Origin of the sequence: Burkholderia stagnalis (assembly GCF_902830275.1) — a bacterium.
Lineage (GTDB): Bacteria > Pseudomonadota > Gammaproteobacteria > Burkholderiales > Burkholderiaceae > Burkholderia > Burkholderia stagnalis.
The window spans coordinates 226,869-284,539 of record NZ_CADESW010000005.1 but is presented as its reverse complement, the minus strand read 5'-3'; the positions used below and the strand labels follow the sequence as shown (position 1 = coordinate 284,539).

General features: G+C 66.8%; 42 protein-coding genes and 3 pseudogenes (2 of these 45 cut by a window edge). 14 read left to right on the top strand and 31 right to left on the bottom strand.

Translation table 11 applies throughout. The annotated features are described in order from the left end of the window. On the bottom strand, nt 1-230 hold the start of the coding sequence (locus HWY45_RS12275; protein ID WP_081069743.1) for an SfnB family sulfur acquisition oxidoreductase. Its footprint begins 1,012 nt before the window's first position; only the first 230 of its 1,242 coding nucleotides appear in the window; it begins with the start codon at nt 228-230; its stop codon lies off the left edge, out of view. Between the two features lie 388 nt (nt 231-618). Between HWY45_RS12275 and HWY45_RS12270 the strand changes: the two genes are divergently transcribed. From HWY45_RS12270 to HWY45_RS12245, 6 genes are read left to right on the top strand one after another with little or no spacing between them, the layout of a single operon-like run. Then, nucleotides 619-2,916 (top strand): TonB-dependent receptor, encoded by a 2,298-nt coding sequence (locus tag HWY45_RS12270; protein ID WP_063895636.1) that lies wholly within the window; start codon nt 619-621, stop codon nt 2,914-2,916. A 13-nt stretch (nt 2,917-2,929) separates the two neighbouring features. After that, nucleotides 2,930-4,303, top strand: a complete 1,374-nt coding sequence (locus HWY45_RS12265) for an LLM class flavin-dependent oxidoreductase (protein ID WP_059557756.1) — start codon at nt 2,930-2,932, stop codon at nt 4,301-4,303. Continuing rightward, nucleotides 4,300-5,322 carry an LLM class flavin-dependent oxidoreductase gene (locus HWY45_RS12260; RefSeq protein ID WP_059881529.1) on the top strand — a complete coding sequence of 341 codons (1,023 nt, stop codon included), beginning with the start codon at nt 4,300-4,302 and terminating at the stop codon, nt 5,320-5,322. Before HWY45_RS12265 ends, HWY45_RS12260 begins: the two co-directional genes overlap by 4 nt. Beyond that, entirely contained in the window at nt 5,319-6,374 is a 1,056-nt protein-coding gene (locus HWY45_RS12255; protein ID WP_059881527.1) for an LLM class flavin-dependent oxidoreductase, read from the top strand. Before HWY45_RS12260 ends, HWY45_RS12255 begins: the two co-directional genes overlap by 4 nt. Continuing rightward, a complete protein-coding gene (locus HWY45_RS12250; protein ID WP_059881525.1) occupies nt 6,371-7,099 on the top strand; it encodes an LLM class flavin-dependent oxidoreductase in 729 nt (242 codons plus the stop codon). Before HWY45_RS12255 ends, HWY45_RS12250 begins: the two co-directional genes overlap by 4 nt. Beyond that, nucleotides 7,096-8,190 (top strand): LLM class flavin-dependent oxidoreductase, encoded by a 1,095-nt coding sequence (locus tag HWY45_RS12245; protein ID WP_059881523.1) that lies wholly within the window; start codon nt 7,096-7,098, stop codon nt 8,188-8,190. The genes HWY45_RS12250 and HWY45_RS12245 overlap by 4 nt, the downstream gene beginning before the upstream one ends. Before the next feature lie 59 nt (nt 8,191-8,249). Here HWY45_RS12245 and HWY45_RS12240 read toward each other — a convergent pair. The 10 genes and pseudogenes from HWY45_RS12240 to HWY45_RS36810 all read right to left on the bottom strand — a co-directional run. Further along, nucleotides 8,250-8,519: pseudogene (locus HWY45_RS12240) on the bottom strand (hypothetical protein); the annotation flags it as partial. Further along, entirely contained in the window at nt 8,519-10,258 is a 1,740-nt protein-coding gene (locus HWY45_RS12235) for a ShlB/FhaC/HecB family hemolysin secretion/activation protein (protein ID WP_059881520.1), read from the bottom strand. The gene HWY45_RS12235 and the pseudogene HWY45_RS12240, both read right to left, overlap by 1 nt. Before the next feature lie 168 nt (nt 10,259-10,426). Further along, complete coding sequence (locus tag HWY45_RS12230) at nt 10,427-10,672, bottom strand: hypothetical protein (RefSeq protein WP_150998921.1); 246 nt, start codon at nt 10,670-10,672, stop codon at nt 10,427-10,429. Next, nucleotides 10,647-19,925 carry a two-partner secretion domain-containing protein gene (locus HWY45_RS12225; RefSeq protein WP_150998916.1) on the bottom strand — a complete coding sequence of 3,093 codons (9,279 nt, stop codon included), beginning with the start codon at nt 19,923-19,925 and terminating at the stop codon, nt 10,647-10,649. Before HWY45_RS12225 ends, HWY45_RS12230 begins: the two co-directional genes overlap by 26 nt. A 400-nt stretch (nt 19,926-20,325) precedes the next feature. Further along, nucleotides 20,326-20,586, bottom strand: a pseudogene (locus HWY45_RS12220) (Imm75 family immunity protein); the annotation flags it as partial. 14 nt (nt 20,587-20,600) lie between these two features. Further along, a pseudogene (locus HWY45_RS12215) lies at nt 20,601-21,950 on the bottom strand (hypothetical protein); the annotation flags it as partial. 189 nt (nt 21,951-22,139) lie between these two features. Further along, nucleotides 22,140-23,228: a sigma-54 interaction domain-containing protein gene (locus HWY45_RS12210; protein WP_059881518.1), complete on the bottom strand. Its 1,089-nt coding sequence runs from the start codon at nt 23,226-23,228 to the stop codon at nt 22,140-22,142. A 267-nt stretch (nt 23,229-23,495) separates the two neighbouring features. Continuing rightward, nucleotides 23,496-23,948 carry a hypothetical protein gene (locus HWY45_RS12205; RefSeq protein WP_059881516.1) on the bottom strand — a complete coding sequence of 151 codons (453 nt, stop codon included), beginning with the start codon at nt 23,946-23,948 and terminating at the stop codon, nt 23,496-23,498. Then, nucleotides 23,938-24,597, bottom strand: coding sequence for a hypothetical protein (locus tag HWY45_RS12200; RefSeq protein WP_059557777.1), 660 nt, complete (start codon nt 24,595-24,597; stop codon nt 23,938-23,940). Before HWY45_RS12200 ends, HWY45_RS12205 begins: the two co-directional genes overlap by 11 nt. Nucleotides 24,598-24,784: 187 nt before the next feature. After that, nucleotides 24,785-25,657, bottom strand: coding sequence for a hypothetical protein (locus tag HWY45_RS36810; protein WP_230946940.1), 873 nt, complete (start codon nt 25,655-25,657; stop codon nt 24,785-24,787). 116 nt (nt 25,658-25,773) lie between these two features. Here HWY45_RS36810 and HWY45_RS12190 point away from each other — a divergent pair, with 116 nt between their 5' ends. Then, nucleotides 25,774-26,025, top strand: a complete 252-nt coding sequence (locus HWY45_RS12190) for a hypothetical protein (protein WP_124516313.1) — start codon at nt 25,774-25,776, stop codon at nt 26,023-26,025. A 35-nt stretch (nt 26,026-26,060) separates the two neighbouring features. Here HWY45_RS12190 and HWY45_RS12185 read toward each other — a convergent pair whose 3' ends face one another. The 3 genes from HWY45_RS12185 to uvrA all read right to left on the bottom strand — a co-directional run bounded on the left by HWY45_RS12185 (nt 26,061) and on the right by uvrA (nt 35,004). After that, a complete protein-coding gene (locus HWY45_RS12185; RefSeq protein ID WP_059881512.1) occupies nt 26,061-26,300 on the bottom strand; it encodes a hypothetical protein in 240 nt (79 codons plus the stop codon). Between the two features lie 299 nt (nt 26,301-26,599). Beyond that, nucleotides 26,600-28,606: an RNA polymerase sigma factor RpoD gene (rpoD, locus tag HWY45_RS12180; protein ID WP_059881510.1), complete on the bottom strand. Its 2,007-nt coding sequence runs from the start codon at nt 28,604-28,606 to the stop codon at nt 26,600-26,602. Between the two features lie 494 nt (nt 28,607-29,100). Then, nucleotides 29,101-35,004 carry an excinuclease ABC subunit UvrA gene (gene uvrA / locus HWY45_RS12175; RefSeq protein ID WP_059881508.1) on the bottom strand — a complete coding sequence of 1,968 codons (5,904 nt, stop codon included), beginning with the start codon at nt 35,002-35,004 and terminating at the stop codon, nt 29,101-29,103. A gap of 383 nt (nt 35,005-35,387) precedes the next feature. Here uvrA and HWY45_RS12170 point away from each other — a divergent pair, with 383 nt between their 5' ends. Continuing rightward, nucleotides 35,388-35,690 carry a type II toxin-antitoxin system Phd/YefM family antitoxin gene (locus HWY45_RS12170; protein WP_059881505.1) on the top strand — a complete coding sequence of 101 codons (303 nt, stop codon included), beginning with the start codon at nt 35,388-35,390 and terminating at the stop codon, nt 35,688-35,690. Nucleotides 35,691-35,706: 16 nt separating this feature from the next. Further along, complete coding sequence (locus HWY45_RS12165; RefSeq protein ID WP_059810073.1) at nt 35,707-36,093, top strand: type II toxin-antitoxin system RelE/ParE family toxin; 387 nt, start codon at nt 35,707-35,709, stop codon at nt 36,091-36,093. 74 nt (nt 36,094-36,167) lie between these two features. Here the strand turns inward: HWY45_RS12165 and lpdA are convergent, their stop codons facing one another. The 13 genes from lpdA to hyfB form a co-directional block, all read right to left on the bottom strand. Beyond that, entirely contained in the window at nt 36,168-37,559 is a 1,392-nt protein-coding gene (gene lpdA, locus HWY45_RS12160) for a dihydrolipoyl dehydrogenase (RefSeq protein WP_059557787.1), read from the bottom strand. A gap of 5 nt (nt 37,560-37,564) precedes the next feature. After that, nucleotides 37,565-38,869 carry a dihydrolipoamide acetyltransferase family protein gene (locus tag HWY45_RS12155; RefSeq protein ID WP_059881503.1) on the bottom strand — a complete coding sequence of 435 codons (1,305 nt, stop codon included), beginning with the start codon at nt 38,867-38,869 and terminating at the stop codon, nt 37,565-37,567. A gap of 1 nt (nt 38,870) precedes the next feature. Then, nucleotides 38,871-39,914 (bottom strand): alpha-ketoacid dehydrogenase subunit beta, encoded by a 1,044-nt coding sequence (locus HWY45_RS12150; protein WP_059557792.1) that lies wholly within the window; start codon nt 39,912-39,914, stop codon nt 38,871-38,873. A gap of 2 nt (nt 39,915-39,916) precedes the next feature. Beyond that, nucleotides 39,917-41,149: a 3-methyl-2-oxobutanoate dehydrogenase (2-methylpropanoyl-transferring) subunit alpha gene (locus HWY45_RS12145; protein ID WP_059557794.1), complete on the bottom strand. Its 1,233-nt coding sequence runs from the start codon at nt 41,147-41,149 to the stop codon at nt 39,917-39,919. Nucleotides 41,150-41,524: 375 nt separating this feature from the next. Next, on the bottom strand, nt 41,525-42,673 hold the full coding sequence (locus HWY45_RS12140; protein WP_059881501.1) for a porin: 1,149 nt from the start codon (nt 42,671-42,673) through the stop codon (nt 41,525-41,527). A gap of 201 nt (nt 42,674-42,874) precedes the next feature. After that, nucleotides 42,875-43,087, bottom strand: coding sequence for a twin transmembrane helix small protein (locus HWY45_RS12135; protein WP_059557799.1), 213 nt, complete (start codon nt 43,085-43,087; stop codon nt 42,875-42,877). Nucleotides 43,088-43,089: 2 nt separating this feature from the next. Then, nucleotides 43,090-43,434, bottom strand: coding sequence for a hypothetical protein (locus HWY45_RS12130; protein WP_059558203.1), 345 nt, complete (start codon nt 43,432-43,434; stop codon nt 43,090-43,092). An 82-nt stretch (nt 43,435-43,516) separates the two neighbouring features. Beyond that, nucleotides 43,517-44,026 carry an NADH-quinone oxidoreductase subunit B family protein gene (locus HWY45_RS12125; protein WP_059881497.1) on the bottom strand — a complete coding sequence of 170 codons (510 nt, stop codon included), beginning with the start codon at nt 44,024-44,026 and terminating at the stop codon, nt 43,517-43,519. After that, a complete protein-coding gene (locus HWY45_RS12120; RefSeq protein ID WP_059881495.1) occupies nt 44,026-45,585 on the bottom strand; it encodes a hydrogenase large subunit in 1,560 nt (519 codons plus the stop codon). Before HWY45_RS12120 ends, HWY45_RS12125 begins: the two co-directional genes overlap by 1 nt. A 3-nt stretch (nt 45,586-45,588) precedes the next feature. Then, on the bottom strand, nt 45,589-47,052 hold the full coding sequence (locus tag HWY45_RS12115) for a hydrogenase 4 subunit F (protein ID WP_059881493.1): 1,464 nt from the start codon (nt 47,050-47,052) through the stop codon (nt 45,589-45,591). After that, nucleotides 47,045-47,704, bottom strand: coding sequence for a hypothetical protein (locus HWY45_RS12110; RefSeq protein ID WP_059881491.1), 660 nt, complete (start codon nt 47,702-47,704; stop codon nt 47,045-47,047). Before HWY45_RS12110 ends, HWY45_RS12115 begins: the two co-directional genes overlap by 8 nt. Continuing rightward, nucleotides 47,705-48,655, bottom strand: a complete 951-nt coding sequence (locus HWY45_RS12105; RefSeq protein ID WP_059810057.1) for a respiratory chain complex I subunit 1 family protein — start codon at nt 48,653-48,655, stop codon at nt 47,705-47,707. It lies immediately after the preceding gene. Continuing rightward, complete coding sequence (hyfB, locus tag HWY45_RS12100) at nt 48,649-50,655, bottom strand: hydrogenase 4 subunit B (RefSeq protein WP_059810055.1); 2,007 nt, start codon at nt 50,653-50,655, stop codon at nt 48,649-48,651. The genes HWY45_RS12105 and hyfB overlap by 7 nt, the downstream gene beginning before the upstream one ends. Before the next feature lie 250 nt (nt 50,656-50,905). Here hyfB and HWY45_RS12095 point away from each other — a divergent pair, with 250 nt between their 5' ends. Both HWY45_RS12095 and HWY45_RS12090 read left to right on the top strand, forming a co-directional pair. Beyond that, nucleotides 50,906-51,688, top strand: coding sequence for a YoaK family protein (locus HWY45_RS12095; RefSeq protein WP_059810053.1), 783 nt, complete (start codon nt 50,906-50,908; stop codon nt 51,686-51,688). 77 nt (nt 51,689-51,765) lie between these two features. After that, nucleotides 51,766-51,963: a CopG family transcriptional regulator gene (locus tag HWY45_RS12090; protein ID WP_017335154.1), complete on the top strand. Its 198-nt coding sequence runs from the start codon at nt 51,766-51,768 to the stop codon at nt 51,961-51,963. Between the two features lie 12 nt (nt 51,964-51,975). On the opposite strand, the gene HWY45_RS12085 is transcribed toward HWY45_RS12090, so the two are convergent. Further along, entirely contained in the window at nt 51,976-52,812 is an 837-nt protein-coding gene (locus HWY45_RS12085; RefSeq protein ID WP_059557804.1) for a spermine/spermidine synthase domain-containing protein, read from the bottom strand. 23 nt (nt 52,813-52,835) lie between these two features. Next, complete coding sequence (locus HWY45_RS12080; RefSeq protein ID WP_059881616.1) at nt 52,836-53,180, bottom strand: zinc ribbon domain-containing protein YjdM; 345 nt, start codon at nt 53,178-53,180, stop codon at nt 52,836-52,838. Nucleotides 53,181-53,394: 214 nt separating this feature from the next. Between HWY45_RS12080 and HWY45_RS12075 the strand changes: the two genes are divergently transcribed. The 3 genes from HWY45_RS12075 (at nt 53,395) to HWY45_RS12065 (ending at nt 54,434) form a co-directional block, all read left to right on the top strand. Further along, nucleotides 53,395-53,841, top strand: a complete 447-nt coding sequence (locus HWY45_RS12075) for a hypothetical protein (protein WP_059557806.1) — start codon at nt 53,395-53,397, stop codon at nt 53,839-53,841. 46 nt (nt 53,842-53,887) lie between these two features. Further along, the gene (locus HWY45_RS12070; protein WP_230946939.1) at nt 53,888-54,139 is read left to right on the top strand and encodes an HPr family phosphocarrier protein; all 252 of its coding nucleotides are present in this window, start codon (nt 53,888-53,890) and stop codon (nt 54,137-54,139) included. Nucleotides 54,140-54,212: 73 nt separating this feature from the next. Next, the gene (locus tag HWY45_RS12065; protein ID WP_059810047.1) at nt 54,213-54,434 is read left to right on the top strand and encodes a hypothetical protein; all 222 of its coding nucleotides are present in this window, start codon (nt 54,213-54,215) and stop codon (nt 54,432-54,434) included. Between the two features lie 24 nt (nt 54,435-54,458). Here the strand turns inward: HWY45_RS12065 and sctC are convergent, their stop codons facing one another. Together sctC and HWY45_RS12055 are read right to left on the bottom strand one after the other, a co-directional pair. Further along, nucleotides 54,459-56,255, bottom strand: a complete 1,797-nt coding sequence (gene sctC / locus HWY45_RS12060; RefSeq protein ID WP_059881487.1) for a type III secretion system outer membrane ring subunit SctC — start codon at nt 56,253-56,255, stop codon at nt 54,459-54,461. Nucleotides 56,256-56,372: 117 nt separating this feature from the next. Beyond that, on the bottom strand, nt 56,373-57,671 hold the 3' portion of the coding sequence (locus tag HWY45_RS12055) for a type II secretion system protein (RefSeq protein ID WP_059881485.1). It continues 408 nt past the right edge of the window; the window shows 1,299 of its 1,707 coding nt (coding positions 409-1,707); its start codon lies off the right edge, out of view; its stop codon occupies nt 56,373-56,375.

The following is a 57,671-nucleotide window of genomic DNA, read 5'->3' as shown; positions in this document are numbered from 1 at the left end:
GCGCGCGGCACGGTGATCCCCCACAGGCCGCTGCCCGAGAACAGGTCGAGCTCCGCGAACGGCAGCCGCCGCTCGCGATCGCGCAGCGCCGCGTCGCGCGACAGCTCGTCGGCGAGACGGCACGCGGTTTCGAGCGCATGCGCGTCGTCGGCGATGCGGCTCGCGGGCGGGCGGGAAGAAAGCGGGAGCGACGCGCGGGCCGGCGTGTCGGCGGACGTGAAAGCGTTCATGGAAATCCTCGAGATCGGAGCAAGGCCTCCGTCCAGAGCAAGCACCGTGCCATTGCCGTCCTGTCGGCCTGCGCGGCCGAGACGCCACGCGCGGCGCGCTGGATTTCCAGCGAGATGGCGCAAATGCAGCACGCCGCGCGCGGCGCGGCGGCGCTGCTGCATTTCCAGCAAAACGACCGGAATGCGCGCCCGTCCGCTCGGGCGAACGGCCGGCCCTTTCGTCGACAAACCCATACGCGGCGCGTCCGTGCGCACATTGGCACGCCTGTTGCGATCCGCCTGTCCACGCGCCGCCGATTCGCGGCGCCATCGGCCGGAAGCGCGACGCCGCGCCGGACCACACGCACAACACGCGCAACGACTTGGGGATCTACGGATGAATTACACGATGTTGAGCGCCTCCCTCGGCGCGTCGGCGCTGCTGGCCGCCGCGCCGGGGCTGCATGCGCAGGCGCAGCCGCAGACGGCGAAACCGGTTGCCGCGCCGGCGGCGGCCGCGTCACCGTCGAGCACGACGCAGGCGAAGGCGGCCGCGCCGGTCGCGGAAGCGCAGCTCAAGGACGTGGTCGTCACCGCCGAGCGGCGGCTGCAATCGGCGCAGCGCGTCGGCACGTCGGTGTCGGTCATCTCGGGCGACGACCTGAAGACGCTGAACGTCGAGACCGTCAACGACCTGCAGCACGCGACGCCGAGCGTCGAAGTCGAACCCGCGTTCGGCGGCGGCCAGCCGCAGTTCCGGATTCGCGGCGTCGGCTTCACCGACTACACGTCGAACAACGCGTCGACGGTCGGCGTCAACGTCGACGACATCGCGTATGCGCTGCCGATCCAGACGCAGGGGCAGCTGTTCGACATCGCGCGCGTCGAGGTGCTGCGCGGCCCGCAGGGCACGCTGTACGGCCGCAACACGACGGGCGGCACGGTGAACTTCATCACGAACCAGCCGACCCGCGATTTCGAAGCGGGCGCGAGCGTCGAATACGGCACGCACAACCTGCTGACGACCGAGGGCTACGTGTCCGGGCCGCTGAGCGACCGCGTGCGCGGCCGCTTCGCGTTCACGACGCAGGATTTCGGCGCGTGGCAGAACAATCGCGCGACCAACCAGACGCTCGGCAACCACGACAGCGCCGCCGCGCGCGGGCAGCTCGACTGGGACGTCACGCGCGATTTCAAGCTGCACTTCGGCGCGCACGGCGGTTTCGACAAATCGGACAACACGGGGCTGTACCTGTTCACGCCGTACACGTCGGCCAAGACCGGCGAAGTGATCCCGGCCGATGCGGACCGCACGAAGACCGGCTGGGGCGTGAGCCCCGCGTTCTCGCGCGCGACGGGCCTGTCGACCGATGCGAAGCCGGGGCGCGACAACGTGAACGGCGGCGTCGACCTGACCGCGACGTGGAACCTCGGCCCGGTCGAGCTGAAGAGCATTACCGCGTACAACTACCTGCACCGCCGCGAATATTCGGACTGGGACGCCACCCGGTATCACGACTCCGACGAATACTTCGACGACACCGTCAACGAAGTCACGCAGGAGCTGCGCGCGTCGTCGCGCGGCGATACGCGGCTGCGCTGGGTCACCGGCCTGTTCTACTCGCACGACGATCTCGACGAGAAGTTCTATTCCGACTTCAGCGACCGGCTCGGCTTCATCGCGCTCACGCGCTACCGGCAGTCGGTGGATACGCTCGGCGTGTACGGCCAGGCGACCTACGACATCACGAAGCGCCTGCGCGGCATCGTCGGCCTGCGCCAGGAACACGAGCGGCGCGAACTGCGCGGCTTCGGGTCGGGCATGCTCACGCCGTCGTTCGTGCCGTTCGCGGGCTTCCAGGGCGGCGATGCGAACCAGTCGCTGACGTCGAACGGCACGTCCGGCAAGATCGGCCTCGAATTCGACCTCGCGCCGGCGACGATGCTTTACGCGAGCGTCAGCCGCGGCTACAAGTCGGGCGGCTTCACCGCGCACAACACCGGCAATTCGAGCGCGCTCGCGCCGTTCAAGCCCGAAACGCTGACCGCGTACGAAGTGGGCTTCAAGAGCGACCTCACGCGCTCGCTGCGCTGGAACGTGTCGGCGTTCCATTACGACTACCGGGACCAGCAGGTGCTGTCCGCCACCTTCGACCCGAACTCGCAATCGCTGATCGGCACCTTCGTCAACGCGCCGAAATCCCGCATCGACGGCTTCGAGACGGACCTGAAATGGCAGCCGTTGCGCGGCCTCGAGATTTCGCAGTACGCCGGCTACAAGAGCGGCAAGTACACGTCGCCGTTCGTCACGTACAACACGCAGGCGTCGGCGGCCACCGGCCGCAACGTGTTCAGCGACTACAACGGCACCGCGCTCAGCTTCCCGCGCCTGAGCTATGGCGGCCAGGTCGCGTACAGCTGGCTCGCGGGCGGCTACCGGGTGCGCGCGGAGACGAACTACAGCTACCGCGACGCGTATTCGCAATTGCTGCTGCTCGGCCCGAACTACACGGTCGACGGCTACTGGCTGTTCAACGCGAGCCTGACCGTCACGTCGCCCGACCGGCACTGGGACGTCGCGCTGTGGGCGCGCAACCTGTTCAACCGCCAGTACGACCTGACGAAGAACTTCTTCCTGCCCGGCACGAACGTCGCCGCCGCGGGCCCGCCGCGCACCGTCGGCGTGCGCGTGAGCTACACGTATTGAGGAGGCCCGCCCGATGGCACGCCGCACCGACACCATGAAACTCAACGCGATGCTGAACGGCACCGGCAGCCACGTCGTCGGCTGGCGCCATCCGCTCGCGCAGCCGAACGGGAACCGCGACTTCGCGCATTTCCGCCGGATGGCGCAGACCGCCGAGCGCGGCAAGCTCGACGCGCTGTTCGTCGCGGACGTGGTCGCGACGCAGGGCAGCCACGTCGACTCGCTGCGCCGCAGCGCGCGCGCCGACACCTTCGAGCCGCTCACGCTGCTCGCCGCGCTGGCGGCCGTCACGCGCCACATCGGCCTGATCGCGACCGCGACGACCACCTACAACGCGCCGTACCACATCGCGCGCAAGTTCGCGTCGCTCGATCACCTGAGCGGCGGCCGCGCGGGCTGGAACCTCGTCACGTCGGTCGTGCCCGACGAAGCGGCGAACTTCGGCGCGGCGCCGCATCTCGCGCACGCCGATCGCTATGCGCGCGCCGACGAGTTCCAGCGCGTCGTCGCGGGGCTCTGGGACAGCTGGGAAGACGACGCGTTCATCGAGGACAAGGCGGCCGGCCTGCATTTCGATCACCGCAAGCTGCACGTGCTCGACCATCACGGGCCGCACTTCAGCGTGCGCGGCCCGCTGAACGTCGCGCGCGCGCCGCAGGGCCATCCGGTGCTCGTGCAGGCCGGCTCGTCGGAAGCGGGGCGCGAGCTCGCGGCACGCTGCGCGGAAGTGATCTTTACCGCGCAGCACCGGCTGGACGACGCGCAGGCGTTCCATGCGGACGTCAAGAGCCGCCTCGCGCGCTACGGCCGCCGGCCCGAGCATCTGAAGATCCTGCCCGGCGTGATGCCGATCGTCGGCGAGACCGAGGCCGCTGCCCGCGACAAGCTGCGCGCGCTGCAGGACCTGATCGACCCCGTGCTCGGGCTGCGCCTGCTCGCCGACAACGCGGGCGACTTCGACCTGTCCGGCTATCCGCTCGACGGGCCGTTGCCCGAGCTGCCGGCCAGCAATCGCAGCAAGAGCCGGCAGCAGCTGATCGTCGATCTCGCGCGCCGCGAGAACCTGACGATCCGGCAGCTCTACGAGCGGTTCGCGAGCGCCGGCATCGTGACCGGCACACCGAAAACCATCGCCGATCACTTCGAGGAATGGTTCCTGTCGTACGGCGCGGACGGATTCAATGTCGCATTCGCGTGGGCGCCCGGCGGGCTCGACGATTTCGTCGACCTTGTCGTGCCCGAGCTGCAGCGCCGCGGGCTGTTCCGCACCGAGTACGAAGGCCCGACGCTGCGCGATCAGCTCGGCCTGCCGCGCCCGCCCTTCTTCCGGCGCCCGTCGTCGCTGCGCGGCGACACGGTCGCGCCGGTCGGCGGAGGTGCCGCATGACGCGCCCGTTTCGTCTCGGCGTGCTGACGCGCGTCTATGCGCCCGAACCGTCGCCGCGCGTGCTGCACGACACGCTCGCGCTGATCGAGGCCGCGGAAGCGCTCGGCTTCGACAGCGCGTGGGTGGCCCAGCACCATTTCGGCAGCGAAACGGGCCGGCTGCCGTCGCCGCTCGTGCTGCTGGCCGCCGCCGCGCGCCGCACGCGGCGCATCGCGCTCGGCACCGGCGTGATCGTGCTGCCGCTCGAATCGGCGCTGCGCGTCGCCGAGGATGCGGCCGTGCTCGACGCATTGGCGGACGGGCGGCTTCAGCTCGGCGTCGGCGCCGGCTTCGAGCCGGACGTGTTCGCCGCGTTCGGCCGCGATTTCGACGCGCGCGCGGCGCGGCAGGCCGATGCGCTGGCGACGCTGCGGCGCGCGCTGGAGGGCGCGCCGCTCGGCCCTGCGGGGGTGACGCTGCAGCCGCCCGCGCCCGCCTTGGCCGCGCGCCTCTGGCAAGCGACCGGCCAGGCCGAGGCGGTCGCGCACCACGGCCACGGGCTGATCGTCGCGCGCACGCGCCCCGGGCAGGACGGCGAAGCCGCGCTCGTGGCGCGCTATCGCGGCGCGTGGCGGCATCCGGGCGCGCCGCGCGTCGCACTCGTGCGCGCGGTTGTGCCCGGTGCGGATGCGGCGAGCGTCGAAGCGGCGCTCGGCCCCGACATCCTGCATTACGCCGCGCGGCTCGCCCGGGCCAGCGGCGAACCGGCGCCCGCGCAGGCCGATATCCCCGCGCTGCTCGATCGTTTCGGCGTGCTGCGCGGCACGCCCGGCGACATCGTCGCCGCGTTGCATGGCGATCCCGCGTTCGCCGGCGCGACCGACCTGGTCGTGCAGGTGCAGACCGCGGGCACCTCGCATCGCGACGCGCTGCGGCGGCTCGAAGCCATCGCCGGCGCGATCGCGCCGGCGCTCGGCTGGACGCCGGCCGCGGGCTGCACCGACGCCGTTCCGCTCACCTCCGCTCCGATCCCGACATGACCCATTCGCCTACTCCCGCGCCGGCCGAGCGCCGCCCCTTCAAGCTCGGCTTCCTCACGCACGTGCACGGCGCCGGCGACGCGCGCCGCGTGTACGCGGAGCTCGAAACGCTGTTCGTCGCGGCCGAACAGCTCGGCTTCGACGGCGGATTCGTCGCGCAGCATCATTTCCGCGCGGAATATGGCCGGCTGCCGTCGCCGCTCGTGCTGCTGGCCGCCGTCGCGCAACGTACGAGTCGCATCGAACTCGGCACCGGCATCGTCACGCTGTCGCTCGAAGATCCGCTGCGGCTCGCCGAAGACGCCGCGGTGCTCGATACGCTGGCCGGCGGCCGGCTGCAACTCGGCCTCGGCAGCGGCGGCGCGAATCTCGACGCGTTCGCCGCATTCGGGCTCGACGTCGACACGCGCCAGGCGCGCTTCGCGAGCGCGCTCGAACGCCTGCAGGACGCGCTGGCGGGGCACCCCGTCGCGCGCGGCGCCGCCGACGCTCCGCCGCTCGTGCTGCAGCCGGCCGCGCCGGGGGTGCGCGCACGGCTATGGCATTCGCACGCGTCGGCCGACGGCGCGCGGTTCGCGGCCCGGCACGGCAACGGCCTGCTGCTCGGTACCGCCGTGCACGATCCGCGCACCGTGCAGTTGCCGCTTGCCCACGCGTATCTCGACGCATGGCGCGAACGCGCGCACGCCGACGCGCCGGCGCCGCGGATCGGCGTGGTGCGCGCGGTGTTTCCCGCGCGCGACCGGCGCGCCGCGCTCACAGGCCTCGCGCCCGACGTCGTGCGGCACATCCCGTGGCTCGCGGCAAACGGCCATCCCGGCGTGACCGATCCCGAGCAGATCGTGCGGCTGCTGAACGTCCATTACGGGCACCCGGACGACGTGATCGACAGCCTGCTCGGCGACCCGGCGCTGTTCCCGTTCGCCGACTACTTCCTGCCGGTCGTGCAGTCGGAAAGCACGTCGCTCGACGATGCGCTGGCGCGACTGCGCACGCTCGCCGAAACGATTGCGCCGGCACTCGGCTGGCAGCCGGCCCACGCCGCCGCATGAGCACGCCGCGCCTGCTGCTGCGGCTCGACACGCGCTGCGACGACGCCCGGCCCGACCCGGCCGCCGACTGGATCGCGATCGCCGAGGCCGGCGTGTCGGCCGGCTGCGACGCCGTGCTGCTGCCCTTGCAGGCCGCCGGCCCCGATCCGTGGATGGCGGCCGCGGCGCTCGTCGATGCGCTGCCGACGCTGCGCGTGATGGTGACGCTGCAGGCGGGCGCCATGCTGCCCGTCGCCGCCGCGCACCTCGCGCAGAGCCTGCAGTCGCTGAGCCGCGGCCGTGCGCTGCTCGCGTGCGAAGCCGACGCGCCGGACGTCGACGCATGCGACCGGGCCATGCACCTGAACCGCGACCAGCGGCTCGCGCGCAGCGCGGAATTCCTGTCGATCCTGCGCGCGCTGTGGGCGAGCGGCACGCCGCTGCAGCATCGCGGTGCCTACTATCGCGTCGAGCATGCCCGGCTGCCGGATCTCGCGCCGCAACGGCCGCCGCTGTACTGGTCGCTCGCCGACCGGCGCGAGATCGCGTTCGCCTCGCCGTTCTGCGACGGCCTGCTCGTGCCCGCCAGCGCCCCGCCGCTGGCGGCGGCCGTCGAGCACGCGTATCGCGCGCGCGGCCTCGCGCCGCCGCCGGCCGGCGCGCTGCTCCGGCGCACGGTGGGGTACGACGACGCGCGCCGCGCATCCGTCGCGCGCCAGGCGCGGCACCGGCGAGGCGACGCATGAGCGTGGACTTCGGATGGTTCCTGCCGACCAACGGCGACGGGCCGCACCTTGCCAACAGCGGCCTGCCGCGGCCGCCGACCTTCATGCAAGACTATCGGCCGGCCACGCCCGAATACCTGCGCGGCGTCGCGTGCGCGGCCGAGTCTGCCGGCTTCGACAGCCTGCTGCTGCCGATGGCGGCGGGTTTCGAGGATCCGTGGCTCGTCAGCGCGCAGCTCGCGCGCGCGACGCGTCGCATCGCGTTCATCGTCACGTTCCGGCCGGGGCTCGAGCAGCCCGAGCAGATCGCGCGCAAGGCCGCAACCCTGCAGCGCATGAGCGGCGCGCGCCTGCGCCTGTTCGCGGTGAACGGTTCGAGCGCCTACGAGCAGCGCACGCTCGGCGATTTCCTCGACCACGACGCGCGCTACCAGCGCACGTCCGAGTGCCTGCGGGTGCTGCGCCGTCTGTGGCGGGGCGCCGGCCATTCCGTCGCCGGGCGCTACTACATGCTGAATCCCGCGCATGCCGGCGTGCCGCTCGCGAACCCGCCCGCGCTCTATCTCGGCGGGGCGTCGACGCTCGCCGAGCAGGTGGCCGCGAGCCAGGCCGACACGTACCTGCTGTGGGGCGAACCGCCCGACGCCGTGCGCGAGCGCATCGCGCGGCTGCGCGCGCTGGCCGCGATGCACGGCCGCCGGATCCGCTTCGGGCTGCGCGTGCACGTGATCGCCCGCGCGACCGAGCCCGCCGCGTGGGCGCGCGCCGACGCGCTGCTGAGCGAGATTTCCGACCAGACCTATGTCGACGCGCAACGCCAGCTCGCCGCGTACGAATCGGTCGGCCAGCAGCGCCAGACCGCGCTGAGCCGCGGCGCACTGCGCTCGTTGCGCGAGCTGGAGGTGTATCCGAACCTGTGGGCCGGCGTCGGGCTGATCCGCGGCGGCGCGGGCACCGCGATCGTCGGCAGCTACGACCAGGTCGCCGCGCGCATCCACGAATACCGGCTGCTCGGCATCGAGACTTTCCTGCTGTCGTCCTATCCGAACCTCGAGGAAGCCGCGCGCGTGGGCGAGCATGTGCTGCCGCGCGTGCGCGCGCTGCTGGCATAGACCAAAATAAAGTTGTCACCGTTTGCGAAGCAAAGATGTCACTTCGCGGGTTCGCAGTCGAGGTGCTTCTCGCCGAGCGGGGTGTCGGCCGTGCGACTGAAGTAGCGCCGGCAAGTCTGGCACTCGAACATCGGCAGCCGACCGATGGGCCGCGTTCGGAATCCGGCGCTGGTGATGTGGCCGCCGCCGCAGCGCGGGCAGCGGGGACGCGGTTCGTGACTTGCGGACAAGACCCTGTCGAGCTGGGCGGTCAGAAACGCCGTCAGTTCCTTGTCCTCGCCGGCGGTATCGGATCGGCGAAGTGTCGGGTTGCTCGATCGGGCCTTCATCAGAACTGGGCGGTTAGCTGGAATCCGAGCGTGACCCGGTTCGTCGGAAAGCCGGACGGCTTGTACACCGGCGTACCGGCGAACAGGTCGTAGCCGTATCCGCCGAAACGCGTCGCGACGCTGCCCTTCACGCCGATCACCGCGCCTGCCAGTTGCGTGCCGACCAGCACGACCGGCTGCGGGCCCCACACTCGACCGTAGTCGAGGCCCGCATAGACCGCCATCCCGGTCTGTCCGATCGGCGCCTGCAGCTCGTTGCGCCAGTAGAATCCACGCGCGGCCGCGAGCATCGTTTCGCCGTCGAAGCCGCGCACGGTATAGCGGCTGCCGATCGTCAGGTCGTCGATGTAGTACAGCATGTTGCCCGTGTACTGGCCGTGGAAGGTCGTCACGTAGCGGAACGGCTGCTGCGCGATCGCGAACGGCACCGATAGGTTCGCATCGAGCACGGCCATTTTGTAGCGGTAGGTCGGGCCGCCGTCGGCGGCCAGCATGTCGTCCTGCGCGCCGAATGCGCCGATGCCCTGCCGATACACGAGCGTGCCGTCGAACTGCGCGTTGCCGAAATAGTGGCGATCGGTCAGGCCGAACTCGACGAACGTGTTGTTGCGGCGCTGCTGCGGAATCTCGGTGTCCTCGATGAAGCTCTGCCCGAACCGCCGCGACAATCGAAACTGCGCGCCGAACACGTCGTTCTGGCTGCGCGACAGCACGCGGTTCAGCTTGAAGTCGACCGTCTTCGAATTGCCGCTCGCGATGAAGTTCTGGTTCACGCCGGCGATCTGCTGGTAATACGTGTTCGTATACGCCGAGAGCGTCGCGGTCCAGTAGCCCCACGGGATCGAATAGAAGCCGTTCCAGCCGTGCGAGCCGAGCCGCTTGTCGCCGAACTCGAGATCCTGGCTCACGCCGATGTTGAAGATGTCGTTCAATCCGAGTGGGTTGTCGATGCCGAGCGACAAGTTGCCCTGCAGGCGGCCGGTCGCGCGCGTACCCGAGTTGTCGATCGACGCGACGACGGTCCACGGCTTGGCGCGCTTCACGTCGAGCACGACGTCGCTTTCGCCCGGCACATCGGCCGGCACAATCTGCATCGACACATCCTGGCTCGACACTCGCTTCATCTGCTCCAGACCTTGCTCAAGGTCGCGCAGGTTGAGCAGTTCGCCGTCGCCGGTCGGAAAGGCAGTTTTCCAAGTGCCGCGGAGCTTCTCGTTGGCGAAACGCACGTGGCGGATCACACCGGGGATCAGAAAAAACTTGAGGGTGCCGGTCGACAGATCCTGTTCGGGCAGCAGCACGCGCGTCGTAACGTACCCGCGTGCCAGGATCGCTTGCGACAGGCCCTTGACGAGCACGTCGAGCCCCTGTTTGCCGACGCACTGGCCAGTGTAGTGTTCGAGCCATTCGCGTGCGAAGGCGAAGCGATCCATGGGCAACGCCGACGCGCCTAGCAACTTCAGGGAAGCGGGCAGCGCATCGGGTACGTCGAGGGAGAAACGATCAATGCGAAAGCAGGGCGTTTCCGACGGCAGCGTGGGATACCCAGCGCTTGCCGCCACGTTCGATCGTACCCCGGGCGCGGTGACGGTGCGCTCGCGCTCACGTGCCTCTTCTTGCTGTCGGGATTGCTGGTAGTTGCCCGGAACGGTCAGGCGCGGAGCTTCTTGCGCCGACACACTTGTCGCGATAAACAGCAGTGCTGCCGCAGCAGAATTCCCCCGGCGAATAGTTCTCATGTGTTTTTCTAGATATGCGATCGTGTACTACGGCTGAGACGTGCCTGCTATCAATGCATCACTTTCAATTGATTTGCGTGCAATCTTCATCCCGGTCCGTCCAGATTGATATACACAACAACACCGTGCAAATGCCGATTGAATCGGATTTCACAATGGCATCACGAATCATTTTTTTCGCACAAAAGCCACCGTTGCGAAAACGCAAAAAACAAGCCCTAACAGAATACCATTCACTAAAACGAATCTCGTATCGTTGCTCTCCCACAAGAAACCGCCACCGTAAAAATAGGCCACAAAAATCATTACAAATACCTTGATGGAGGCAAAGCACAGAAACGACAGCAAGAAAGCAGCTAAATATAAGGCAATCAATCTAAGCATTTCTTCATTTCCCAATCCGAGATTTGGCATCGTTTATCGCTTTCGTTCCTGCCTCAGCGCCGGCAGCACCCCCTATACCGGCACCAATTGCAGGAACATTGTTCGGATTGAATAGATTTTGTCCTGATGATCCCGCCCAAACACCAGTCCCGGACCACCCAAAACTACCCATCCCGGACTTCGACAACGCGGAAATTAAATTTTGCATGGCGAGTCCCGTACCATAACCGATAGCCGCCGCACCCGCGTTCACCGCTGCACCGGTTGCAATGCTATCGTGTTTTCCAGAGATTGCGTTATTAGTGACAATATCAAGAGCACCTGTCACTGCGTTTATTACGACATTCCCAAAGAATTTGGTGTAAGTGCCAGATCCACCAGCCAATGCCGCATACCCAACATCGACTGGATTCACTGTGCCATTCTGGATGTATTGCGATGTCGCATTTACACTGCCAGTTAGGACGCCAATCCCAATAGGCGACGCCCACGCGCTGGACCCCAAAGCTCCGGTCGAACCAAAAATTGGCGCGCCAGGGATAGCGGCTAACCCGGCAGCAATCTCTGGTGCCAGTCCGGCAGTTACCAACCCGCCGGCAATGACGAGACCGGCCTTTGGATTAGCCACCGCGCCAGGCAACGCTCTCTGCTCCGGCGTCAGCGAACCATCCTTGTTCCCAGACAAGAACGGACTGTTGTACTCTGCCGACGTCGCATGGAACAGCCCGTCACCATTCTGACTGATATAGGCCACCGCGGTTGCGTCCCCTCCCGGCCCCTTGCTTGCCGCCGCATCCACCAAACGATAGCCGTTTGCCAGCAGCATATTCTGCGCCTGATCCGCGGTGAGTGATTTACCGGTTTTTTCTTCGTAGAACTTCGCGAAGTCCTTCGCCTTATCCTTCGCCCACTGCCGCTCATCAGGATGCAGTTGCCGGTTGAACCGATCGACGTTGTACCCTGAGAACGCCCCCGCTTCACCGCCGACTGCGGCACCGGCCCCCGTCGCAAGCACATTCGCCGCGATGTTGCCCAGTGCCTGATTCATATTGGCGTTACCGGTCGGATCGCTGCCTGCAATTGCGCTGCTCAGCTCGTTCAGCTTGCCCGACGCGATCGACGCAATCGCGGCACCGGCTGCGCCACCGACCGCGTTGCCGCCCGCCAGTCCAGTCACCAGCGCCGCGCCTGCACCTTGCATCAGTGCGCGGTTCGCTCCGCCTTCCTTCCACGCGTCGACACCGGCCTGGTCACCATTCTTCTGGGCTTGCCGTTTCATCTCGTCAGCATAGTCCCCAATCCGGCGCGACACCGCTTCGCCGGCCGCGCTGGCCGCAGCCATCATGTCCGCTTGATTGCTCAACAGATTCTGCATGTCGGGTAGTTTGGCGACCGTACCGTTCGTATTCGTCGTGTCACGGTTCGAGCTCGCCACATCCTGCTTCTGGTTTGCCGAGTCCGTAATCGTAACCGTCCCCGCACTCACGCCGCTCTTCGTCGTCGCGCTATCACTGCCGCTGTCGTTCTGGCCAAGCATAGGCGCTGCACCGCCCGCATTCTTGCCCGACGTACTGCCGTGCGTGCTGTAGTTCATCCCGCCATCGCCGGTCGTCGCGCCCGCACTGAAGCCGCTCGAGCTCGCATCGTAGTGCGACTGGTTCTGGACATCCGAGAAGGACAGCGAACCTGTTGTCAGCGTATTCTTTGACGCATCCGCGCCGCTCGCGATCAGCCCGCCCTTCAGGTCGGTATTGCCGGTGACGTTGATATTGAAACCGCCACCACCCGCGTGAATCCCGGCTTGCTCATTGACGCCCGCATAGCTGCCCGACGCGTTGCCCTTGCTCTGGCTGAAGCTCGCACTGGCGCCGCCCTGACTGACGCTGAAGCCGCCGCCCGAACTCGACTGATGTGCCGCGCTCGTCAGCGTATCCTGCACGCTGACGATGTTCAGGTTCCCGCCCACATCGGCGTTCACCTGATTGCCCTTCACGTTCGAGCCGATGATGTTCGTATCGCTGCCCGAGATGATCGTCACATTGTTTACTGCGTTTACATGGCTATTGTTCTGCGTGGCCAGATCGCTGTTGCCGTCGCCGTTGGCCTTCGACATCGCCGCGGAAACACCGAACCCGCCCGTGCCGACGGACACCCCCACGCTCGCGCTCTTCGACTCGTTCGTGCTGCGCGTCGTATCCGTATCGGTCGTATTGACGATATTGACCTGATTCTTCGCTGCCAGGATCACGCCGTTTGCGTTCACGTTCGAACCAACGATCGCCACATTGCCGCTACCCGGTTGCCCGTTCCCCGTTGCTGCAAACGCGACCGTTCCGCCCGCATTCACATTCGAGCCGCGATTCGTCACGCTGTCTTCGGAGAATGCGCTCTTGCTGTGACTGCTGCCGACGCTGACTTCGACCTTGAACTGAGGCGTTTCGCCCGCCCCCAGCGCCCGGACCACATCGCCCGCAGCCATATTCGCATCCCATGCCGCGCTCGCCGCGGCCATCCCGTGCAGCGCCGCTGCACGGCCATCCTGGCTATTGCTGGACGCACGCGATTGACCAACGGCATTCGATACCGCGTCGATCACCGGTGCCTTCAATGCCAGCGTCAGGCCGCTCTTGGAGACTTCCTGCGTTTCACCGCGGTGGGTCCTGTCCTGCGCCGCGTCAATCGTCACGTTCGCGCCTGTCCCGCTGAGATTCTTCGCTGCGATCAGGTCGCTGCCCGTCACGTGCAGATCGTTTCCAGCCGTGATGCTGAGGTTACCCTTCAGCGAACCGATCGTGCTGGCGTTGTTCGACACCTCGGTCGTCTGACTGGTCGTCTTCAGCGAACTGCTGCCCACCGACACCGACAGTCCCCCGCCCGACATCAGCCCGGATTCCTTCTTGTTGTAGTAGCTCGACGACTGCAAGGTGTCCTGCGACGTCGTAACCGTCACGTTACGCGCTGCCGTGAGCGTCACGTCGTTCGTTGCGACGATGGTGCCGCCCTGAACATTGACGTCCTTTCCGCTGACAATGTTCACGCCGTCCGCCGACACGAGACTGCCGCGATTGAGCGTCATCGTCTGGTCGATCCCGCTCGCGACCTTCACGCCGCTTACGACATTGCTGTGGCTATGCGTTTCGTGCGAGTTCAACTCGTGCGTCTCTGTTGCCGAGCCGACATTCACATCACCGACCGCCAGCAGGTTCGCATTGCCCTGGTCTAGGCTGATCGCGCTGCCGGACAACGTAATGTCATTGCCCGACACGATATTCACCGTATCGCCGCCCTTTAGCGCCGTCCCGGTCAACGCCTGATCGGACGTGTGCAGCGTCTCCGCGTAGCTGCCGTGACTGTCGCTGCCCGAACTGTTGCTATTCACCGTCGACGTCGCACTCGCCGCGCCGAGCGTCACGTTGCCCTTGGCGGCGATCGTGCCGCCTTGGCCGAGGTCGATCTGCGCGCCCTTCGCCGTCAGGTCTCCGCCGACGCCGATGCTCGATTGCCCGCCGACCGTCACCGAGCTGCGGGTGACCTTGTTGATGTCGGTGTTGGACACGCCGTTGGCCCGCTGCACGATCTTGTGCTCGCCGGTCTGGGCCGCACCGAGATCCCAGTTACCACCGACGTTCATCCCGAGATTGCCGCCGACCGACAAGTTGCCCGCGTTCTGCTGGAAGTTGCCGCCGGTGACGATCGATGCATTGCCCGCGACATCCAGCTTCGCAGTCGGCCCGAGCGTCGTCACCACGCTCGTCGCACCGTCGCGGCTCACGCGCGTGTTCGTCTTCGTCGCCGTATCGAGAATCAGGTCCTTGCCGGCGTCGAGCTGCAAACTGCCGGCCTTCACGTTCGCCGACGTCAGGTCGATGTTGTTCTCGGTCTTCAGCGACATCAGCCCGCCGCTTTGCAGCGCGCCGAACGCGTTGTCGATCTGCTTGCCCTGGATGGCCAGCGTATTGTCCGCCTTGATCGTCCCGCTGCTCGTGAACGACTGTGCGTTCTGGAAATCGATATTCGTGGCGTTGATCAGCGGGCCGTTGACATTCTGCTGGTTCGCCTGCGCGAGATACACGACCGGCACGAGCACCGACTGGCCGTCCACCACGCGCGTCTCCATCATGATCACGTTGCCGGTCAGCTTCGACACCTGCTCGGCCGACAGGCTCGCGCCCATCGGCAGATCGAGCGACTTCGACAGATCCGCGCCCGCCGTCATCAACGACTGATACATCGTTTGCAGATCCGCGTACGGCCCCAGCATCGCTTTGCCGGTCAGCGCCGTCACCTGATTGCGCACAAGCTGCTGCTCATAGAAGCCGTCGCCGAGACGCTTCGGAATATGCGTAAGATCGACGCCGAGCTGCCCGAAGAAGTAGTCGCTCGAAATGAAGTTCTTCTGGTTCGTGAACGCCGGGTTCGTCTCGATCACGTAGTTCGCATTCGGCGCGGTAGTCGGCCGGTACAGCCCGCTCTGCGGAATCGTGAGGTTGTTCAGCACGTTCAGCGCCGTCGCACTGGCGATGATCGGATCGACCGGCGCCGGCGGACCTCCGTGCACTGCTGACGCCCCCGATTTCGCACCGCTCGCGTTACCGCTCAGGTTGGTCGGTGTGAGCCCCGGCACCGACTGCCCCGGCAACAAGCCGAGCGACGGAATCGACGCGTTGGCCGCCGTGTTGCTGACGCTGACGCCCGTCCCCCAGATCGTGCCGTTGGAACTCAAGGTCGAAAAATAGCCGGGCAGCGTGTAATCCTTGATGGACGCCGGCGCCGCCTGCGTGTAGCCGCCCGGGCGCCCGGTCACGAACGGCGCATTGCCGAACGGCAACTGCCAGTCGTGCTCGGAATTGTCGTAGTTGTTGTAGTGATACTGCCCCGAGTAGGAAACCGTCACGCCCGGCAGTTTCTGCCCGGACGCCGCCCAGCCGTCGGCGTCGTAACGGGCCGGCATCTTGATGTCGCCGACCGCCGCAATGTTGCTCCAATAGTTTTGCAGCGTGCCGACCGACGACGCATCGATTCTGCCGCCCGACACGATCTGGGCAGCCGGACTGATGTCGGTCACGGTCGTCGCCGTTGCGCTGTCCGCGTAGTAGGTCGTGAACTGATACGTGCTGTTCCACTGGCCGCCATGAGGCGGCTCGGTGTAGACGCCGCCGATGCTGTCCGGATCCTTCACGCCGACCTGGCCCGTGCGGCCGCTGATCGGAATGCCGAACTGCCCGAGTAGCGATGGATCGATCGAACTGGTCGAGGTCTTCATCACGCGGCGCGTGCTCGTCACTTTGTCCGTATGCAATTCCATATCGCCTTCGGATTGGATCAGGGCCGACGAATTGTTGATGAGCGCCGCGTTCCTGTAGTTTCCGCTCGCATCCTTTCCGCCAGCCAGCACGACCTTGCCCATGCCGAAGATAGCGGTCGTCGCCATCGAATCGGTCGCGGTCGTATCGTCGCGGTTTTCGATGTCGTGCGCGAGGATCTCCAGCGTGCCGTTGCTGTCGGATGCACCGATCAGCGCGGTCGGCCCGAGGTTCGAGATCGTATTCGTCGCGTTGAGCGAAGCGCTGGCGCCCACGAGTGCGCCCGTGTTCGTCAGATTGATCGATTGTGTGTGCAGCAGGCCACCGGCAGTCAGGGCGCCCACGTTGACGATGTTGCCCGCGTCGACGCTCAGGTTGTTGACCGATTCCAGGTTCGCGTTGTTCGTGAAGGTGCCGGGCAGCGTGAAGGCAAGATCGTGACCGACGTTGAACTGGGTGTCGGCGGCCGCCGTGTAGTCACCCTGCAGATTAACGTTCGCGTCGTGCGTCGCGCTGTATGTGCCGCCGCCCTGCAGCGTAGCCGCCGCGACCGACAGGTCGTGCGTCGAGCTGATCTGGCCGTTCGTATTCGTGATCGCGCCGGTCGTCGTGACGTCCACGTCGCCGTTCAAATTCGTGACGTTGCCAATGGTGCCGCCGCTGTTGTCCAAGGTGTTGCCTTGAACATGCAGCGATGCGCCGCTGAGCTGACCGCCTTGCGTGTTGCTGATCGACGCTGCGCTGACCGTCACATCGCCGTTGCCGGTAATCGCACCCATTCCCGCTACGCCGCCGGCGTGGCTGTTGGCGATCTGGCTACCGCCTTGCACCGTCATCTTGCCGGCACCGAGGTCGACAATGGCGCCGTCCGCGTTGTCGATCGAAGCCGATTGAATGGCGAGCGTGCTGGTGTCGCCCGCAACCGATTGCCCCGCCTGGAAGTGCCCGCCTCGGTTCGACAGAGCGCCGCCGTTCTGCAACGACAGCGACGCGTCCGATCGCAGCAGGCCCTGCGCGTTGTTCACGTCGCCCGCAATGGTCGCATTGATGCCGCGCTGTGCCGCGAGAATACCGCTCGCGTTGTTCCAGCTGCTCGCATCGACGACCGCTTGTCCCTTCGTCACGATGGTGCCCGACGCGTTGTTCAGCGCGCTGGCTCCATTGCCCGGCGCGATCGTCAGCGTGCCGGTGCCGGCATGCGTAATGGTGCCGCCCGCGTTGTTCAGCTCGGCCGGCTCAAGCGTCAGGTCCGTGGCGTTGGTCTGGATCACGCCGGCGGCCGAGTTGTCGAGCGTGCTGCTAACGTTCATCCCCATCGCTGACGATCCATACTGCGTGATCGTACCGCCGTGGTTCACGAGGTTCGCGGCCGTCAGCGCAAGCTGATTGGCCTCGAGCTTGCCGCCGCTGTTGTCGAGTGTCGAATCGGCGGTGACCGACAGGTTCGGCGCGACGATCGAACCGCCCTGGTTCGTCATCGAGCCCGTGTGGATCGTCGCGTTCGTGCTGGCACCGATCTGGCCGCCGTCGTTCGTCAGTGTGCCGCTGGCGACACTCACGTCCGTGTTCGACAACAGCTTGCCGTTTGCGTTGTTCAGCGTGCCGCCGACGGTTGCCGCCAGTCCATTCTGTGCGTTGATCGAGCCCGATGTGTTGTTCAGCGCGCCGGTTTGCGCGACGACGCGCCCGTTGCTGGCGATCGAACCGCTCACGTTCGACACCGACCCCGTACCTCCGCCGAGCGTCAGCGTGCCGTTGCCCGCATGCGTGATCGTGCCGCCATCGTTGACGAGCGCGGCAGGCGCGAGCGTCAGGTCGGTACTGTTGGTCTGCAGCGTGCCGCCATTCGAGTTGTCGAGCGTGCCCGACACGTTCACGCTCATCGCGCCGGCACCGGTCTGCGTGATCGTGCCACCGTGGTTCACGAGATCGGTCGCGTTCAACGACACCTGGCCGGCCTGTACGGTGCCCGCGCTGTTGTCGAGCGCCGTGCCAGTCAACGCGGCCGTCTGACCGACGATCGAACCGCCGTTGTTGATCAGGCGCGCGCCCGCATTGACAGCCACCTTTTGCGCAGCCTGCAGCGTGCCGCCGCCGTTGTCGACCGACTGGCCCGCGACACGTAAATTCGTGTTGGATGTGATCGTGCCACGGTTGACAACGTTTGCGCCCTGGACCGACACATCGCCGTTGCCGCCGATAACGCCGCCTTGCGCACCGTTCGCGGTCGTACCCGCTGCATTGGTCAATTGGCCGCTCGTCGTCACCAACAGGCCGTCGCTATTGAGTGACGTGATCCGACCCGCCGTGTTGTCCAGCGACGCACCGGCCACCGTCATGCCGGCCGCGCTTTGAAGGGTGCCCTGGTTGTTCGCGATGGTGCCGCCACGCACGTCCGCCGTGCTCTCGGAGACCAGTTCGCCGGACTGGTTGGCGATCTGGCCGGCGACATTCACCGACAACGCGCCTTGCGACGATACCTTGCCGCCCTGGTTCGACAGGTTGCCACCGGTCAGCGTCGTGCCGCCACCGCTCGACAAGCTGCCGTGATCGTTGATCACGGTGCCCGATGCATTCGCCTGAATGGACCCTTGCGCACTCGTCGTCGCGTTCGACAGGTTCACGTCGCCGGTCGTCGCGTTCAGTGACAGATTGCCGTTCGCTGCCGTCTGGCTGCCAGCGAGATTCATGCTACCGCCCGTCAGCGATGCGTCGCCGCCCGCGACGTTCTGGCCGGTCGCGCTCAGCTGGCCCGACGCCGTCAGGTTCAAGTCGCCACTGTGCGTGACGGAACCGTCGTTGTTCACGCCCGCGCCGAGCGTGCCGGTCGAATTGACGCTGCCGGCATTCACGGTCGTATTCTGCCGTGCCGCGAGCGTGCCGCTGTTCGTGAGGTCGGCTGCTGTATTCGCCGACAGCGATTGCTGCGCGTACGTGGTGCCGCTATTCTGGATGCCACCCGAGGCCGACAGCGCCAGATTTCCGCTTGCCGTTGTCTTGCCCGTGAGGACGAGCCGACCGTTCGACTGCAACGTCAGATCACCCGCCTGAGCCGCGATCGTGCCGGCGTTGGCCACCCCCACACCGAACTCGTTCGATGCGAGGAAGATCCTTGAGCTATACATGCCGCCCAACTGGCTCACGTCGATCGCGACCGCCGGAGCGGAGCCGTCGCCGGCGATCGGCGTCGCGGCAAGCGTGTCGTGATTGACCTGGGCCGCGCCGGCGATCACGTTCAGGTTCTTCGCATAGATGGCGGCATTGGCCTGTACCGCGCGAGCGATGAGGTCCACCTGATCGGTACCGGTTGCGTTCAAGCCTGCGCCCGAGACGGTCACGAGCCCGCGGTTGACGTTGTACCCGACGAGAGAGCCGTCGGCGCTGTAGAACGGCACGCCGGTCGTCAAGGTCGCGCGACTGGTATTCAGGAAGGTTCCACCGTCCACGAAGATCCCGGACGGATTCGCCAGGACGAGATCCGCGCGAGCGCCTGCGATCTCCAAAGCGCCGCGAATTTGAGAGGGGTTCGGACTGTTGACCTGGTTGACGATGATCCGCGCGGCCTGCCCGGCGCCGTAATTCGGATTGCCGTTGATCCAGCCCGCCTGCTGGGTCTGAACCATCGTGGCCGAGTTGTTCAGGATCGCGCCAGCGCGCTGTACGTCGAACTGGTTGTAGGTGTTGACCGATACGCCCGCACTCGACGGACGCGCCACGTTGACTTGCGGCAGGCCGTTCGGCGTCTGGATCACCTGCGTGCTGGTGCCAGGCGTCGGAACGATCTGCGCACCGGACAGGGTGGGTAGCATGCCGAGCGCGGCGACGCCCGCCATCACAACGCGAACGCCGGACGTCGACGACCGCCGCCGCACACATGCTTCGCCCGTCGCCGATTTACCCTCAGCTGTCGCGGTCTCTGCGACGGCCACCACCATACCCCGAAGCCTGGAATACACTAGGCGATGCGTACTCTTGTTCATTCTTGTCGACGCGGCCCGCGTCCATTCGTTGGTTATCGAACGCGAGCTTACCGAAACCCTAACAAACGACTGTCAGCAATTGCCAAGTCGTTGATGAAAAACCACAATTCCCATTTTTCAGACGCATCTGATTGACGCGACGCCCAGACCTTTTTTGCCGATCTCCGCAGCCTCGCTGACTGCCGACGCGTGCGGTTCATCATCCAAGCGTGGTAAGGACCATGTTGATTTGCGCATCGATTTCATCGGCGAGGTTGACCCATTCGGCGGTCGCCCGCCGAGCGCTCGGCACCGTCTGTATCGAATGCAGGCGCGCGGACACCTCGCGGCATCCGGTCAGCTCGACGCGGATCATACCGCCAATCGCCGCAGCTTCACGCTTCACGTTGCCGGCCAGCTGTCTCTCACGACGCAGCCGATCCACCCAGTCGGCAAGGTCATCGGTCCAGTCGCGCAAGCGATACAGGCGTCGCCCGAACGACGGCGTTCCCGTGAAATCGGGATTGAAATGAACCAAGCGCGCCTCTTCCCCAACCGAGGTCGTTACCATGAGTCGGTCAGCTTTATCGTCGATCGCTTCGAGTCGAACGCTGTCGACGAAGGTGGTCACGCCCGGCAACAACTCACGCTTGAGCGCGACCAGTGCCCGCACGTCACGCATGAAACTGGCTGCCCCATTGCCTCGAGCGGCGTGACGTTGTCGAGTCCTGTGTGTGGCGTGCCGTTGTAACTCGCGATCGCGTATTCGATCAACTCTTCCAGTTCGTCGAAGGACACGAACAGACGCAGATTGCCCTTGCGGTCCGACAACGCGCGACGCAGATCGCGAGGATGGCTACCGGTGTAGCCCGGCAAGCGCGAGGACAACCGAGTGGCGATCGTGCCAAAGAACCGCTCGATGTAAGGGCGCTCATCCGGACTGTGCTTCGGTCCGGCCGCGACCCGACAGCCAACGAACTCGCATAAGGCAGCCAGCGACTCGGTAGCGAGATTCGCCTTCGCGTTGTCGAGCTTGATGTGCTCCCACGTCACGTAGGCGAGCTCTGGCATGCGTTGTGACGGGTAGCCATCCATGGGACAGTAGTCGAGTTCGCGAATCGTGAAGGACCGGGCTCGATGCGGCTCAAGCGCCGCTTCGATTGCTTTGATGACGTCGTAGCGACTGTGTTCGCGAGCCAGAACGAGGTGATGCCCGAGCACGGCGCGTGTGCAAACGTCAATGATCACCAGCAACCAGACCCGTTCGATTTCGAACTCATGCGCAAAACCGAGCGGATCGAGCATCGTGACCTTGAGACGGATATCGAGCCGGTGTCCGTCGAATTCAACGACCTGATATGGACGTGTTGCGGCGGGCGCAGCAAAATCATCGCTGCGCGGCAGTCCTTTCAGATGCGTCGCGCCCGCGGCACGCGCAGCGGTGCCGAATCCGCTCAGCAGTTCGCTTTTGACACGGGCCGAAAGCGACCGAATCGCGTGGCTCGCCGTATTGAACGGATAGTCGGCAGCCACGAGACCGCGCTGACGACATTGCTGCAGAAAGCCCGCATGCAGTCCTTGAAGACCGCGCAAGCGGGTGCGCAATTCGCCGTCGGCACGGATCTCGATCAACGCGACCCGGTGCTGCTTGATTTGCAACTGCAGCCACGCCGCGAGCACCGAGAAACGCTCGAACAGTTGCGATAACGCGCCGACGGCGCCACGGCTTCCGCGTTCGCCGCGCAGTTTCACCGGACTCAAGCGAACGTAATCAGCAACGCGCGCGTGCAAGATCAGCGTGCGAAAGCCATAGAGGCGACCGTCGGGATGCTCTGTGAGTGCGCGCTCGAGCAGGCGATAAAGTTGCCGTCGGTTTACGCCCGTGCCCTGCTCGATCTCCTTGATCGTGGCGCCGCACGCATACTGCTCGATCGCTGTCGTACGCGCCCGGATCGATTCCCGTTCGGCAGCATCGAACTCGGTCCACGCGACGGTCGGCCAGGTCGAAAGATCCAGGGTTTGAAATTCCGGCTTGCGACGTGCCATCATGTCGCCTCGGTTGCGACGAAGCGCGTCAGCAACGACAGCGGCTCGGTACGCAGGTCAACCGCATCCACGTGCCCTGCATGTGACAGAATCAATTTGCTCTACGGCTGGCGCGCGCCAGCCTGCCGTGAGGGGGCAGGCGATGCGCCGGCAGACGATGCTCCCGCAGGCGCATGCGGGCGAGCCGGGTCAGTCGTCCAGCGCCGATTCCGGGCGCGGTTCGTTGAGCAGCCCGTAACGCGCGAGCAGCGTGCGCATCGTATTGCGCGTGACGCCGAGCAGCGCGGCCGTGCGCACCTGGCTGAAGCGGCAATGCTCGAACGCCTCGCCCACGACCAGCTCCTCGATGTCGCGCAGCAGGCTTTCGCCGGGCCCGCGAAACAGGCGGCGCACGCCCGCGCGGATGTCGTCCTGCGGCAGCGTCGTCGCGGCGGCGTCGGCACGCGCGTAGCCGGCGAGCGCCTCCGAGAACTTCAGGTGCTCCGGGCGGATCAGGTTGCCGTTCGACACGAGCAGCGCGAGATGCATGACGTTTTCCAGCTCGCGGATGTTGCCGGGCCACGGATACGCCTGCAGCGCCTGCACCGTGCCCTCGGACAGCATCGGCTGCGGCCGCTTCAGCTGCGCGCAATAGCGCCCGCGGAAATGCTCGGCGAGCGGCAGGATGTCCTGCGGCCGCTCGCGCAGCGGCGGCAGGCGCACGCGGGCGAGATTGATCCGGTAGAACAGGTCCATGCGGAAATTGCCGGCCAGCACGGCCTGCTCGAGATCGACGTTGGTCGCGGCCACGACGCGCACGTCGACCGGCCGCGCACGCGTCGCGCCCACGCGCGTCACCTCGCCCTCCTGCAGCACGCGCAACAGTTTCGCCTGCAGCGTCGGCGCGAGATCGCCGATCTCGTCGAGAAAGATCGTGCCGCCGTGCGCTTCCTCGAAGTAGCCGACGCGGCGCCCGTTCGCGCCCGTGAACGCGCCGGCCTCATGGCCGAACAGTTCGCTCTCCGCGAGCTGCTGGCTGATCGCGCCGCAGTTGACGGCGATGAACGCGCCCTGGCGGCCGCTGACGTGATGGATGTGCCGGGCGACCAGCTCCTTGCCGGTGCCCGTCTCGCCGAGAATCAGCGCGGGCGCCGCGCTGGGCCCGATCTGCTCGACGAAGCGCAGCACGGCGCGCGACGCGGGGTCCGCGAACACGAGCGCCTTCGCGCGCACCGAAAGTGGGCGATGCTCGCTTTCCGGCAGCGAAATGAGCGGGGGGGAATCTGTGCGGTTGTCCATGATTCGAGCACCGGCGGACCGGTTATCGATTCAGGCGTCCGCACGAGTGTTTGATCTTAGTCAACCTGGGCCGCGCGCAAAATACCGATTGCTGTGATGCTTCGCTGCGTCGGGTTGATAACGAATCCCGGGTTTGTCGCGACGAAATCGGCCGGAAAGTTCGCATCCCGCGCCGGGCGACGAACGACGGGAATGAGCCAGCCGATGAACGGCGCCTGCGTGCGGCGAATGTATGACTCGGGGGCTCGTCGGCAATCGTTGCCGCGCTTACCGTCGGAGGACGCGGTAGATCGCGGCTGCCGTGATCCCGAATCCCAGATGGGCAACGAGCGTGATCACGCCGCGAACCGGAATGAACCACGGGAAGATCGCAGTGAATGCGTGCAGGTTGAGGCCATACAGGACGAGTCCAAACGCGCCCCCGGCGACAAGCGCCGACCGGAGCGACATGCTGCGCACCACTTTCGCCAGCACAGCCGTATAGGCGATCGACAGTGAGAAATGCACGACTGTCGCCACGCCCATCACCAGCGGATCGAAGCCGGCGGGTGGCGCGAGCACGCGTCGTCCCATCACGATGGCTGCCGTGAGGTGCGCGTCGCGAATCAGGTTCCGAATGACGTCGTCGCCGGCAAGCCACCATAGCGGCAACTCCACGGCGGTCGACACGACCGCCGCGCCGAACGCGGCCCAGAAAATCGGGACCGCGTTATGACGCACGTTCGCAATCCGTCCAATACGCAAACGGATCACGATGATCGGGGTAGTGATCGTCAAGCCACTTCAGCAATGTCGCCCGCGCGCGCTCCAGATCGGCTTTCAACGACGAGCTCGTCATTTCATGCACTTCGCCGGATTTTTCCCGATCGATCACGACGCAGTGCCAGTCGGGGCCGTCCAGCTCCGGATCATCGGCCGCGACTCCCCAGGCAAACCCCTTGCGTGCGTCGATATAGTATCGAGGATGCACTTTCAGATAGGACATCTCGCCGCCCTGCAAGCTGCTCTCCGCTCGCAGTATGTCGTGCCTGTCGACGATCTGCGTGACGCCCGGGAGCTGGCGGAATCGCCATCCGGCGGGCAGCCTTGCCACGGCCTGAACGCTGTCGTATGTGCCCCACTCCAGGCCCCAGGCTTCGGCCATGCGCTTCATGAACGCGTCCGCATTCGGGTAGCCGCGCAGCTGGATTCTGGTCGACAGCGCGACTTCGACCCTGCCGCGAACGGCGGGATCGACGCCGGCGCCGCCATCCGGCGCGTCGAACGGATTGCCGGGACGTGACGCGCGATTCGCGTCCGCAGGCGCAACGCCCGAGAACAGTTGATCAAGCGCCGCGCGGGCTTTTGCCGATTTGTCTGGCCGATCCATCACTCACCTCTCGTTCATATTGGGAATCTCGCTTCGAAACACTAACATGCATTCTTGTCCGATCTTCCTGATAGCGGGCGAGCCGAGCGCGCGCGGGGCGCTTCAAGCAGAGGTGGCGTCGGGCGTCCCGAGCCGGGGGTGCCCGGGGGCGGTGGATGCTGCGCCGGGCAGCCACGCTGCAAACGCGTCAGGCGCGCCGGTCAAGCGAACCGAACTGGGGTGATGTCGTCGTGACTACCGGCGCAGCCGTTGAGCTGCGCGTGATCGGCAGCGGATTGTGCGGAGCTGTCGAGGTCGAAGCCGACGGCTGTTCCGAAATCGAATCGCCGTCATGGATCGAATCGCCGTCGTGGATCGAATCGCCATCATGGCGGCTGGTCGGCGTGTAGGCCGTGAGCTCGTATGCCTCCATCGGAAAGTTTTCCCTGAATTTGCCGAAGAGCTTTTCCGCAGCAGTCTCAGGCGTCAGCGCGTTCGCCTCGGGGTTGCCGGGGTTCTGTGCCTGAATCACGTGGAGTGCGCCCTGAGCCGTGCGGGGCGTCATCGGAAATTGCGCGGAATGATGCGCTGTATCGACGATCCCGGCAGTGCGCAACGGCGGGATGCGTGCCGGCTCGTTCGTATCGGAAAGAAAAAACGACGCCGTTCCGAGCGGTTTGTAATTCACGTCTTCAACAGGGTGCCGATTGGAAAAGACGGCGACGGGCTCAGGAAGCGCATCACCACCCATGTGCTGCGCCATTCCGGGGTTCACGACGAATACCCCATGATGGCAAGGGTTCCCGGAACCGTCGCCGATCCCCCCGCTATTGCGATAACCGCCCGCGATCAATCCTTCCTGGTTGATAGAGGAGCGATTGTGCGGCATGGTCGTATGCAAATAGGTCCTGGGAAGGTTCAGTTGCGCAGGCTGCTGGAATGGCACGAGCGGTGCGAGCGCCTGAGACGGTTTGGACGGTTCGCGATGCGGGTTGGATGCTGGTGTTTTTTCCGGTTGGCCGCCCCCTTTGAACAACAAGCTCAGTCCGCTGGGCCCACCACTGGTCACGCGTGAATCCATTGCATCTCCTCTACAGTTGGTACGTGGACCGACATCGTGTATCGGATCCTGTACTTGGCGAATGCAAATCACGAATGCATGGCGCAGCGCGCGAAGCCGGCAGGACGAGCACACACTTGCACGAGCCGCGCCAACGGTTGCTGATTGGTCGAACGCAACACATCGCTGGCGTATCGGGGAGAAGATACGATCTGGATCAGGCGATTGCCGCATGGACGGCAGCTTACGATCAGGCCGGCAGCTTGCTCATCGATATCAACATGAACCATGCTCAGCTCACGCCAGGAATGTCGGAACAGGAAGTAAAGACCGCGCTGGCTGCAGGTCAGACCACCGATCTGATTACCTACTTCAACCAGGCAGCATGAATCGTTGCGGTGGATGGCCCCGGATAACCGGCCATTCACCGCAACTTTGCAACGCAGCCGATCATACCGACGCCGCGAAACAGGTCGTGCCACGAGAATCCGGGGAAAACGACCGGCCGGTACGACTGTCCGTTCTTCTTCGCGAGCGCGAGATCGGGCCGCAGCACCGCGATTTTCCAATTGTCGACATCCTGGGGCGTCACGTAGCGGCCGCCCCACCCACGGCTGCTCGACCGCGTGCGCGGCGTGCCCCCGCCGGTCGGTACGCCGCCCATGAATTCCGACGCGCGCTGCGGCCGAGGTCGCGATCGAGCATTGGCATGCGTCGGCATGCATTGATGGACATGGAACGAGATTGGCAATGAAACGCAAGCGGTTCATTGCGAAGTATGGCGATCTGGTTGGGGATACCTGTCGCTCAGCCAGGCTGGAAGCGTGGCCGGCTCCGGCGTGTCCGGAGCAGCTAGCAGGGTGCTAGCTCAAGAAATACGATATTGGCATGCGGTCCCGGCAACCGCGTTGCGTTGCGATCCCGGGACAGCCCAGACGGCGGCCCAAGGGCCGCCGCCATGTCTCAACGCTCGAGGAAAGGCCTCAGCTTGTCCGCACGGCTCGGATGCATCAGCTTGCGCATCGCCTTGCTCTCGATCTGGCGAATCCGCTCGCGCGTGACGTCGAACTGCTTGCCGACCTCTTCAAGCGTGTGATCCGAGGTCGTATCGAGCCCGAAGCGCATCCGCAGCACCTTGGCCTCGCGCGGCGACAGCCCGTCGAGCGCCTCGTCGATCGCCGCGCGCATGTTCGCGTGAATCGCGGCCTCGGCCGGCGAACTCGCGGACGCGTCCTCGATCATGTCGCCGAGCGTCGCGTCGGCATCGTCGCCCACCGGGGTTTCGAGCGACACCGGCTGCTTCGCGATCTTGAGGATGCTGCGCACCTTCTCTTCCGACATCTCCATGCGCTTCGCAAGCACGGCCGGATGCGCTTCCTGCCCGGTCTGCTGCAGGATTTCGCGCGAAATCCGGTTCAGCTTGTTGATCGTCTCGATCATGTGCACCGGCACGCGGATGGTGCGCGCCTGATCGGCCAGCGCACGCGTGACCGCCTGCCGGACCCACCAGGTGGCGTACGTCGAGAACTTCCAGCCGCGCCGGTATTCGAACTTGTCCACCGCCTTCATCAGGCCGATGTTGCCTTCCTGGATCAGATCCAGGAACTGCATGCCGCGGTTCACGTATTTCTTCGCGATCGAAATGACCAGGCGAAGGTTCGCCTCGATCATCGCGCGCTTGGCCTGCCGCATCTTCAGCTCCGCGGCACTCATCTGGCGGTTGATCTGCTTGAGCTGCTGGAGCGGCAGCGCGACCTTGGCCTCGATGTCGATGAGCTTCTGCTGCCCGGCCTGGATCGCCGGCAGATGCCGCTCGAGCGCCGCGCCGAACTGCTTCGACGTCGCCGCCGTGCGGCTCGTCCATTCGAGATCGGTCTCGCAGCCCGGGAACGACTCGACGAACGCGTCGCGCGGCATGCCGCAACGGTCGACCGCGATCTCCAGGATGCTGCGTTCGATCGCGCGAACTTCCGTCACCTGGTCGTGCACTGTGGCGCACAGGCGGTCGATCGTCTTGGCGGTAAAGCGGATCGGCGCGAGTTCGCGCTGGATCTCCACGCGCACTTTCGCGGCCGCCTCGGCACGGGCCTGCCCGGTCACGGGCACATCCGGCAACTGCTCGAACAGCGCACGCACACGCGCGAAAATCGCCAGGCTGTCGTTCGTCAGTGCCTCGAGGCGGGCTGCGCTCGCCTTCTCCGATTCCCCGCTGTCGGCCGCTTCATCGTCATCGCCGTCCGAGTCGTCGTCGGAGGCGTCTGCCGCCTCCACCTCGTCGGCTTCGAGCGCCGCGCCGCTTTCGTCGGCGGCGCCGCTTTCGTCCGTGTCGTCGCTGATGCCATCGACCAGCTCGTCGATACGCAGTTCGCCGGCGTCGATGCGTTCCGCATCGGCCAGAATCGTCGACACGACCGACGGACACGCGGCGATCGCCTGAATCATGTCCTGCAGGCCGTCTTCGATACGCTTTGCGATCTCGATTTCGCCGGCGCGGGTCAGCAGTTCGCTGGCCCCCATTTCACGCATGTACATCCGGACCGGGTCCGTCGTGCGGCCGAATTCGGAATCGACGGTCGACAGCGCGGCTTCCGCTTCCTCGTCCGCCTGATCGTCGGACGCCACGGCCGGCGCGGCGTCGTTCAACAGCAGCGTCTCCGCGTCGGGCGCCTGCTCGTACACGGCCACGCCCATGTCGCCGAACGTGCTGACGATCGTCTCCATCGCAGCCGTCTGCGTGAAGTTGTCCGGCAGGTGGTCGTTGATGTCTGCGTGGGTGAGATAGCCGCGCTCGCGGCCAAGCGCGATCAGCGCGCGCATCTGGCGCTGGCGCTCCTCGTCCTGGCGCGCGTTCGACGCGGTGTCCTGCGGCGCGGCGACGCCCTGGGTCTTGCCCTTCGCGGCGCGGCGGCCGGCCTTCGACGCGGCTGCGGTCACGCGGGAAGCTGAATCATCGCGAACTGGATTTGCCAATACACTCTCCTCGACAGGTTGGCCGACGATCGTTGCTGACCTGACGGCGGTCAAGTCTGACGGGGTGCGAACGAAATCGTGGGATGGCGCACGGACAGTCGAAGCCGGAGTGCATCTCACGGATTCCGGTGCGCGCAGAATGGGGAACCCTAAATTTTACCCGACATGCTTGTGCAACGCAACACTTTGCATGGCGTCTGCTTGCACGGCAGGGGCCCCCGGCCGAGGAACGTCGCGGTCGGCGAGGGTGATGGCGCTGCCCGGTCAGGCGAGACGAACGTCCGACGATCGGCCCGCCGAGACGGTTGTTGCGAGCGCCTTCGGCATCGAAGCTCGGCGCGAACACATGTTCGAATCCGCGATCCGTCCCTTCTCCGCTGCATTGCAAGCCGCACTCGATCCGGCCGACGGCGGTACCGCACGCCGCTCATCACGTCGCCGGCAGGCCGCGGGCGCCGGCCGGCGCCCGGCCCCTACCTCAAAAGCCCACCCGTTCAGCCGACGCCCGCCTCTGCGCCGCGCACCGCCTCGCCCCGTTCCGGCCCGCTGCGCGCCAGCACCGGCGCGAGCGCGCGCCCCGTATGGCTCGCGCTTACCTGCACGAGCCCTTCCGGATGCGCCGCCGCCACGATCGTGCCGCCGCCCACGCCGCCCTCCGGCCCGAGGTCGATGATCCAGTCCGCTTCCGCGATCACGTCGAGGTCGTGCTCGATCACGACGACACTGTGCCCCGCATCCACGAGCCGGTGCAGCACGCGGATCAGCCGCGCGACGTCCGCCATGTGCAGGCCCACCGTCGGCTCGTCGAGCACGTACAGCGTATGCGGCGCCTTCTGGCCGCGCCGCGTGACGTCGTCGCGCACCTTGCTGAGCTCGGTGACGAGCTTGATGCGCTGCGCCTCGCCGCCGGACAACGTCGGCGACGGCTGGCCGAGCGTCAGGTAGCCGAGGCCGACGTCCTTCATCAGCTGCAGCGGATGCGCGATGTTCGAGATCGGCGCGAAAAACTCGACCGCCTCGTCGATCTCCATCGTCAGCACGTCGCCGATGTTCCGGCCGCGCCACGTCACCGCGAGCGTCTCCGGGTTGAAGCGCTGCCCGTGGCACACGTCGCACGGCACCTTCACGTCGGGCAGGAAGCTCATGCCGATCGTGCGCACGCCTTGCCCTTCGCAGGCAGGGCAGCGCCCGTCGCCGGTATTGAACGAGAAACGCGACGCCGTGTAGCCGCGCGCGCGGGCCTCGAGCGTATCCGCGAACAGCTTGCGGATGGTGTCCCACACGCCGATATAGGTCGCCGGGCAGGAGCGCGGCGTCTTGCCGATCGGGGTCTGGTCGACTTCGAGCACGCGGTCGATATGCTCCCAGCCGCTGATCGATTCGCAGCCCTGCCACGCATGCGTGACGTTGAGCGACGGCCGGGGCGCGCTGCGCGCCAGCACGCTCGCGCGGCGCTTCGCGGCCGGCGCGTCCTGCTCCGCGGCCTTGCGCGCGCGGCGCGTCGCCGGCGACGACAGCACCGAGCGGCCCACCGCGTCGAGCAGGTTCGTCATCAGCACGTCGCGCGCGAGCGTCGACTTGCCCGAGCCGCTCACGCCCGTCACCGCGACGAGCCGCGCGAGCGGAATGCCGACCGTCACGTCGCGCAGGTTGTGCAGCCTGCCGCCGTGCACCGTCAGCCAGTTCTCCGGCGCCGCCGCACCGCTCTTTGCGCCCGGCAGGCTCACACCGCGGCGCGGCTGCAGCGGATGCACGATCGGCTGCGCGAGGAAGCGCCCCGTCAGCGAATCGGGCTGCGCGGACAGCTCCGCCACGCCGCCCTGCGCGACCAGCGTGCCGCCGCGCTTGCCGGCGCCCGGGCCGACGTCGATGATGTGATCGGCGCGGCGAATCGTATCTTCGTCATGCTCGACGACGACGAGCGTATTGCCCTTGTCGCCAAGCTTGCGCAGCGCGTCCAGCAGGATCTGGTTGTCGCGCGGGTGCAGGCCGATCGTCGGCTCGTCGAGCACGTAGCAGACGCCCTGCAGGTTGCTGCCCAGCTGCGCCGCGAGCCGGATGCGCTGCGCCTCGCCGCCCGACAGGCTCGGCGCCGCGCGGTCGAGGCTCAGGTAGCCGAGCCCGACTTCCTCGAGGAACGCGAGACGGCTGCCGATCTCGCTGACGATGTCGCGCGCGATCTGCGCGTCCCGCCCCGACAGCTGCAGGCCGTCGATCCAGCGGCGCGAATCCGACACGGTCCACTGCGCGACGTCGACGATCGGATGGCCGTCGAAGGTCACCGCGCGCGCGGACGGGTTCAGCCGCGTGCCGCCGCAATCCGCGCACGGCTCGTCGCCGACGCCTTCCGGCTCCTGCTCGTCGGAAGGCAAGGTCTGCTCGCGGCCGCGGCCGTCTTCGGCGAGCACCGTGTCGTCGTAGGCCGCGCGCTGCTCGCGCGTGAGCGAGAGGCCCGTGCCCACGCAGGTCGTGCACCAGCCGTGCTTGCTGTTGTACGAGAACATCCGCGGGTCGAGCTCCGGATAGCTCGTGCCGCACACCGGGCATGCGCGCTTGACCGACAGCACCTTGACCTCGCCGATCCCCGTGGTCGGGTGATCGTTGCTCATCGCATGGTGCAGGCCGTCGAGCGGCGCGAGCAGGTGCATCACGCCCTTGCCGAGCTCGAGCGTCTCGTCGAGGCGCTGCCGCAGCTCGGCCTCGTTGTCCGGCGACACGACGAGATCGGCCACCGGCAGCTCGATCGTATGCTCGCGGAAGCGGTCGAGCTTCGGCCACGGGTCGACCGGCACGAATTCGCCGTCGACGCGCAGATGCGTGTTGCCGCGCGCCTTCGCCCACTTCGCGAGATCCGTGTACACGCCCTTGCGGTTGACGACGAGCGGCGCGAGCAGCCCGACGTGCTCGCCGCGGTGATCGCGCAGCAGCTGCGCGGCGATCGATTCGACGGTTTGCGACGTCACCGGCGTGCCGTCGTGGATGCAATGCTGCAGGCCGAGCTTCACGTACAGCAGCCGCAGGAAATGCCACACCTCGGATGTCGTCGCGACCGTGCTCTTGCGGCCGCCGCGCGACAGGCGCTGCTCGATCGCGACGGTCGGCGGAATGCCGTACACCGCGTCGACTTCGGGGCGCCCCGCCGGCTGCACGATCGAGCGCGCATACGCGTTCAGCGATTCGAGGTAGCGGCGCTGGCCCTCGTGGAACAGGATGTCGAACGCGAGCGTCGACTTGCCGGAACCGGACACGCCCGTCACGACGTTGAACTTGCCGTGCGGAATGTCGACGTCCAGCGCCTTCAGGTTGTGCTCGCGCGCGTTGACGATGCGCACGACGTCCTCACCTTCGACCGCCCGCCGCGCACGCGCCGCGTTCAGCGCGGCCTGCAACGGCACGCCCTCGTCTACCGGTTCGGCTTCGGCGCCCATCGCGCGGTCGTAATGCACCAGCGCCACACCCGTATGCGATCCGGCGCATGCCTTCACGTCGTCGGGCGTGCCCGCGCACAGCACGAGCCCGCCGCCGTCGCCGCCTTCCGGGCCGAGGTCGATCAGCCAGTCGGCCGCGCGGATCACGTCGAGGTTGTGCTCGATCACGATCAGCGAATGGCCGCTGGCGAGCAGCTTGCCGAACGCCTGCATCAGCTTCGCGATGTCGTCGAAGTGCAGCCCCGTGGTCGGTTCGTCGAACATGAACAGGCGCGCCTGCGCGACGCGCTGCTCCTCCGTGACGACCCGCCGCCCGCTGCCGGCCTTCGCCGATTCGGCGAGAAAACCCGCCAGCTTCAGGCGCTGCGCCTCGCCGCCCGACAGCGTCGGCACCGGCTGGCCGAGTTTCACGTATTCGAGCCCGACGTCGACGATCGGCTGCAGCACGCGCAGCACCTCGGCGTCGGCGGCGAAGAACGCCGCGGCTTCGCTGACGGTCAGGTCGAGCACCTCGGCGATGCTGAGCGCGCGGCCGTCGCGCACGATCCGCACTTCGAGCACCTCGGCGCGGTAGCGCTGGCCGTCGCAGTCCGGGCAGCGCAGGTAGACGTCGCTCAGGAACTGCATCTCGATGTGCTCGAAGCCCGAGCCGCCGCAGGTCGGGCAACGGCCGTCGCCCGAGTTGAAGCTGAACGTGCCCGCGCCGTAGCCGCGCTGCAGCGCGAGCGGCGCCTTCGCGAACAGCTTGCGGATCTCGTCGAACGCGCCGACATAGCTCGCCGGGTTCGAGCGCGTGGTCTTGCCGATCGGCGACTGGTCGACGAACACGACGTCGCCCACCTGCTCCGCGCCCGTCAGGCGGCGGTAGGCGCCCGGCGATTCGGTCGCCTTGCCGAAGTGCCGCGCCATCGCCGGATAGAGCACGTCCTGCAGCAGCGTCGACTTGCCCGACCCCGATACGCCGGTCACGCACACGAGGCGCTGCAACGGAATCTCGACCGTCACGTCGCGCAGGTTGTGCTCGCTCGCGCCCTCGAGCACGATGCGCGGCGTGTGCGCGTCCACCGTGCGGCGCGACCAGTGCGACGCGTGCGCGACGTGCTTGCGGCCGCCGAGATACTCGCCCGTCAGCGTGCGGGCCGAGCGGATATCGCCGGGCGTGCCGTCGTAGACGATCGTGCCGCCGCGCTCGCCCGGGCCGGGCCCCATGTCGATCAGCCGGTCGGCCGCGAGCATCACCGACGGGTCGTGCTCGACCACCACCAGCGTATTGCCCGCGTCGCGCAGGCGCTGCATCGCCTCGACGATCCGGTTCAGGTCGCGCGGATGCAGGCCGATGCTCGGCTCGTCGAGCACGAACAGCGTCTTCGTGAGCGACGTGCCGAGCGCCGTCGTCAGGTTGATCCGCTGCACCTCGCCGCCCGACAGCGTGCGGCTTTGCCGGTCGAGCGTCAGGTAGCCGAGCCCGACGTCGCACAGATACTTCAGCCGCGTGCGCACCTCGGCGAGCAGCAGCTTCAGCGCGTCGTCGAGCAGCGCGCTCGGCAGGCTGATGTCGTCGAAGAAGCGGCGGATGCGTTCGATCGGCAGCAGCATCAGGTCGTGCACCGTGAGGCCCGGCAGCGCTTCGAGCTGCGCGCGGGTCCAGTCGACGCCGCGCGGCAGGAAGCGGCCGGCCGGCGCGAGCGCCGCGTCGGCGTTCGCCTTCGAGCCGAGCCGCCACAGCAGCGACTCCGTCTTCAGGCGCGCGCCGCCGCACACGTCGCACGGCGTGTAGCTGCGGTATTTCGACAGCAGCACGCGGATATGCATCTTGTATGCTTTCGATTCGAGGTAGCCGAAGAAGCGCTTCACGCCGTACCACTGGCTCTGCCACTTGCCATTCCAGTCCGGCGAGCCGTTGATCACCCAGTCCCGCTCGTCGGACGTCAGCTCGCTCCACGGCGTATCGCGCCGGATGTTCGCCTTCGCCGCATAGCGCATCAGGTCGTCCTGGCACTCCTTCCACGCGGGTGTCTGCATCGGCTTGATCGCGCCGCCGCGCAGCGTCTTGCGCGAGTCGGGGATCACGAGGCCGAGATCGACGCCGATCACGCGGCCGAAGCCGCGGCAGGTTTCGCATGCGCCGTATGCCGAATTGAACGAGAACAGTGCGGCCTGCGGATCGGCGTAGCGGAGATCGCTGTCGGGATTGTGGAGCCCGGTGGAGAAGCGCCACACCTCGGATTCCGGCGCCGCGGCGGTGGCGTTTTCCGGCACCTGCGCGAGCACGTAGACGTTCACGCGCCCGCCACCGCGCTTCAGCGACGCCTCGATCGCCTCGATCACGCGCACCTTGTCGGCCTGATGCAGGCGGAAGCGGTCGGCCACCACGTCGAGCACCTTGCGCGGCCCGGTGGGCGACGCGACTTCGCGCTGTGCCTGCACTTTCGTATAGCCGCTCGCCGACAGCCATTGCTCGACTTCCTCGTCGGTCACGGTTTCCGGCAGCTCGACCGGAAACGTCACCACGAGCCGCGGATCGCGATCGGCCGTGCGCGCGGCGAGGTCCGCGTAGATCGTCTCCGGCGTGTCGTGCCGCACCGGCTGCGCGTTCTTGCGGTCGAACAGTTCCGCTGCGCGGGCGTACAGGAGCTTCAAATGGTCGTTGAGCTCGGTCATCGTGCCGACGGTCGAGCGCGAACTGCGGACCGGATTGGTCTGGTCGATCGCGATCGCGGGCGGCACGCCGTCGACGCGGTCCACCTGCGGCCGGTCCATCCGGTCGAGAAACTGCCGCGCATACGCGCTGAACGTCTCGACGTAGCGCCGCTGGCCTTCCGCGTACAGGGTGTCGAACACGAGACTCGATTTGCCGGAGCCCGACGGGCCGGTGACGACCGTCATTTCGCCGGTGCGCAGGTCGAGGTCGAGGTTCTTGAGGTTGTGCTGACGCGCGCCGCGAATGCGGATCTGATTGCTGGATGACAATTTGTCTGCTCGTCGGGGTGGGTTGGCCAGGGGCGCGGCGCCGCGATGCGGAAACGGGTGCGGGCCGGTTTCGGACGAATACTATACTGTATATTCGTACAGTTCTCCATCCGTGGCTGTTTCGGGGGTGTCTCGGGCGGTGCCGTGCGTTCACCGCTTCCTTAAACCCGAAACCGACAGGCAGCACGGCGTCGCCCCCTAACCCTGCACTGTGATGACGTCCAGGACGGCGTGGATGATTTCGCCTGCGTCACTCCTGCTCACGCCAGCCCTGACGGCCTCCGGCGCTCCGCTCCAGGCCAGATCACGACCTTCGCGGCACAGAATGAATTGCAGTAGAATGTGCAACATTCTGTACAAAATCGCAGCCTACGGAGAAAGCCATGCCCATCTCAGCCCGCGATGTGATTTCGCTGTCCCAAGCCCGGGCCAATCTGTCCGAACTGGCCGACCAGGTGAAGGCCGGGGCCGAGAAGATCGTCACAAAAAATGGCGAAAGCTACGTTGCCATCATCGACGCCGAGCGGCTGGACTACTACCACCAGCTGGAACGCGAGCGCATCCACTTGTTCCTGATAGAAGACGCGAGCAAGGGCCTGGCCGACGTGTCCGCGGGCAAGGTAAAAGACGCTCGCAGCACCCTTTCCGACATCAAGCGCCGTCGCACCAACAAAGCAGCCGGCTAACCGGCCGATTCGCCCCGTGACTGCCCTCCATACCGTAAAGCTCACCGCGAACTTCGAGTACAACCTTGAAGAAATCGACGCATTCCTGCTGGAAGCCGAAACCCCGCAAGCGTTCGATGCTCTGCTGGAAGAATTGACGGATACCGTCATCCCTAATCTGGAGCGCTTTCCCGGCATGGGCCGTTTGTTCCTCGAACGGCCTGCCCGCTCCGTGGAAGCGCGCAACGGCATGGCGCGTCTGGCTGAACAACTCGACGTCATTGCCGAAGGCAGCGAACTGCGCGAGTACGTGGCGACGCACTACCTGCTGCTGTATGCGCAGATCGGGGGCGCGGTGTATCTGCTATCCATTCGCCACCCTCGGCAACTGTCGTTTGATTTCGCGGGTCACTGGCCGGCGTGAGCGGATCATCCGAGGGAATCGCGATGACTCCCGCCCACGCCCAAGACCCGCCCAGTGCTCGCCGACGCCCCCCCTCAGATATGCACCGCGTGCCCCAACGCCCGCAACGCGGCCTCCTGCATCGCCTCGCCGAGCGTCGGATGCGCGTGTATCGTGCCACCGATATCCTCGAGCCTTGCCCCCATCTCGATCGACTGCGAGAACGCCGCGGCCAGCTCCGACACCCCTCGCCCGACCGCCTGCCACCCAACGATCAGGTGCGTATCGCGCCGCGCGACCACCCGCACGAAGCCGTCGGTCGCCTGTAGCGTCATCGCCCGCCCATTCGCGGCAAACGGAAACGACGCGCTCAGACAATCGACGCCGGCCGCCCGCGCATCGTCCGGCGACCACCCCGACGTCACGATCTCCGGATCGGTGAAGCACACAGCAGGAATCGACGCCGGCACGAACTTGCGACGCTTGCCGGCGATCAGCTCCGCGACCACCTCGCCTTGCGCCATCGCGCGATGCGCGAGCATCGGCTCGCCGGCGACGTCGCCGATCGCCCACACGTTGCGCATCGACGTCCGGCATTCGTCGTCGATACGCAGCGCGCGGCCGTTGCGTTCGAGCGGCAGCGTCTCGAGGCCGAAGCCGTCGACGCGCGGCCGGCGGCCCACCGCCACCAGCACGCGATCGGCCGGCAGCGTCCGCTCGGCGCCGTCGGGCGCCTGCACGCGCACCGCGCCGTCGTCCGCGAGCCCGAGCACCTTGTGGCCGAGCCACAGCCTGACGCCAAGCCGCGCAAGCGAATCGGCAACCGGCTTCACGAGCTCCGCGTCGTACGCGGGCAGCACGCGCTCCGCCGCCTCGACCACGCTGACGTCGACCCCGAGCTTGCGATAGACGATCCCGAGTTCCAGCCCGATGTAGCCCGCGCCGACGACGACCAGCCGCTTCGGCAACGTCTTCGGCGACAGCGCCTCGGTCGACGACACGACATGCCCGCCGAACGGCATCGACGGCAGCGCGACCGGCTCCGAACCCGTCGCGAGCAACAGGTGCTCGCAGCCGATCCGGATCGTCTCGCCGCCGGCGTCGACCTCGACGGTCTTGCCGTCGATCACGCGCGCATCGCCGTGCAGCACGCGCACGCCGTTCTTCTTCAGCACCGCGCCGACGCCGCGCGTCAGCTTGTCGACGACGCCATCCTTCCACGCGACGCTGCGCGCGATGTCGATCTCCGGCGAGTGCACGCGGATGCCGAGCGCGCCTTCGCCTGCGTGGTCGCGCGCCTGCTCGAAGGCATCGGCGACGTGGATCAGCGCCTTCGACGGAATGCAGCCGATGTTCAGGCAGGTGCCGCCGAGCCGGTCGCGCTCGACGAGCAGCGTCGGAATGCCGAGCTGCCCGGCGCGAATGGCGGCGACGTAGCCGCCCGGCCCGCCGCCGATCACGAGCAGCGTGGTGTGTTCATTTTTCATTAGGATCACTCCACGAACAGCAGCGCGGGGCGTTCGAGCAACGCGCGCACCGCCTGGATGAATTCGGCCGCGTCCATGCCGTCGACGACGCGATGATCGAACGACGACGACAGGTTCATCAGCTTGCGCGCGACGACCGCGCCGTCGCGGAACATCGGGCGCTCGACGATGCGGTTCACGCCGACGATGCCGACCTCCGGATGATTGATGACCGGCGTCGACACGATGCCGCCGAGCGGGCCGAGGCTCGAAATCGTGATCGTCGAACCGGTGAGTTCGTCGCGCTGCGCGCGGTTGGCGCGCACGGCCTCGGCGAGCCGCGCGATCTCGGCCGAGATCGACCACACGTCGCGCGCTTCCGCGTGACGCAGCACGGGCACCGTGAGGCCGGCGTCGGTCTGCGTCGCGACGCCCATGTGCACCGCGCCGGAACGCGTCACGACGCCGGCTTCGTCGTCGAAGCGCGCGTTGATCTGCGGAAAGTCGCGCAACGCGATCACCATCGCGCGGATCAGCAGCGGCAACAGCGTCAGCCGGCCGCGCGCGTCGCCGTAGCGGCGATTCAGTTCCGCGCGCAGCGCTTCGAGCTCGGTCACGTCGATTTCCTCGACGTAGCTGAAGTGAGGAATGCGCCGCTTCGCTTCCTGCATCTTGCGCGCGATCGCGCGGCGCAGGCCGATCACCGGGACTTCGGTCTCGTCGGTCCGTTCGTCGTAGCCGCGTGCAGTTTGCGCGCTCGCCCGGCCGCCGGTGCGCGCGTACGCATCGAGGTCCGAATGCAGGATCCGCCCGGCGTCGCCCGTGCCGCGCACATAGCGCAGCTCGATGCCCATGTCCCACGCGCGCTGGCGCACCGCCGGCGACGCGAGCGGCCGTTCGCCCGGCGCCAGCGCCGCGCGCGGCGGCGCGGCGTGCGCTTCGCGGCGCGGCTCGGCAGGCGCGCGGCTCGCCGGGGGCTCCGCATCCGAGGACGAAACCGCAGGCGCTGCTGCAGCCGGCGCCGCGACAGCGACTTCAGCGGCCACGGCGGCCTCCCGCACGTCGGCGCCCGGCTTCAGGTTGCCATCACCCTCGACCTCGAGACGAATCAGCTCGCTGCCGACCGCCATCATCTCGCCGAGCTTGCCGCCGAGCGCAAGCACCTTGCCCGTCACGGGCGATGGAATCTCGACCGCCGCCTTGTCGGTCATCACGTCGGCGAGCGGCTGGTCCTCCTTGATCGTCTGCCCGATTTCCACATGCCAGGCCACCAGCTCGACCTCGGCGATCCCTTCGCCGATATCCGGCATCTTGATGACGTGAATACCCATGTCAAGCCTCCATCACGCGTCGCAACGCTTCGCCGACCCGGCCCGGGCCGGGAAAATACGCCCATTCCTGTGCATGCGGATACGGCGTATCCCAGCCCGTCGTGCGCTCCACGGGTGCCTCGAGGTGATAGAAGCAGTGCTCCTGCACGAGCGACACCAGTTCCGCGCCATACCCGCAGGTGCGCGTCGCCTCGTGCACCACGACGCAGCGCCCGGTCTTGCGCACCGACGCGACGACCGTCTCGAGATCGAGCGGCCACAGCGTGCGCAGGTCGATCACCTCGGCATCGATGCCCGTCTCCTCGGCGGCGGCCAGCGACACGTGGACCGTCGTGCCGTACGTCAGCACCGTCACGTCGCTGCCGGCGCGCACGACGGCGGCCGAGTCGAGCGGCACCGTGTAGTAGCCCTCGGGCACCGCGCTCGCCGGATGCTTCAGCCACGACGTGACGGGCCGTTCGTGATGGCCGTCGAACGGCCCGTTGTAGAGCCGCTTCGGCTCGAGAAAGATCACCGGGTCGTCGTTCTCGATCGCCGCGATCAGCAGCCCCTTCGCGTCGTAAGGGTTCGACGGCATCACGGTGCGCAGCCCGCACACCTGCGTGAACATCGCCTCCGGGCTCTGGCTGTGGGTCTGGCCGCCGTAGATACCGCCGCCGCACGGCATGCGGATCGTCATCGGCGCGGTGAACTGGCCGGCGGAGCGGTAGCGCAGCCGGGCGCCTTCCGACACGATCTGGTCGGAGGCCGGGTAGAAATAGTCCGCGAACTGGATCTCGCACACGGGCCGCAACCCGTACGCGCCCATCCCGACCGCCGCGCCGACGATCCCGCTTTCCGAGATCGGCGCGTCGAACACGCGCGACTTGCCGTACTTCGTCTGCAACCCCTCGGTGCAGCGGAACACGCCGCCGAAATAGCCGACGTCCTGGCCGAACACCACCACGTCGCCGTCGCGCCCGAGCATCACGTCCATCGCGGAGCGCAGCGCCTGGATCATCGTCATCGGCTGCGTGGCCGTCGTCGTTGCTTCTCGTTGCGCCATGCTCACGCTCCCAGTTCCTGGCGCTGACGACGCAGATGCGCGGGCAGCTCCTTGTACACGTCGTCGAACATCGACGCCGGCGACGGAATCCGCTCGTCGGCCAGCGTCCCGAATTTTTCCGCCTCCTTCTGCGCGGCGATCACCTCGGCCTCGAGCTCGGCGGTGAGCGCGTCGTGCGCGCTGTCCGACCAGATGCCCCTGGCGATCAGGTGGCGCTTGAAGCGGGCGATCGGATCGCCGAGCGGGAAGTGGGTCCAGTCGTCGCTCGGCCGGTATTTCGACGGATCGTCCGACGTCGAGTGCGCACCGGCGCGGTACGTCACCCATTCGATCAGCGTCGGGCCGAGGTTGCGGCGCGCCCGTTCGGCCGCCCAGCTCGACGCCGCGTAGATCGCGAGGAAATCGTTGCCGTCGACGCGCAGCGACGCGATCCCGCAGCCGACGCCGCGCCCCGCGAACGTCGTCCCCTCGCCGCCCGCGATCGCCTGGAACGTCGAGATCGCCCACTGGTTGTTGACGACGTTCAGCACGACGGGCGCGCGATACACGTGCGCGAAGGTGAGCGCGGTATGAAAGTCGGCTTCCGCGGTCGCGCCGTCGCCGATCCAGGCCGACGCGATCTTCGTGTCGCCCTTGATCGCCGACGCCATCGCCCAGCCGACCGCCTGGATGAACTGCGTCGCGAGATTGCCGGAGATCGAGAAGAAGCCCGCGTCGCGATCCGAATACATCACCGGGAGCTGGCGCCCTTTCAGCGGGTCGCCCTCGTTCGACATCAGCTGGCAGATCATCCGTTCGAGCGGCACGTCGCGCGCGATCAGGATGCTCTGCTGCCGGTAGGTCGGGAAGCACATGTCGCCGTGCCGCAGCGCCATCGCATGCGCGGCGCCGATGGCCTCTTCGCCGAGGCTCAGCATGTAGAACGAGATTTTTTTCTGGCGCTGCGCGATCAGCATGCGCGCATCGAAGATGCGGGTCTTCAGCATCGCCCGCATCCCGGCGATCAGCCGCGCGTCATCGAGATCCGGCGCCCACGGGCCGACGGCTTCGCCGTGATCGTCGAGCACGCGCACGAGGCTGCGGGCGAGATCGGCGGTGTCCGCCGCGGCGACATCGATCGGCGGGCGGCGTACCGCGCCGGCCGGCGATAGATGCAGATAGGAAAAGTCGGTCTGGCAGCCCGGGCGGCCTGTCGGCTCCGGCACATGCAGACGCAATGGCTCTGACAGGCTCATCGTGTCGTCTCCACGCTCGATTTTGTCTCACGCTTATAGGGGCACGCGCGTGCCGGATGCCGGCGCGCGCATGGCGTGGCGCGCGGATAAGCGCGCCAACCTGGGGAATCTATGCAATGCCGATCTGGCCGTCGATGCCCAACCCGCTCGATCGTGGTGAGCAGATTTGCCATGCCGGGTGCGCTTGGGGCGCATGGCCATGCGCGCTCGCCGCGCGCCGCCCTGGCGGCGCTTCGTCGTCGATCGCAACGTGGAGACCGGAATGCCGCCGCCGGGTGTGGCGCCAGCCGACCGTTCCGGAAAGTTTTACCGCTTCTGTAATCGAGGTGAAGAAGAAGAACCGCGCGCGCTGCGCGCGGCCGCCCGAGCCCGCGTTCAGAACATCTGACGCAGGCCGATCGCCGCGCCGACGTTGTTGGTCCGGCCGATCTGGTCGACCCTGCCCGTCGCGGGGTTGGTCGCGCCCGGATAGTCGGCGGCGAACGCGCCGTTGCCGCGCGCGACATCCACCGTGCCGTACACCTCGGTGTGCTTCGACAGCGCATACTCGGCCAGCACGGTCGCGGAATAGTTGATGCCGGCGCCGAGCGAGCCGTCGAGCCGCTCCGCGTTGCGCGCATGGCCGTAATAGCCGGCCACCGTGATCAGCAGCGGCGCGCTGGCCTGCCAGTTGGCGCCGACATAGAACGTATCGTCGATGCGGTTCGGGCTGCCGGCGCGCAACGCCGGCGCGCCGGCTTGCTGCATGTTGAAGTCCGTCGTGCCGGTCTTGTCCTGGCCGTGCAGCCAGCCGGCCAGCAGCCGCACGGCCGGGGTGATCCGATACGCGCCGCTCACGTGCAGGAAGTTCACCTTCGCACCGTTGACCGAACTGCCGTTCAACGACGATACCGAAGTTTGCTGGAAGCCCGCGTTGATCGACGCCGGCCCGTGCGCATAAGTCAGCTCCACGCCGTACGTGCTGTCGAGGCCCATTGCGCCGGCATGGTTGCCGAAGCCGTAGATCGCGTCGACGCTGAAGCCGTTGGACGAGAACTGGTACTTGACCGAGTTCGGCACGGTCAGGAAGCTGCCGATGCCGTTGTACATCCAGCTGTCCTGCCAGTAGTCGCCGACGGTCATCGGGTCGAAGGTGTCGCCCATCGTGTCGTACAGCGGCGCGTACTGGTTGCCGAAGGTCAGCGTGCCGTAGCGGTTGCTCGACAGCCCGACATACGCCTGCCGGCTGAACAGCGTGTTGGCGACGTGAAGCTTCCCGTCGCCGAGTTCGAAGCCGTTCTCGAGGCGGAAGATCGCCGACAGGCCGCCGCCGAGGTCTTCGCTGCCGCGCAGGCCCCACCGGCTGTGCGTTTCCGGGCCGACCGTCATGCCGATCAGATCCCGGCCGTCCGGGCCGGCGTTCGTTTGATAGCGAATGGCCGTGTCGACGAGGCCATACAAGGTGACGGAACTCTGCGCAAGCGCGGACGACGCTGCAATGGCGAACACCGCGCCAATACCACTGGAAATGACGACGCTTCTCACGAATAGGCCTCCCCGATCGGTTGATTTTGTAAGCAGTCCGATAGCTTGTCGGCTTGGGAATCGGAACTGCGATCGGGAGAATAATCGGCCGATTTCGCCGCACATATTGCCGGCCGTGGAGGGGTCCTTTCCAATCCGGACAACAGTGCAACAATGGCGCCCGGCCGGGGCCGGGCGAGTCAGACAGGAGGCACGAGCCGCCTAACGCCCGATCGGCAATCCGGTCGGCTCGATCCAGCCCAGCCAGTACGAAATGAGGAGCGCCAGGAACAGCGTGATCGATATCCCGACCCGCGCCGCGAGCGACCACGCCATGCGCTTCGTCGTCCCCCGGTCGCGATTCATGAAATACAGCGCGGAAATCAAGCTGCCGATAATCAGAACGAATGCGACAGCAACCAGTAAGGTCTTCATTTTCAGTGCCCTGCGAGATCGGAATCGGCTTGAATCAGTGCGGCCAGCTTGCGCCGCTCGGCAGCGACGTCGCTCAGGCCCGTCGCCGGCCAGTCCAGTGCGACGCCGTTGGCCAGCGAGTCGCGCACGAGCGTCTGGTACTGCCAGTCGGTGATCCGGCCGTGCGCCATCGCATCCACGATCTCGCGCCGGAACGGCGCAGGAAAGCTCCGGTACGCATGCGACAGCGCCGCATACTGTCGTGCATCGATTTCCTGCGAGGACGGCACGGCCGCCCAGATCACGACCGCCACGATGGCCGTGAACGGGATGGCGGTATAGCGAAGTATGAATTTGATCGGAGTCATGAAGCGGAAGCGTAAGTCATTGCGAACAAGGGTTGAATCGAGGTTGAGAGGCCTGGGCCATGAACGGCAGTCGCCGTCCGGCTCAGCGAGACCGGCACGCGGCGAGGATGCCGCGCAGCAGGTCGATGGGGGGCGGCGGACACCCGGGGATCGTCACGTCGACCGGCAGGATCGACGAAACCGGCCCGCACACCGCATAAACGTCGGCAAACATGCCGCCCGTGCACGCGCACTCCCCTGCGGCCACCACCCGTTTCGGGCCGGGTGTCGCGTCGTACGCGGCGAGCATCGCCGCGCGCATGTTGAGCGTCACCGGCCCGGTCACGAGCAGCAGGTCGGCGTGCCGCGGGCTGGCGACGAACTTGATGCCGAGCCCTTCGATGTTGTAGTACGGGTTGTTCAGCGCGTGGATCTCCAGCTCACACCCGTTGCATGACCCCGCGTCGATCTGCCGGATGCACAGCGCACGCCCGAGCAGATCGAGCAGGTCCTGGCGAATCTGCTGCGCCTCGTGCCGCCACGCGTCTTCCGCCGCCGGCGCAGGTTCGTCGGGAAAGTCGGTGCGCGCGAATTGCCGGATGAGCTGCCACATCAGAGATCGTGCCCCGCGTAGTTCAGGTTGAACGATTTGTTGATCAACGGGAAATCCGGAACGATATTGCCGATGATCGCGTGCTCGAGCGCCGGCCAGTTCTGCCACGACGGATCGTGGCAATGGCAGCGTGCGACGACGTCGCCCGGTGCGACGTCGAGCGCGACGAACACGTCCCCGCGCCAGCCTTCCACCCACCCGGCCCCTCGGGAAGGCGCCGCGGCAGGCGGCACGGCGACGGCAACGGGGCCGTCCGGAAGTTCGGCCAGCAGCGCGCGGATCAGCTGCAGGGATGCATCGATTTCGGCAAAGCGCACGGCAACGCGCGCGGCAACGTCCCCACGCGCGTCGCTGGCCGCCTTGACGGCGATGTCGTCATAGGGCGCCGGCCGCACGTTCGCGCGCACGTCGAAGGCCCGGCCGCTGGCACGGGCAGCCATGCCGCGCACGCCGAAATGCTCGACCACGGCGGCGGTCAGCCGCCCCGTGCCGAGGAATCGATCCTGCAGCCCGGACTGGTCTTCGTAGATGGTCCGCATGACGTGGACTTCACGCTCGACATGCGCGCATTGTTCCTCGACGACAGCCGCCTCCCCGGCGCGAACGTCGACCGCCACGCCGCCCGGCACGATCCGGTCCATCAGATATCGATGCCCGAACAGGCGCGCGTTCACCCGTATCCAGTCCTCCTTGAGTCGCGAGAACTGCGCGAGGCCGAACCCGAACCCGGCATCGTTGCCGAGCGCGCCGAGGTCGCCGAGATGGTTGGCGACGCGCTCGCGTTCCAGCAGGAGCGCCCGCAAATAGAGCGCCCGCTTCGGCAGCGCCGCGCCGCACGCCTGCTCGAGCGCCATGCAATAGGCCCACGCGAACGCGACGGTCGAATCGCCCGAGATCCGGGCGGCGACCCGATGGCCGCACGACGCGGGGGTACGCTCGAACAGCCGCTCGACGCCGCGGTGGGCGTAGCCGAGACGCGCTTCAAGGCGCAGCACCTTCTCGCCGACGACCGAGAACCGGAAATGCCCGGGCTCGATGATGCCGGCGTGGATCGGCCCGACCGCGATCTCGTGCACGCCGTCGCCCGCCACCTGCACGAACGGGTAGTCCGCCTCGCTCGACTCGAACGCTTCGACGCCCGTCGCCTGCTTCTGCAGCGGAAAATAATCGCCAGGCCAGTTTCCATGATTGAGCCACGGCCGGGTATCCTCGGCGCCCCGGGCCCGCAGGCCGGTCAGGTCGAAGATCGCCCGCTGCATGCGCATCGCGCACGGATACAGGCCGGCGAGATCGGGAAAATCGCCCGCGGGTTGCGGCGTGCATCCCGTCGCGAGGCGCACCCAAAGGATGCCGTCGTCGCATTCGTACGCGGCGTTCACCGAAAACGCGCGCTCGACGGCTTCGCCGGCCCACATCGCGACGAGGCGGCCTTGCCCGGCGTGCACCGTCCGCGCGATCGCGAGCCACCCCGCCTCGTCGGCGTCCGCCACGCCCACCGAAATCTGGCCCGCACTGCGCGTCAGGCGGGTCGCGGCGAACGGCATCGAGTCGAGTCGCATGCGTCACCCCGCCAGCATCGTTGCGGCCTGGCGATACCACATCGCCAGGTACGGCGGGACATAGAGCCCGAGCACCAGCCCCAGCCCGAGATGCACGAACACCGGCAGGAGTGCGGGGCGATGCTCGAGCGGTCGCGCGGTCGTCGTTGCGCCGAACACCATGCGCTGCACGCGCGCGAAGATCGCCGCGAATGCGACGGCGAGGCCGAGCAGCAGCAAGGGCGCCGCCCACGGGATCGTGTTCATTGCGGTCGTCAGGATCAGGAATTCGCTCGCGAACACGCCGAACGGCGGCAGGCCGAGAATCGCGAGCGCGCCGAGCATCATGCCCCAGCCGACCGTCGGGCTGACCTGCAGCAGCCCGCGAATGCCGTCGATCGTCTGCGTGCCCGCCTTCTGCGCCGCGTGGCCGACCGCGAAGAAAATCGCCGACTTGACGAGGGAATGGACGGTCATGTGCAGCAGCCCGGCGAACGTCGCGACCGGCCCGCCGAGGCCGAACGCGAACGTCATCAGCCCCATGTGCTCGATCGACGAATACGAGAACAGCCGCTTGACGTCCTTCTGCCGAAACAGCGAGAACGATGCCACCAGCACCGACACGAGCCCGAACCCGACCAGCAACCGGCCCGGCAGGCCGTTGCCGAGCGAGCCGTCGGCGAGCACCTTGCAGCGCAGCACCGCGTACAGCGCGACGTTCAGCAGCAGTCCGGACAACACCGCCGAGATCGGCGTCGGGCCTTCGGCATGCGCGTCCGGCAACCAGCTGTGCATCGGCACGAGCCCGACCTTCGTGCCGTAGCCGACGAGCAGGAACACGAACGCGATCGACACGATGGCAGGGTCGAGCTGCGTCTTGATCGCGGCGAGGCTCGTCCACAGCAGCGCATCGCCGTCGGTCAGCCGCCGGCTCGCGGCGAGGTACAGCAGAATCGTGCCGAACAGCGCCTGCGCGATGCCGACCCCGCACAGGATGAAGTACTTCCACGCCGCCTCGAGGCTCGCGGCGGTCCGATAGACGCTGACGAGCAGCACGGTCGCAAGCGTGGCGGCCTCCATCGCAACCCACAGCACGCCCAGATTGTTGGTCAGAAGCGCGACGAGCATCGCGAACATGAAAAGCTGGTACATGCCGTGATAGAGCCGCATCCGCGCCGCCGTCATCCGGCCGCGGGCTTCCTCGACCTGCATGTACGGCCGCGAGAACAGCGACGTCGTCCAGCCGACGAACGCCGTCAGCGCGACCAGGTAGACGTTGAGCGGATCGACGAAGAACGCCCGGCCGAACGCGAACGACGGCCCCTGTTCGACGGTGCGGGCGGCGAGCACGAGCGTCGCCGCGAATGTCAGGAAGCTGAAGCCGACGTTCAGGTTGCGCGCGACGTGACCCGGCCACGCGAGCGCGAGACATGCGGCGGCCGCGAGCGGAATGCCGAGCACGGCGAGCACGACGTGGGCGTCATTCATCGTTGAGCTTCTCGAGGTGATGGATGTCCAGGCTGTCGAACTGCTCGCGAATCTGGAACATGAACACGCCCAGGATCAGGATCCCGACCAGCACGTCGAGACCGATGCCGAGCTCGACGATCATCGGCATGCCGTTGGTCGCGGCCGTGGCGGCGAAGAACAGCCCGTTCTCCATCGACAGGAAGCCGATCACCTGCGGAATCGCCTTGGCGCGCGTGATCATCGTCATGAACGACAGCAGTACGCACGCGAGCGCGATCCCGAGCGTACCGCGCGCAACCGACGTCGCGAGCTGGCTGATCGGCGACGCGACGTTGAACGCGATGATCACGAGCACGATGCCGATCAGCAGCGTCGTCGGGATGTTGATGAGCGGCTCGACGTCGGCCCGCACGTCGAGCCTGCGCACGAGCCGATAGAGGATCCATGGAATCGCGCCGGCCTTCAGCAGCAGCGTCAGTCCGGCCGACACGTACAGGTTCGGGTCCCCCGTCACGAAACCGAGGATCAGGTTGGCCAGGACGAGCGCGACACCCTGCAGCGTATAGAGGTGGATCAGCGACAGGATCCGACGCTGGCTCAGCATCGCGAACGACACCATCAGCAGCACCGCCGCGAGGAAATTGATCAGTTGCGTCGCGTAGCCGTGCATTCATGCCCCCAGCAGCAAGTGGACGAGCATGCCGATCACCGCGAGCAGGAACGCCGTCGCGAGGAATTCCGGCACCCGGAAGATCCGCATCTTCGCGTTGGCGGTCTCGACCACGGCAAGCGCGGCGCCGCCCGCCATCAGCTTGACGAAGAGCGCCGGCACCGCGAACACCAGCGCCAGCGGATCACCGGCCGCCGCAATCCCCCACGGCATGAAAAGTGCGAGGCCGATGCACGAGTACGCGAACAGCTTCAGGCTGGCCGCCCATTCCATCAGCGCGAGGTGCCGCCCCGAGTATTCGAGGATCAGCGCCTCGTGGATCATCGTCAGCTCGAGGTGGGTGGCCGGATTGTCGACGGGCAGCCGCGCGTTCTCGGCGAGCGACACCAGCGTGAACGCGATGCCCGCGAACGCGAGGCTCGGATAGATCGCCAGCTCGCCCCGCCCCAGCGTCGCGACGATGCGCGTGAGCAGGGTCGACTGCGTGATCAGCGAGGCCGACAGCAGCACCATCAGCAACGCCGGCTCCGCGAGGAAACCGATCAGCATTTCGCGGCGGGCGCCGAGCGTGCCGAACGCCGTGCCGACGTCCATCGCCGCGAGCGACAGCGCGACGCGCGCGAGCGCGAACAGGCCGACGAGCGCGATCGCGTCCGCGGCGGGCGACAGCGGCAATTCGGTCGACAGGGTCGGTACGATCGCGCAGGCGAGCGTCATCGCCGCCCACACCACGTACGGTGCGCCACGAAACACCGGGCTTGCGCCATGGGCGACGACCGACTCCTTGTTGAACAGCTTGTGGAGCATCCGGTACGGCTGCCAGATGCTGGGGGCGCGCCGGTTCTGCAGCCAGGCGCGGCACTGGTTGACCCAGCCCGTGAGCAGCGGCGCGGCGGCCAGCGCCACCACGATCTCGAGGGTTTGCGACATCACGCCGGAGACGGTCACCATCGTCTCACCAGTATCAGGAGCAGGATCAGCACGGCGAAGCTGTAGGTCAGGTACACGGCGATCCTGCCGGTCTGCAGACGGCCCGTCCATTCCGCGATGCGCTGCGTCAGCGCGGCGACGCGTTCGTAGAGCGCGGGCCACGTGCGATCGGTGACCGAGACCCGGTAGGCCGGCCGCGCATCGAACGGCGAAGGCAGTTGCCGCTCGATGCGCAGGAGCGGTGCGAAGATTTCCCGGATCGGCTGCCCGAACCCTTCCGCCGTGTCCTGCATGCGCGCGTTCGCGAACGGGAAACCGCAGTTCCACGGTGCGGCGCGCCGCAGCCGTCCGTGGTAGAAGCGTCGCACCAGCACCCAGGCGAGACCGCAGCAGGCGATGAAAAACAGCATGAACACGGCGGGCATGTAACTGGCCCGCGCGGGGGCGACGGGCACGAACAGCAGCCAGCCATGGTTGTCCGCGCCGATGCCGGCCCCGACCAGCGCGCGCGTGACGCGATCCAGCACCTTGACGAACTGCGCGGGCATCAGCCCGAGCAGCACGCCGGCCGCCGCGAACCAGCAGAACGCGAACCGTTCCCACGCATTCGCGTCGCGTGCGCGGCTCAGCCTCGCCTCTCTCGGCTGTCCGAGGAACACGATGCCGAAGAACTTGACCATCGTATAGCCGGCGAGCGCCGCCGTCATCGCGACCAGCGCGGCCGCGATCGGCACCGTCATCGCGAGCACCGAATCCGGCAAGCCGGGCGTGAACAGGAAGCTCTGCAGCAGCAGCCATTCCCCGACGAAGCCGCTCAGCGGCGGCAAGCCGGCGCTGGCCGCGACGCCCGCCAGTACGGCCCACGCGGTCCACGGCATGAAGCGGATCAGGCCGCCGAGCCTGCCGAGATTGCGCTCCCCGGTGGCATGCAGCACGGCGCCCGTGCCGAGGAACAGCAAACTCTTGAATGCCGCATGCGCGCTGACCTGATAGAGCATCGCGGTCAGCGCGAGCGCGGACAATCCCGTCATCCCGTACGCGCGAAACAGCACCGCGAGCCCGAGCGCGACCATCATCAGGCCGATGTTGTCGATCGACGAATACGCGAGCAGGCGCTTCATGTCGACCTGGATCGTGCTGAACACGACGCCGAGGAGCGCGGTGCCGATGCCGAGCACGAGCAGCAGCACGCCCCACCATGCGACCTGCACGTGCAGCAGGTCGAACACGACGCGCAGCAGGCCGTACAGGCCCACTTTCAGCACGACGCCGCTGAGCAGCGCCGACACGGGGGACGGCGCGGCCGGATGGGCGTCCGGCAGCCACACGTGCAGCGGGAACACACCCGCCTTGGCGCCGAATCCGGCCAGCGCGAACAGGAACGCGAGCGATGCCCCGAACGCGCCCGGTGACTGCGCGCGCATGTTGGCGAAGGTGTAGTCGCCGGTGCGCGCCTGCAGCATGCCGAAGCACAGGAGCAGCGCGAGCGCGCCGACGTGGGAGATCAGGAAATACAGGTAGCCGGCGCGGCGGATCTCGGCGATCCGGTGGTTGGTCATCACGAGAAACGTCGCGGACAACGTCAGCGTTTCCCAGGCGACCATGAACACGTACGCGTCGTCGGCAATCAGCACGAGCAGGATGCTCGCGATGCAGACGTGGTATTCGAAGCAGATGAGCCCTGGCGCGGCCCCTTCGCCCTTGCGGAAATAGCCGGCGGAAAAGGCGCCGATCCCCGCGCTGACGACGCCCAGCACGAACAGGAAATAGCCGGACAGCCCGTCGACGCGCAGGTGGAACGGCAGCCCGGGCAGCCCGATCGGCAGCACCGCGGCGCCCGGTTCGGCGAACACGCCCGCGAGCCCCGCCGCACTCAGCAGCAGCCCGCCCAGCGCGCCGAGCGGAAACAGCCCGTGCGCCACGAGCCGCGTGCGATGCAGGGCCCCGAGACCGAGCGTGCCGATCGCCAGCCACGCGGCCGCGACCAGCAGGACGAAATGGACGACCGGCACGGGTGCCATCCGGAATGTCTCCAGTACGCTCGGATTGGACGAGGAGCACGGAACGAGCCCGGGTATCCCGGGCTCGTTCCGTGCGTATTATGACACCGAAAGGCCAATCCGGATAACAGATCATGATAATTGCATTATCATGTGAGCCACATGTTCGCGGATAGCGGGCGGCCCGGCGGACCGGTCGCCCGCATGCGGTGCGCGAAGCGCCCAACCGCAACGCCCTTGCCGGTGGTCCGCGCGATCGAGTGAAGCTCCTATGCCTGCGCAGTACTTTCGAAGCCTGACGGGAAAACACCGCAGCGCGAGCGCGAACCGCCAGCTCGGCTTTTCCCTTGCCTGCGTCGCCGGCGCCACCAATGCCGGCGGCTTCCTCGCGGTCAAGCAATACACGTCCCACATGAGCGGCATCGTGTCGGCGATCGCGGACCAGACCGCGCTCGGGGACATCCGGCTCGTGCTGGCCGGCGTCGGTTCGCTGGCATCGTTTCTCGTCGGCGCGGCGTGCTCGGCGGTGCTCGTCAACTGGGGGCGCCGCCGGCGCCTGCAAAGCCAGTACGTGCTGCCGCTGCTGGTCGAGGCCGCGCTGCTGCTCCTGTTCGGCCTGCTCGGCAGCCACCTCGCGCTATGGGAAGCGTTCTTCGTGCCGGTGACCGTGATCCTGCTGTGCTTCATCATGGGGCTGCAGAACGCGATGATCACGAAGCTGTCGGGCGCGGAGATCCGGACCACGCACATGACCGGCATCGTGACGGACCTCGGCATCGAACTGGGCAAGCTGTTTTACTGGAATCGATCGAAGGTCACCGCCGACGCCCATGCGGTCATCGCCAACCGCGCGAAGCTGCGGATCCATGGCACGATGCTCGCGTCGTTCTTCGTGGGCGGCCTGATCGGCGCCGTCGGTTTCAAGCATGCGGGCTACGTGTCGACCGTGCCGCTCGCCGGCGCACTCGTCACGCTCGCGATCGTGCCCGTCGTCGACGATATGCTGTCCTGGCGCTATCGGCGCGACCGCACGCGCAGCCCCGGCACGCAGTGATACGGCCCCTTCCCGCCGTGCCGTCGACGGCGAATGCATTATAATTCGATTAACATATTTGCCGACCCGCGCTCGCAATGGAAACGAAAACCGCACGCCTGACCGTCCTGATCGATCCCGCCAAGAAGGAAGCATTCGAAATGCTCTGCTCCGAGCAGGATCTGACGCCGTCACAAGTCGTCCGGCAATTGATCCGCGAGTATCTCGAGCGTCACGGCGTGACCTACAAGACCCAGAGCCCGCTCGGCAAGCGGGTCAGACGAAGCGCCGAGTAACACCCGGGCCGATTACACGCCGATCGCCCAGTGCGCACTCCCTTTCTCATGCCAGACCAGCCGATCCGGATCGAGGCGCTCGCCTGCCTTCAGGCGCCGGGCCGTCGCTGACAGCTCGAGTTCGCCTGCCACGGCCAACGACCGCGCGCGCTCGAGCAGGACTCGCGTGGATGGCAAGCGGTGGCCGCCCTTCCACGCGAACGCGACGAAGTTGCTGTCGTCACTGCACCGGACGAGCGCGTGGCACGCACCGAACACGGAGCCCAGCCGCTCGAGATGCAGCGGCAGCGCCGGATCGTCGTCGGTGAAGTTGATCACGAGCACACCCGTCTCGCTCAAGCGCTCGCGACAGGCGTCGAAGAACGCGAGGTCCGCGCAACGGCTCGCGATCCCGTCCGTGACGAACGCGTCCAGCAGGATCACATCCGTGCGGACGTCCTCGTTCGTCACGTAGTCCGCGCCATCGGCGCACACCACCCTGAACCGCGCGTCGTCCGCAGGAATCCTGAACACGTCGCGCAGCGCGATCACCTCGGGGCTGATTTCGACCGCGTCGATCGCGGCCCCGGGCAGGTGACGATAGCAATACTTCGCCAGCGATCCCCCGCCCAGCCCGATCATGCAGATGTGCGCGGGGGCCGGCTGCAGCAGCAGGAATCCCATCATCGTGCGCGTATAGCCCAGCGCGAGCTTCTCCGGATCGCCGCGCGACATGAAGCTCTGCGTGGCGAAATGATCGAAGTGCAGCGACACCGCGTCCCGCGTCTCCAGCACATAGGGTCGCCCGTCACGCATCGGCGTCGACAGGAATTCGACGAACGCGTCGTAGGAGGTTCGTTCCTCGGCCATGCTTGGGGTACCCGACCAGACGGTCAGACCTTCTTCAGGAAACAGGCCTTGAGCATGAAGCTGCCGGCGTCCGTCTTGCAGTCGATTTCGTGATCGCCGCCGACGATCCGGATGCTCTTCACCTTGGTGCCCATCTTCAGCGTGATCGACGAGCCCTTGACGCGCAGATCCTTGATCAGCACCACCGAATCCCCGTCCGACAGCACGTTGCCGTTCGCATCCTTGACGACGCTCCCCGCGGATTCATCGCCCGCGTCGGCGCCGGCGCTCGCCGACCATTCGTGACCGCAGTCCGCGCACACGAACAACGCGCCGTCCGGATACGTGTTTTCCATCGAGCATTGGGGACATGAAGGGGCAGCGTGCATGGCGGCTTCCATTGAAACGGTTTGGGATCGGTCAGTAAAAACCGGCGAGCAACCCGCCTCGCCGGCATCGGCCGTCGTGCCGTCGACGCATCGACCGGCACCTGACGGCACACACGACATTATAATGCTATACACATAAACTTATCCGTACATTATAATCCACGGCTTACCGCCTTTCGTCGGACTTGCGGTCGGTTTCGCGGAGGATGTCGACATGTTCGAGCTGGATGGAGCGTTGCTGTTGCCCGATCGGCGCCCCGTCGCGCTGCGGGACGTCGCGGGAAGCCGGGGGCTCGTCGTCGTGGGCGTCGGGCGTGGCGGCGAGCGCGGATTCCAGATGGTTCACCGCTTCCATGACGTGGGAGAACGGCTCGCGGCGGCAGGGATTCATCTGGCCTTCGTCTATCCGAGGGATTCGGCCCGGCATGTCATGGATCCGATCTCGGTGGCCAGCGCGCGGTTCCGGCGCCATCCGTGCCTGCTGCTCGACGCCGACGGCCGATGTTTCCGGCAAGGCGTGCCGCCTCGATCGCTGCGCGCGGTGTGCCTGGGCAGCGCGCTGGACAGGCTCGCCGGCATCGATATCGATGTGTGCGACGCAGCGTGGGAAAGCGCATTTCTGGCGTTTCTGACGGGCCGCCAGATCGACCTGTCGCACTGAACCCAACGATCCATCCAGAGGCTTCGCAAAGAACGTGGCAACCGTCGTGCACCTTCAAATCGGCCCGGGCTGGAACCGGCATGGCGCGTACGCCGCCCAGGATGCGCTCGTCGGCATGGCACGCCGCTTCGACAGCGACATCCTGCTGATTGCGAACGGGCGCCACGGCAATGCGAAGGACGGCGTGGCGATCGCATCGCTGCAGGTGCGCGGCGGCACGTCCGCTCAAGTGATGGCGACCGGCCCCGATGAAGACGCCGCGCTTCGCGCGCTCCTGCCCTTGCTGCAGGGCGAGTAGCCGGCCTGGCCATTCGATCCCGTACCACCCCGCGCCCCTGGCAAGGGCTTATTTTCTCGATTCCGGAGACGCGATGAGCGACCACGAAACGTCAAACGCCCCCACCATTTCCTCATCCGCGATCTGGGCGCTGGAACGCCTTGCGGAAGTCCGCTACGGACGCGGGACACCCGCGCTCGGCTGGTCCATCACACGGGAACTCATCAGCGCGGGCCTGGTTGACTCGCCCATGAACGGCCGTTCGGGCATTTCGATCACGACGGCCGGCCGGGCCTTCCTGAAGAACCGCAAGTAGCCCCCGCGCCGAACGCATCGGCACTCAAGGCTCGATCACACGCGGCGTCACGAGAAACAGCCGCTCGCTGTGCCCGTCCTGCTTGTCCGTCGAGCGGAACAGCGCGCCGAGCAGCGGCAGCTTCGACAGCACCGGCACGCCCGATTGCGTGTTCGAGCGCGCATCCACCTTGTAGCCCGCGATCAGCAGCGCCTGCCCCTGCTCGATGAATGCCTGCGTGTTGATTTCGGTCGACACGATCACCGGAATGCTGTCGACCGTCTGGTTCGACAACTCGCCGTCGACGATCCGCACGTCGAGCTTGATCTGCGTGCGCCCGCCCTCCTCGACGACCATCGGCAGCACGCGCAGCGACACGCCCGTCGAGATGCTGTACAGGTCGGCCGACGTGTAGCCCGCGACGCGCACGAAGAACTGCTTCTTGTTGTCCATCACCGCCTCGACGTTGTCGAGCGTCGTGACCTTCGGGCTGGCGTCGGTGCGCGCCTGGTTCGACGATTCGAGCGCGTTGATCCGCGTGAGCAGATAGCGGCCCGCGTCGCCGAGCACGGCCGTCAGCGACAGGCCGAGCGGGCTCGCCGGCACGCTCACCGAGTCGTTGCCGGACAGCGAGATCGAGCCGAACGTCGGGTTCAGCGAGCCGTTCGCATACGCATTCTGCGACGTGCGCCCCGTGCCCGTCTGCACGTCGAAATGGCTGTTGTGCGCGCGCCAGTCGACGCCGAGCTGCTTGAGCGCGCCTTCGTCGATCTGGATGATGCGCGCCTCGATCTCGATCAGGCGCGGCTTCACGTCGAGCAGCGCGATGAGGTCCGGGTATTGGGCCATGTGTTCGGGCACGTCGCGCACGAGGATCGAGTTCGTGCGCGGATCGGCCTGGATCACCGGCAGGTCGGACGCGTCGGCCGCGCCCACCGGCACGCCGCTCGCGCCGCCGGTCGCATCGGGCAAGCGCGCCGCGCCGGTATTCGCGAGCGCGGCGGCGACCATGCCGCTCGGCCGCGGGTCGCCACCCTGGCCGCCCGACGGCAGGCCCGCGCCGTCGCCCGGCTGCGCGCCCTGCATGTACGGCGGCAGCGGCGGCAAGGCCGGCACGCCGCTGCGCCCGCCGCCGATGTCCGTCATCGGCGCGGCGCGGCTGATCGGCTTGCCGACCGTGGTCTGCGACGTGCGCTTGCCGTCGCCCGGGTGATACATCCGGTTCAGCAGCGACGCGACGCCGGGCATCGACACCGTCGTGCCGTCGACGTTCACGTCGCGATCGGCGGCCCACGCGTGCTTCAGCGAGAACACGCGGATCGCCGTGCCGCCCGTGCGCGCGGAATTCTCGTCGAGCCGCGCGGCGACGCTCGTCACGAGCTCGACGTAGCGCGGCGGCCCCGCGACGAGCGCGGTGCGCTGCTTCTCGTTGTAGGTGACGGGATAGCGCGGATCGGCCACCTTCATCTGCTCGAGCAGGTCGCGCAGGTCGCCCGTGCTCGCGTGATCGAGCTTGACGAGCGTGCTCTTCATGTCGCTCGCGGGCGTCACGTTCAGCACGGTGCCGTCGTAGTACCAGACGAAGCCGAACGACGCGGCGAGCGTGTCGAGGAAGCGCTGCGGCGACATCTTCATCTTGCCGCTGACGGCGCCGCTCACGCCGGGCGCGACGTTCGCCGCGATGTTCTGGCTCGCGCAGAGGTCGCGCAGCACGTCCTTCACGTCCTTGCCCTCCGCCGCGTACTGGACTTCGGTGCTGCGCCAGCGGATCGGCGCGGCGTCGACGGAAAGGCTCGCGAGCGAGCACAGCAGGGACAGCAATACGGGGATCTTGGCCTTCATGGGGGCGTCCGGTGGGGGCGCGCGGCGGCCGGTCGGACCGGCGCGCGCCGCGAATGGGAGACCCGTGCAGTTAACCGCAGCCGCGCGCGGCGAACGCGGCGCGCGGCGAAGGCGCGTTCAATAGAACGAATTGATGGTCCAGCCGGTGGCGAGGGGGGTCTGGAGGAAGGTCTTCTTGCTGTTGCAGTAGTTCGACGTCCACGGCGTCGCGTTGCGGTCGTAGGTCGCCCAGTTGCTGGACAGCACGACCTTGTAGCCCCGCCGCGGCTCGGCGGCCTGGTTCAGCGTGACGTTGATCGTCGCCGCATCGTCGATGAGCTTCGGCGATTGCGCGTCGCCGTGCGCGATCACCTTGTTGCTCTGAATATCGACGATGTCGACGACGAGCCGCATCTGTCCTTCCCAGCCCTTCGAATTGCAGACCGCGTAGCTCATGTGCATGTACGCGCTCACCGAAATGAGCCCGTTGTTGTCGAGCGTGACGGGGCGTTCGATCCGGTACGTGTAGGTGCCGTCCTCCGCGTAGCTGATGAACGAGCCGTTCGGATAGCCGCCGGTGTAGGTGTACGAGCATTGCGAGAAATCGGTCGCGCCCGGCGTCGCCATCAGGATCTGGCAGTCCACGTCCGTGCTGCCGATCTTGATCCCGGACTGCGGCAGCCATTTGCCGTCCTGGCAGGACAGCACTTGTCCGTCCTTGCCCATCGATATGAGGCCGGCGTCTGGACGACTCTTGTCGGGCGCGCACGGTGTATTGACGACGACGCGCCCGGTGATCTCGTACTGGTTCGCGGAGACGACGCCGGGCACGATCAGGTTGTCGTTCTGGTCGACCGCGAGGGCCTGCCAGGCGGCGCCTGTCCATGCATACGCGCGGAATTTGTCGAGCGTGAGGCGCACGTCGCCCTTCTCGTTCACCTTATCGGCAGGCGGGGTGTTCTCCGGGTCGACGGGCAGCTCATTCGCCGTGTCGACAGGATTTTTCCAGTGGCCACCGGCGCCGCGCCACATGCCGTTCTTGCAGCTCAGCAGATTGCCGGCCGCGTCGGCGCCGAGCTTACCGTTCGCGTAGCTGCCGGCCGTTCCGCAGTGTTCGTCGTCCTTCGTGCCCTCGACGTACGTGTGCGTCAGCCAGATCGGCACTTGCATCGCGTTCGCCTCCGGATGGCCGGTGACGCCGACGCGGTACAGGTAATCGCTGTTGATCTGCTGGCCCGGCCCGTTGAAGAAGATCTCGTTCGCGAGGTGTCCCGTGTTCGGCGGCGCGGTGTCGGCCGGATCGCACTTCGGCGAACTGCCGCCGAGGAACGCGCCGAGCGGCATCCGCCATGCGTCGAAAGCGCCGCGCGCCTCCGCCGGAAAGCGCGCGCTGATCGAGCCGCCGCCCGGCCCCGCGCTCGCGGCGACGAGGCCGAG

Coding starts and splice junctions, on each gene's coding strand:
- HWY45_RS12225 (WP_150998916.1), bottom strand. CDS start 19,925: ATGAACAAGAGTACGCATCGCCTAGTGTATTCCAGGCTTCGGGGTATG.
- HWY45_RS12170 (WP_059881505.1), top strand. CDS start 35,388: ATGCCCATCTCAGCCCGCGATGTGATTTCGCTGTCCCAAGCCCGGGCC.
- lpdA (WP_059557787.1), bottom strand. CDS start 37,559: ATGAAAAATGAACACACCACGCTGCTCGTGATCGGCGGCGGGCCGGGC.
- HWY45_RS12090 (WP_017335154.1), top strand. CDS start 51,766: ATGGAAACGAAAACCGCACGCCTGACCGTCCTGATCGATCCCGCCAAG.
- HWY45_RS36810 (WP_230946940.1), bottom strand. CDS start 25,657: ATGGATTCACGCGTGACCAGTGGTGGGCCCAGCGGACTGAGCTTGTTG.
- HWY45_RS12150 (WP_059557792.1), bottom strand. CDS start 39,914: ATGGCGCAACGAGAAGCAACGACGACGGCCACGCAGCCGATGACGATG.
- HWY45_RS12185 (WP_059881512.1), bottom strand. CDS start 26,300: ATGGGCGGCGTACCGACCGGCGGGGGCACGCCGCGCACGCGGTCGAGC.
- hyfB (WP_059810055.1), bottom strand. CDS start 50,655: ATGGCACCCGTGCCGGTCGTCCATTTCGTCCTGCTGGTCGCGGCCGCG.
- HWY45_RS12085 (WP_059557804.1), bottom strand. CDS start 52,812: ATGGCCGAGGAACGAACCTCCTACGACGCGTTCGTCGAATTCCTGTCG.
- HWY45_RS12230 (WP_150998921.1), bottom strand. CDS start 10,672: ATGCCAAATCTCGGATTGGGAAATGAAGAAATGCTTAGATTGATTGCC.
- HWY45_RS12255 (WP_059881527.1), top strand. CDS start 5,319: ATGACCCATTCGCCTACTCCCGCGCCGGCCGAGCGCCGCCCCTTCAAG.
- HWY45_RS12235 (WP_059881520.1), bottom strand. CDS start 10,258: ATGAGAACTATTCGCCGGGGGAATTCTGCTGCGGCAGCACTGCTGTTT.
- sctC (WP_059881487.1), bottom strand. CDS start 56,255: ATGAAGGCCAAGATCCCCGTATTGCTGTCCCTGCTGTGCTCGCTCGCG.
- HWY45_RS12265 (WP_059557756.1), top strand. CDS start 2,930: ATGGCACGCCGCACCGACACCATGAAACTCAACGCGATGCTGAACGGC.
- HWY45_RS12105 (WP_059810057.1), bottom strand. CDS start 48,655: ATGGTGACCGTCTCCGGCGTGATGTCGCAAACCCTCGAGATCGTGGTG.
- HWY45_RS12130 (WP_059558203.1), bottom strand. CDS start 43,434: ATGACTCCGATCAAATTCATACTTCGCTATACCGCCATCCCGTTCACG.
- HWY45_RS12125 (WP_059881497.1), bottom strand. CDS start 44,026: ATGTGGCAGCTCATCCGGCAATTCGCGCGCACCGACTTTCCCGACGAA.
- HWY45_RS12075 (WP_059557806.1), top strand. CDS start 53,395: ATGTTCGAGCTGGATGGAGCGTTGCTGTTGCCCGATCGGCGCCCCGTC.
- HWY45_RS12110 (WP_059881491.1), bottom strand. CDS start 47,704: ATGCACGGCTACGCGACGCAACTGATCAATTTCCTCGCGGCGGTGCTG.
- HWY45_RS12145 (WP_059557794.1), bottom strand. CDS start 41,149: ATGAGCCTGTCAGAGCCATTGCGTCTGCATGTGCCGGAGCCGACAGGC.
- HWY45_RS12210 (WP_059881518.1), bottom strand. CDS start 23,228: ATGGACAACCGCACAGATTCCCCCCCGCTCATTTCGCTGCCGGAAAGC.
- HWY45_RS12120 (WP_059881495.1), bottom strand. CDS start 45,585: ATGCGACTCGACTCGATGCCGTTCGCCGCGACCCGCCTGACGCGCAGT.
- HWY45_RS12245 (WP_059881523.1), top strand. CDS start 7,096: ATGAGCGTGGACTTCGGATGGTTCCTGCCGACCAACGGCGACGGGCCG.
- HWY45_RS12200 (WP_059557777.1), bottom strand. CDS start 24,597: ATGGATCGGCCAGACAAATCGGCAAAAGCCCGCGCGGCGCTTGATCAA.
- HWY45_RS12270 (WP_063895636.1), top strand. CDS start 619: ATGTTGAGCGCCTCCCTCGGCGCGTCGGCGCTGCTGGCCGCCGCGCCG.
- HWY45_RS12155 (WP_059881503.1), bottom strand. CDS start 38,869: ATGGGTATTCACGTCATCAAGATGCCGGATATCGGCGAAGGGATCGCC.
- HWY45_RS12065 (WP_059810047.1), top strand. CDS start 54,213: ATGAGCGACCACGAAACGTCAAACGCCCCCACCATTTCCTCATCCGCG.
- HWY45_RS12135 (WP_059557799.1), bottom strand. CDS start 43,087: ATGAAGACCTTACTGGTTGCTGTCGCATTCGTTCTGATTATCGGCAGC.
- HWY45_RS12080 (WP_059881616.1), bottom strand. CDS start 53,180: ATGCACGCTGCCCCTTCATGTCCCCAATGCTCGATGGAAAACACGTAT.
- HWY45_RS12250 (WP_059881525.1), top strand. CDS start 6,371: ATGAGCACGCCGCGCCTGCTGCTGCGGCTCGACACGCGCTGCGACGAC.
- HWY45_RS12095 (WP_059810053.1), top strand. CDS start 50,906: ATGCCTGCGCAGTACTTTCGAAGCCTGACGGGAAAACACCGCAGCGCG.
- HWY45_RS12115 (WP_059881493.1), bottom strand. CDS start 47,052: ATGAATGACGCCCACGTCGTGCTCGCCGTGCTCGGCATTCCGCTCGCG.
- HWY45_RS12260 (WP_059881529.1), top strand. CDS start 4,300: ATGACGCGCCCGTTTCGTCTCGGCGTGCTGACGCGCGTCTATGCGCCC.